Annotated in this window: 59 protein-coding genes, 1 tRNA gene and 1 pseudogene (1 of these 61 cut by a window edge); 32 read left to right on the forward strand and 29 right to left on the reverse strand. The window is 64.2% G+C overall.

The features are described 5' to 3' along the window. From AC3A35_RS24055 to uraH, 5 genes and pseudogenes are all read right to left on the reverse strand, one after another. Positions 1-614 (reverse strand): annotated as a pseudogene (locus tag AC3A35_RS24055) (allantoicase); the annotation flags it as partial. A 35-nt stretch (positions 615-649) separates the two neighbouring features. Further along, positions 650-1687 carry a BMP family protein gene (locus AC3A35_RS24060; RefSeq protein ID WP_487439075.1) on the reverse strand — a complete coding sequence of 346 codons (1038 nt, stop codon included), beginning with the start codon at positions 1685-1687 and terminating at the stop codon, positions 650-652. A gap of 17 nt (positions 1688-1704) precedes the next feature. After that, complete coding sequence (uraD, locus tag AC3A35_RS24065; protein ID WP_487439076.1) at positions 1705-2238, reverse strand: 2-oxo-4-hydroxy-4-carboxy-5-ureidoimidazoline decarboxylase; 534 nt, start codon at positions 2236-2238, stop codon at positions 1705-1707. A gap of 43 nt (positions 2239-2281) precedes the next feature. After that, on the reverse strand, positions 2282-3475 hold the full coding sequence (locus AC3A35_RS24070) for a urate hydroxylase PuuD (protein ID WP_487439077.1): 1194 nt from the start codon (positions 3473-3475) through the stop codon (positions 2282-2284). Between the two features lie 32 nt (positions 3476-3507). Further along, positions 3508-3858 carry a hydroxyisourate hydrolase gene (gene uraH / locus AC3A35_RS24075; RefSeq protein WP_487439078.1) on the reverse strand — a complete coding sequence of 117 codons (351 nt, stop codon included), beginning with the start codon at positions 3856-3858 and terminating at the stop codon, positions 3508-3510. A 164-nt stretch (positions 3859-4022) separates the two neighbouring features. On the opposite strand from uraH, the gene AC3A35_RS24080 reads away from it, so the two are divergent. From AC3A35_RS24080 to AC3A35_RS24090, 3 genes are all read left to right on the forward strand, one after another. Further along, positions 4023-4955, forward strand: coding sequence for a LysR family transcriptional regulator (locus AC3A35_RS24080; protein ID WP_487439079.1), 933 nt, complete (start codon positions 4023-4025; stop codon positions 4953-4955). Between the two features lie 300 nt (positions 4956-5255). Next, positions 5256-6428, forward strand: a complete 1173-nt coding sequence (locus tag AC3A35_RS24085; RefSeq protein ID WP_487439080.1) for an HD-GYP domain-containing protein — start codon at positions 5256-5258, stop codon at positions 6426-6428. Positions 6429-6495: 67 nt separating this feature from the next. Beyond that, a tRNA-Thr gene (locus AC3A35_RS24090) sits at positions 6496-6571 on the forward strand. Between the two features lie 50 nt (positions 6572-6621). Here the strand turns inward: AC3A35_RS24090 and AC3A35_RS24095 are convergent. Beyond that, the gene (locus AC3A35_RS24095) at positions 6622-7305 is read right to left on the reverse strand and encodes a DUF3334 family protein (RefSeq protein WP_487439081.1); all 684 of its coding nucleotides are present in this window, start codon (positions 7303-7305) and stop codon (positions 6622-6624) included. A 352-nt stretch (positions 7306-7657) separates the two neighbouring features. Here AC3A35_RS24095 and AC3A35_RS24100 point away from each other — a divergent pair, with 352 nt between their 5' ends. The 3 genes from AC3A35_RS24100 to AC3A35_RS24110 all read left to right on the forward strand — a co-directional run bounded on the left by AC3A35_RS24100 (position 7658) and on the right by AC3A35_RS24110 (position 11631). Continuing rightward, the gene (locus AC3A35_RS24100; protein ID WP_487439082.1) at positions 7658-9112 is read left to right on the forward strand and encodes an NAD-dependent succinate-semialdehyde dehydrogenase; all 1455 of its coding nucleotides are present in this window, start codon (positions 7658-7660) and stop codon (positions 9110-9112) included. Beyond that, complete coding sequence (locus AC3A35_RS24105; RefSeq protein WP_487439083.1) at positions 9109-10380, forward strand: MFS transporter; 1272 nt, start codon at positions 9109-9111, stop codon at positions 10378-10380. Before AC3A35_RS24100 ends, AC3A35_RS24105 begins: the two co-directional genes overlap by 4 nt. 69 nt (positions 10381-10449) lie before the next feature. After that, complete coding sequence (locus AC3A35_RS24110) at positions 10450-11631, forward strand: acetylornithine transaminase (protein ID WP_487439084.1); 1182 nt, start codon at positions 10450-10452, stop codon at positions 11629-11631. A 103-nt stretch (positions 11632-11734) separates the two neighbouring features. Here the strand turns inward: AC3A35_RS24110 and fghA are convergent, their stop codons facing one another. Both fghA and AC3A35_RS24120 read right to left on the reverse strand, forming a co-directional pair. Further along, positions 11735-12583 (reverse strand): S-formylglutathione hydrolase, encoded by an 849-nt coding sequence (fghA, locus tag AC3A35_RS24115; protein WP_487439085.1) that lies wholly within the window; start codon positions 12581-12583, stop codon positions 11735-11737. Between the two features lie 2 nt (positions 12584-12585). After that, on the reverse strand, positions 12586-13698 hold the full coding sequence (locus AC3A35_RS24120) for an S-(hydroxymethyl)glutathione dehydrogenase/class III alcohol dehydrogenase (protein WP_487439086.1): 1113 nt from the start codon (positions 13696-13698) through the stop codon (positions 12586-12588). A 110-nt stretch (positions 13699-13808) separates the two neighbouring features. Between AC3A35_RS24120 and AC3A35_RS24125 the strand changes: the two genes are divergently transcribed. From AC3A35_RS24125 to AC3A35_RS24180, 12 genes are all read left to right on the forward strand, one after another. Continuing rightward, positions 13809-14723, forward strand: coding sequence for a LysR substrate-binding domain-containing protein (locus tag AC3A35_RS24125; RefSeq protein WP_487439087.1), 915 nt, complete (start codon positions 13809-13811; stop codon positions 14721-14723). A gap of 99 nt (positions 14724-14822) precedes the next feature. After that, positions 14823-15590 (forward strand): 3-hydroxyacyl-CoA dehydrogenase, encoded by a 768-nt coding sequence (locus AC3A35_RS24130; protein ID WP_487439088.1) that lies wholly within the window; start codon positions 14823-14825, stop codon positions 15588-15590. 175 nt (positions 15591-15765) lie between these two features. After that, the gene (locus AC3A35_RS24135; RefSeq protein WP_487439089.1) at positions 15766-18255 is read left to right on the forward strand and encodes a heavy metal translocating P-type ATPase; all 2490 of its coding nucleotides are present in this window, start codon (positions 15766-15768) and stop codon (positions 18253-18255) included. Then, positions 18256-18495 (forward strand): cbb3-type cytochrome oxidase assembly protein CcoS, encoded by a 240-nt coding sequence (ccoS, locus tag AC3A35_RS24140; RefSeq protein WP_487439090.1) that lies wholly within the window; start codon positions 18256-18258, stop codon positions 18493-18495. A 404-nt stretch (positions 18496-18899) separates the two neighbouring features. Then, on the forward strand, positions 18900-20330 hold the full coding sequence (ccoN, locus tag AC3A35_RS24145; RefSeq protein ID WP_487439091.1) for a cytochrome-c oxidase, cbb3-type subunit I: 1431 nt from the start codon (positions 18900-18902) through the stop codon (positions 20328-20330). Between the two features lie 15 nt (positions 20331-20345). Beyond that, on the forward strand, positions 20346-20981 hold the full coding sequence (gene ccoO / locus AC3A35_RS24150; RefSeq protein ID WP_487439092.1) for a cytochrome-c oxidase, cbb3-type subunit II: 636 nt from the start codon (positions 20346-20348) through the stop codon (positions 20979-20981). 16 nt (positions 20982-20997) lie between these two features. Next, the gene (locus tag AC3A35_RS24155; RefSeq protein WP_487439093.1) at positions 20998-21186 is read left to right on the forward strand and encodes a cbb3-type cytochrome oxidase subunit 3; all 189 of its coding nucleotides are present in this window, start codon (positions 20998-21000) and stop codon (positions 21184-21186) included. Continuing rightward, entirely contained in the window at positions 21179-22075 is an 897-nt protein-coding gene (gene ccoP / locus AC3A35_RS24160; RefSeq protein WP_487439094.1) for a cytochrome-c oxidase, cbb3-type subunit III, read from the forward strand. The genes AC3A35_RS24155 and ccoP overlap by 8 nt, the downstream gene beginning before the upstream one ends. Positions 22076-22150: 75 nt before the next feature. Continuing rightward, entirely contained in the window at positions 22151-23575 is a 1425-nt protein-coding gene (gene ccoG, locus AC3A35_RS24165; RefSeq protein ID WP_487439095.1) for a cytochrome c oxidase accessory protein CcoG, read from the forward strand. A gap of 24 nt (positions 23576-23599) precedes the next feature. Further along, the gene (locus tag AC3A35_RS24170) at positions 23600-24100 is read left to right on the forward strand and encodes a FixH family protein (protein ID WP_487439096.1); all 501 of its coding nucleotides are present in this window, start codon (positions 23600-23602) and stop codon (positions 24098-24100) included. A gap of 24 nt (positions 24101-24124) precedes the next feature. Next, on the forward strand, positions 24125-24277 hold the full coding sequence (locus AC3A35_RS24175; RefSeq protein WP_487439097.1) for a DUF3149 domain-containing protein: 153 nt from the start codon (positions 24125-24127) through the stop codon (positions 24275-24277). 41 nt (positions 24278-24318) lie between these two features. Continuing rightward, a complete protein-coding gene (locus AC3A35_RS24180) occupies positions 24319-24567 on the forward strand; it encodes a hypothetical protein (RefSeq protein WP_487439098.1) in 249 nt (82 codons plus the stop codon). A gap of 53 nt (positions 24568-24620) precedes the next feature. On the opposite strand, the gene AC3A35_RS24185 is transcribed toward AC3A35_RS24180, so the two are convergent. After that, positions 24621-25064, reverse strand: a complete 444-nt coding sequence (locus AC3A35_RS24185; protein WP_487439099.1) for a universal stress protein — start codon at positions 25062-25064, stop codon at positions 24621-24623. Positions 25065-25184: 120 nt separating this feature from the next. Here AC3A35_RS24185 and AC3A35_RS24190 point away from each other — a divergent pair, with 120 nt between their 5' ends. From AC3A35_RS24190 to AC3A35_RS24205, 4 genes are all read left to right on the forward strand, one after another. Continuing rightward, positions 25185-26594, forward strand: coding sequence for an MBL fold metallo-hydrolase RNA specificity domain-containing protein (locus AC3A35_RS24190; RefSeq protein ID WP_487439100.1), 1410 nt, complete (start codon positions 25185-25187; stop codon positions 26592-26594). Positions 26595-26737: 143 nt separating this feature from the next. Continuing rightward, positions 26738-28423 carry a PHA/PHB synthase family protein gene (locus tag AC3A35_RS24195; RefSeq protein WP_487439156.1) on the forward strand — a complete coding sequence of 562 codons (1686 nt, stop codon included), beginning with the start codon at positions 26738-26740 and terminating at the stop codon, positions 28421-28423. A gap of 88 nt (positions 28424-28511) precedes the next feature. Further along, on the forward strand, positions 28512-30023 hold the full coding sequence (locus tag AC3A35_RS24200) for an NfeD family protein (RefSeq protein ID WP_487439101.1): 1512 nt from the start codon (positions 28512-28514) through the stop codon (positions 30021-30023). Further along, positions 30020-30799: a slipin family protein gene (locus AC3A35_RS24205; RefSeq protein WP_487439102.1), complete on the forward strand. Its 780-nt coding sequence runs from the start codon at positions 30020-30022 to the stop codon at positions 30797-30799. The genes AC3A35_RS24200 and AC3A35_RS24205 overlap by 4 nt, the downstream gene beginning before the upstream one ends. Positions 30800-30891: 92 nt before the next feature. Here the strand turns inward: AC3A35_RS24205 and AC3A35_RS24210 are convergent, their stop codons facing one another. Next, on the reverse strand, positions 30892-31578 hold the full coding sequence (locus tag AC3A35_RS24210) for a Crp/Fnr family transcriptional regulator (protein WP_487439103.1): 687 nt from the start codon (positions 31576-31578) through the stop codon (positions 30892-30894). A 108-nt stretch (positions 31579-31686) separates the two neighbouring features. Here AC3A35_RS24210 and AC3A35_RS24215 point away from each other — a divergent pair, with 108 nt between their 5' ends. Continuing rightward, positions 31687-32076, forward strand: coding sequence for a SirB2 family protein (locus AC3A35_RS24215; protein ID WP_487439104.1), 390 nt, complete (start codon positions 31687-31689; stop codon positions 32074-32076). 35 nt (positions 32077-32111) lie between these two features. Here the strand turns inward: AC3A35_RS24215 and fnr are convergent, their stop codons facing one another. Further along, on the reverse strand, positions 32112-32852 hold the full coding sequence (gene fnr / locus AC3A35_RS24220; protein ID WP_487439157.1) for a fumarate/nitrate reduction transcriptional regulator Fnr: 741 nt from the start codon (positions 32850-32852) through the stop codon (positions 32112-32114). A gap of 115 nt (positions 32853-32967) precedes the next feature. On the opposite strand from fnr, the gene hemN reads away from it, so the two are divergent. Both hemN and AC3A35_RS24230 read left to right on the forward strand, forming a co-directional pair. Beyond that, complete coding sequence (gene hemN, locus AC3A35_RS24225) at positions 32968-34359, forward strand: oxygen-independent coproporphyrinogen III oxidase (protein WP_487439105.1); 1392 nt, start codon at positions 32968-32970, stop codon at positions 34357-34359. A 65-nt stretch (positions 34360-34424) separates the two neighbouring features. Continuing rightward, positions 34425-35138 (forward strand): sulfite exporter TauE/SafE family protein, encoded by a 714-nt coding sequence (locus AC3A35_RS24230; RefSeq protein WP_487439106.1) that lies wholly within the window; start codon positions 34425-34427, stop codon positions 35136-35138. A gap of 24 nt (positions 35139-35162) precedes the next feature. On the opposite strand, the gene AC3A35_RS24235 is transcribed toward AC3A35_RS24230, so the two are convergent. Further along, complete coding sequence (locus tag AC3A35_RS24235; RefSeq protein WP_487439107.1) at positions 35163-35576, reverse strand: MerR family transcriptional regulator; 414 nt, start codon at positions 35574-35576, stop codon at positions 35163-35165. A gap of 71 nt (positions 35577-35647) precedes the next feature. On the opposite strand from AC3A35_RS24235, the gene AC3A35_RS24240 reads away from it, so the two are divergent. From AC3A35_RS24240 to AC3A35_RS24265, 6 genes are all read left to right on the forward strand, one after another. Then, entirely contained in the window at positions 35648-37888 is a 2241-nt protein-coding gene (locus tag AC3A35_RS24240; protein WP_487439108.1) for a heavy metal translocating P-type ATPase, read from the forward strand. A 24-nt stretch (positions 37889-37912) separates the two neighbouring features. Beyond that, positions 37913-38122, forward strand: a complete 210-nt coding sequence (locus AC3A35_RS24245; RefSeq protein WP_487439109.1) for a heavy-metal-associated domain-containing protein — start codon at positions 37913-37915, stop codon at positions 38120-38122. A 42-nt stretch (positions 38123-38164) separates the two neighbouring features. After that, on the forward strand, positions 38165-38692 hold the full coding sequence (gene ppa / locus AC3A35_RS24250; protein ID WP_487439110.1) for an inorganic diphosphatase: 528 nt from the start codon (positions 38165-38167) through the stop codon (positions 38690-38692). A gap of 179 nt (positions 38693-38871) precedes the next feature. After that, positions 38872-39390 carry a hypothetical protein gene (locus tag AC3A35_RS24255; protein WP_487439111.1) on the forward strand — a complete coding sequence of 173 codons (519 nt, stop codon included), beginning with the start codon at positions 38872-38874 and terminating at the stop codon, positions 39388-39390. 15 nt (positions 39391-39405) lie between these two features. Beyond that, positions 39406-39912, forward strand: coding sequence for a glycine zipper family protein (locus AC3A35_RS24260; RefSeq protein WP_487439112.1), 507 nt, complete (start codon positions 39406-39408; stop codon positions 39910-39912). Between the two features lie 225 nt (positions 39913-40137). Then, positions 40138-40452, forward strand: a complete 315-nt coding sequence (locus AC3A35_RS24265; protein ID WP_487439113.1) for a type II toxin-antitoxin system HicA family toxin — start codon at positions 40138-40140, stop codon at positions 40450-40452. A 166-nt stretch (positions 40453-40618) separates the two neighbouring features. Here the strand turns inward: AC3A35_RS24265 and frdD are convergent, their stop codons facing one another. Genes frdD through frdA form a run of 4 tightly spaced genes read right to left on the reverse strand, consistent with a single transcriptional unit; the run spans position 40619 to position 43902 of the window. Next, on the reverse strand, positions 40619-40975 hold the full coding sequence (gene frdD, locus AC3A35_RS24270; protein ID WP_487439114.1) for a fumarate reductase subunit FrdD: 357 nt from the start codon (positions 40973-40975) through the stop codon (positions 40619-40621). An 8-nt stretch (positions 40976-40983) separates the two neighbouring features. After that, positions 40984-41382: a fumarate reductase subunit C gene (locus AC3A35_RS24275; protein ID WP_487439115.1), complete on the reverse strand. Its 399-nt coding sequence runs from the start codon at positions 41380-41382 to the stop codon at positions 40984-40986. Then, positions 41379-42128, reverse strand: a complete 750-nt coding sequence (locus AC3A35_RS24280; protein WP_487439116.1) for a succinate dehydrogenase/fumarate reductase iron-sulfur subunit — start codon at positions 42126-42128, stop codon at positions 41379-41381. Before AC3A35_RS24280 ends, AC3A35_RS24275 begins: the two co-directional genes overlap by 4 nt. Continuing rightward, on the reverse strand, positions 42121-43902 hold the full coding sequence (frdA, locus tag AC3A35_RS24285; RefSeq protein WP_487439117.1) for a fumarate reductase (quinol) flavoprotein subunit: 1782 nt from the start codon (positions 43900-43902) through the stop codon (positions 42121-42123). Before frdA ends, AC3A35_RS24280 begins: the two co-directional genes overlap by 8 nt. 412 nt (positions 43903-44314) lie before the next feature. Between frdA and AC3A35_RS24290 the strand changes: the two genes are divergently transcribed. Then, the gene (locus AC3A35_RS24290; RefSeq protein ID WP_487439118.1) at positions 44315-45043 is read left to right on the forward strand and encodes a proteasome-type protease; all 729 of its coding nucleotides are present in this window, start codon (positions 44315-44317) and stop codon (positions 45041-45043) included. Between the two features lie 94 nt (positions 45044-45137). Here the strand turns inward: AC3A35_RS24290 and AC3A35_RS24295 are convergent, their stop codons facing one another. From AC3A35_RS24295 to AC3A35_RS24355, 13 genes are all read right to left on the reverse strand, one after another. Beyond that, complete coding sequence (locus AC3A35_RS24295; RefSeq protein ID WP_487439119.1) at positions 45138-45407, reverse strand: hypothetical protein; 270 nt, start codon at positions 45405-45407, stop codon at positions 45138-45140. 149 nt (positions 45408-45556) lie between these two features. After that, entirely contained in the window at positions 45557-46843 is a 1287-nt protein-coding gene (locus AC3A35_RS24300; RefSeq protein WP_487439120.1) for an RNA polymerase sigma factor, read from the reverse strand. 88 nt (positions 46844-46931) lie between these two features. Further along, a complete protein-coding gene (locus AC3A35_RS24305; RefSeq protein WP_487439121.1) occupies positions 46932-47339 on the reverse strand; it encodes a VOC family protein in 408 nt (135 codons plus the stop codon). A 20-nt stretch (positions 47340-47359) separates the two neighbouring features. Then, on the reverse strand, positions 47360-47722 hold the full coding sequence (locus AC3A35_RS24310; protein ID WP_487439122.1) for a DUF1428 domain-containing protein: 363 nt from the start codon (positions 47720-47722) through the stop codon (positions 47360-47362). Positions 47723-47959: 237 nt separating this feature from the next. After that, on the reverse strand, positions 47960-48316 hold the full coding sequence (locus AC3A35_RS24315) for a YciI family protein (RefSeq protein ID WP_487439123.1): 357 nt from the start codon (positions 48314-48316) through the stop codon (positions 47960-47962). A 39-nt stretch (positions 48317-48355) separates the two neighbouring features. After that, positions 48356-48835 (reverse strand): VOC family protein, encoded by a 480-nt coding sequence (locus AC3A35_RS24320; protein WP_487439124.1) that lies wholly within the window; start codon positions 48833-48835, stop codon positions 48356-48358. Positions 48836-48938: 103 nt separating this feature from the next. Further along, complete coding sequence (locus tag AC3A35_RS24325) at positions 48939-49349, reverse strand: YciI family protein (RefSeq protein ID WP_487439125.1); 411 nt, start codon at positions 49347-49349, stop codon at positions 48939-48941. 127 nt (positions 49350-49476) lie between these two features. Then, complete coding sequence (locus tag AC3A35_RS24330; RefSeq protein ID WP_487439126.1) at positions 49477-50166, reverse strand: GntR family transcriptional regulator; 690 nt, start codon at positions 50164-50166, stop codon at positions 49477-49479. 133 nt (positions 50167-50299) lie between these two features. After that, a complete protein-coding gene (locus AC3A35_RS24335) occupies positions 50300-51109 on the reverse strand; it encodes a sulfite exporter TauE/SafE family protein (RefSeq protein ID WP_487439127.1) in 810 nt (269 codons plus the stop codon). A gap of 19 nt (positions 51110-51128) precedes the next feature. Further along, complete coding sequence (locus tag AC3A35_RS24340) at positions 51129-52046, reverse strand: acyltransferase domain-containing protein (protein WP_487439128.1); 918 nt, start codon at positions 52044-52046, stop codon at positions 51129-51131. After that, a complete protein-coding gene (locus tag AC3A35_RS24345; protein ID WP_487439129.1) occupies positions 52043-52924 on the reverse strand; it encodes a triphosphoribosyl-dephospho-CoA synthase in 882 nt (293 codons plus the stop codon). Before AC3A35_RS24345 ends, AC3A35_RS24340 begins: the two co-directional genes overlap by 4 nt. Next, positions 52921-53619 carry a malonate decarboxylase holo-[acyl-carrier-protein] synthase gene (gene mdcG, locus AC3A35_RS24350; RefSeq protein ID WP_487439130.1) on the reverse strand — a complete coding sequence of 233 codons (699 nt, stop codon included), beginning with the start codon at positions 53617-53619 and terminating at the stop codon, positions 52921-52923. The genes AC3A35_RS24345 and mdcG overlap by 4 nt, the downstream gene beginning before the upstream one ends. After that, positions 53612-54181, reverse strand: the 3' portion of a protein-coding gene (locus tag AC3A35_RS24355) for a biotin-independent malonate decarboxylase subunit gamma (RefSeq protein ID WP_487439131.1). The gene runs 156 nt beyond the window's last position; 570 of the gene's 726 nt are visible here — the last part of the coding sequence; its start codon lies off the right edge, out of view; its stop codon occupies positions 53612-53614. The genes mdcG and AC3A35_RS24355 overlap by 8 nt, the downstream gene beginning before the upstream one ends.

Below are 54181 nucleotides of genomic sequence, written 5' to 3' on the forward strand. Positions count from 1 at the left end.
GCGCGCCCGCCGTTCTCCATCGCCACCAGATCGACCAGCGCATCGGGGCCGGCCGTCTCCAGTCCGCCCACCGGGCGGCCATAGACGCGCAGCCGGGCGATGCCGCCGTCGGGGAAGATATTGACCCGCAGATGGGTCCACGCCGCCTGGCTCGTGCACGCGATCAGGTGGTGGCTGCTCGGGCCGAGCGCGGTGGCGGGGAGGATCTCGGTCCAGGTCGCGGCCTTGAGTTCGTCGATCTCGTCGGAGGCGGACACGCAGGCCTCGATCGAGACCGCGGGCGGATAGTTGCCGGTGAAGTGGCTGGTGTCGACATCGAAGCCGCGGATCACGCCCTTGCAGCCGAGCCTGACCAGGGCCCAGTCGTGACCGGCGACGCGCTTGCGGCGCGACTCCCAGCCGTCCATCCACTTGCCGTTGGTGTCGAACTTGCCAGGGACGAACTGGGCCGGTTCGGGGTTGAGCATGCGGCCGACCTCGGCGAAGAAGTCGTCGGAGGCGTAGAGCGCGCGGGCACCCAGGCGGAGGCTGGCGAGATCGACCGAACGCAGGGCCCAGTCGGGCAGTTCGGCGGGCGGGGCGAAGACGGGGGCGCCGGGGGTGTGGCTGGCCATGGTTTGATTCCTTGTTCTCGGTGTCTGGCTAAGACTCAGGTGTTGACCGTAAATTCGGGACCGTCATAGGTCTCCGGCACCGCGATGCGTCCGCTGCGGATGCCTTCGGCGTACTCGGCAATTTTCGCAGAAACTGCAGCCGGTACCGACGGATGTATCGACAGACGGACGGCGTTGGTGTCGTCGAGTCCGATCTTGCGGATCTCGCCGGCCTTGAAACTGCCTGCGCGCAGGTCGCGTACCGCTTGGAAGACCCCGATGCTGACATCGGCGATCGCGGAGGCGACGAAGACCTCGGGGTCGGCCTTCACCCAGTCGATGACGTTGCCGATCTGCTTCGCGCCCGACGCTCGGCAGGCCTCGCTGACCCCGTTGCGACCGGCGTTGAGCATGGTGAAGATGATGTCCGCGCCGGCCGCGATTTGCGCTTCGGCGATCCGCTTTGACAGCGCGTTGTCGTCCTGGTTGCCGGAGAAGTTGGTCAACACGCGGGCTTTCGGGTTGGCCGCGAGAACGCCGGCGACATAGGCGGCCCGCCCCTTGAGGCCCGGTTTCACCCGGATACCGGACATATGGCCGACCACGCCGCTGCGGGTGCTCAGGCCGGCGAGAACGCCGCCGAGGTAGGCCGACTGCTCCTGCAGCACGTCGTAGCTGGACAAATTGGCCGCGGTCACCGCGCCCTGGGTGACAACGAAGCGGACATCGGGAAATTCGCTCGCCACCTGGGTGGCCGCCTCGTTGTTTTGACCGCCATGGGCCACCACCAAATTGGCACCGCTGCCGGCCAAGTCGCGCAGCGCCGCGGCGAGCATGTCCTTTTGGGGAAGGATGTTGTCGATGTAGCGAGTCTGTACACCGAGTTCGGTACGGGCGCGTTCGAGCCCCCGGTAGCCGGCCTCCATGAAACCGCGGTCGTCGATCTTGCCGGCGAAGAGTGCGCCGATCGAGAGTGGGGTGTCGGCGGCAAAGCCGGTGCGCGGTGTACCGATCAGGGCAAGGGCGCCGATGCCGCCAGCGGCGGCGATGAACTGGCGGCGGGCGGGGGAGAAGAATGCGTTTGCGCTTTTCATGTCGGGTCTCCGTTGGGCTAAGGTTTGAGGCGGGGTCGGGCAAAAAGGGCGTCGAGGCGGAAGCGGGTGATCCTGGCGATCTCGTGGAGGCAGGCGCGGAACTCGGTGGCGCGGTCGTTGTTCAGCCGGGCCTCGATCGCATCCATGATCTGGTAGCGGGTCAGTCCCTTTACCGCGATCACGAAGGGGAAACCGAAGCGCTCCCGGTAGCGGCTGTTGAGACCACGCAGGCGACACAGTTCTTCGGCGCCGCACTGGTCGAGGCCGGCGCCGCGTTGCTCGCCGGTGGAGGCTTCGGTGAGCGTGCCGGTGGCGGCTTCCTTGCCGGCGAGTTCCGGGTGGGCGCGGATCAGCGCCAGTTGCTCGGCTTCGCTGGCACCCTCGACCACCGCGACCATGGCTGCGTGCAGGGCATCGACGTCGTCGAAGGGGCGGGCCGTCCAGGTTCGTTCGGCGATCCATGGCGAATGCTCGAATATCTCGCCGAGGCAGGCAGTGAACGCCTCGCGCGGCAGTGCCGACAGCGCAGGCAGGGAGATGGGTGGGGACATGCTTCGGGTCATGGCGGTCTCGCGGCGGATGGGCGGCGGGGATTCAGTCGGCGAGCCTTGCGCCCTGGGCGAACCAGGTGGCGATCAGCGCGCGTTCCTCGGTGGTGATGTGGGTCAGGTTGCCGAGCGGCATGTAGCCGCTGGCCACGGTTTCGGCGATCTTGGCGGCGTGCTGGCCGATCTGTTCGGGGGTTTCGAGAATCACGCCCTTGGGCGCCTGGGCAAAGCCCTCCCAGGTGGGCTGGGTGGCGTGGCAGGCGATGCAACGCTGTGCCATGGCCTGCTTGACTGCCGAGAAGCTCACCTTGTCGCCACCGGCATCGACCGGGCTGGGCGCCATCGCCACCACCAGCAGCGCAATCAGCGCCACGCCGGCGGCAGGCAGGGACCAGCTCACCTGGCCGCGATGACGCAGCACGAAGAACTGGCGGATCAGCACGCCGGCGAGCATCAGCACCGCGAGCACCAGCCACCCGTGCTTGTTGGCGTAGGTCATCGGGTAGTGGTTGCTGATCATGATGAACAGCACCGGCAGGGTGAAGTAGGTGTTGTGCACCGAACGTTGCTTGCCGACGATACCGGGCAGGGTGTCGACCTCCTTGCCGCTGCGGATCTGTTCGACCATGCGTTTCTGGCCGGGAATGATGTGGAAGAACACGTTCGCCGCCATCATCGTGCCCAGCATTGCGCCGACGTGGATGTAGGCGCCACGGGCCGAGAACAGCTGATACAGCAGCCAGTTGCAGACCATGACGAACACGAACACGATCGCCGCCAGCACGGTGTCGCGGCCGATCAGCTTGCGGCACAGCACGTCGTACACCACCCATCCGGCAACGAGGACAGCGACCGAAATGCCGATCGCGGCAGCCGGGGCCAAGGTCATCACCTGATTGTCGATCAGGTAGCTCGACGCACCGACCCAGTAGATCAGCACCAGCAGCGCGAAGCCCGACAGCCAGGTACTGTAGGCCTCCCACTTCGACCAGTGCAGGTCGCTGGACAGCGGTTCGCCCTTGGGGCCGACGAGATATTTCTGGCTGCAATAGAAGCCGCCGCCGTGCACCGCCCACAGTTCGCCGGACACGCCACGCGCTGCATCCTGGGGCCTCTGTGGCGCCTTGAGCGAGGTGTCCAGCATCACGAAGTAGAACGAGGCCCCGATCCAGGCGATCCCGGTGATCAGATGGACCCAGCGCAACAGCAGGTTGGCCCAGTCGAGGAGGTAGGTTTCCATCGTTGTTTGCTCTCTGTGTGCGGGAGGCCGCGTCAGCTGCCGCGATAGGTGGAATAGCTCCACGGAGACACGAGAAGCGGTACGTGGTAGTGCTGGTCGGGCGCGGCGACACCGAAGCGCAGCACGACCTCATCGACGAACAGCGGCTCGGGCAGGGCGTCGTCGAGGGCGCGGAAGTAGTCGCCGGCGGCGAACACGATTTCGTAGCGGCCGGCTTGCAGCGCCGGACCTTCGAGCAGTGGCTGATCGCAGCGCCCGTCGTGATTGGTGACGGTGCTGGCGACCTGGCGACGCTCGCCATCGAGCCGGTAGACGCTGACGGCAATGCCGGTGCCCGGCTTGCCCCTTGCGGTGTCGAGTACGTGTGTGGTGAGTCGTCCCATGGTGCTGTCTCCCGGTCCTTGAAATTCTTGCGGCTGATGCGTTGCAGTCTACGACGCCTGGCTCTTATGGAAATCTTGATGTCGTTATAAGTGATATATGCTCTCGCTTATTTTCATGGCGGCTGTCCCGCGCGGACAGGATACGGAGACAAGGAGCGCAAACCATGGTGATCCGGCGTGGCGACGATCCACTCGATACCTATCTGTTGCGGATATTCTGCCTGCTGATCAACGAGCGCAGCGTGTCGCGAACGGCGCTGAAGCTGAATCAGTCGCAGCCGGCGATCAGCGCGGCGCTCAAGCGCCTGCGCGAGATTCTGGGCGACCCGTTGCTGGTGCGCGAAAAGGGCGGCATGGTGCCCACCGAGCGTGCGCTGGCGCTGGTGTCGCATGCAAAGGGCGCACTGGCCGAGATCGATCGCATGACCGCAGGCGCCGAGTCCTTCGAGCCGCAGGTATCGCGCCAGGAATTCCGCATCGGTTCGCCCGACTATCTGGCGCCGGTGTTCGTCTCCAGCGTGGTCGAGCGGTTCAGGCGCGAGGCGCCGCAGGCGCGGCTGACCCTGCATGCGCTCGGGCCCAGCGTCGATTTCGAGCGCTCGCTCGCCGAGGGCGATCTCGATGTGGTGATCGGCAACTGGCCCGAGCCACCCGACCGGATGCACCTGTCGATGCTGCTCGAAGACGAGATCGTCTGCCTCGTATCGGCGCATCACCCGCTGGCGCGCAAGGGCTTGAGCGCCGAAGACTATCTGCGCGCAGTGCATGTCGTGCCGATGCCTTACTCGATCAGCCAGCGCGGCGTGATCGACAGCGTGCTGGCGTCGCAGCGCATCAATCGCGACGAACGGATCGTGGTCCAGTCCTTCACCGCGGCGCCCTACTTGCTGCAGAACACCGATCTGGTGTTCACCACCACACGACATTTCGCCACCTTCTACGCGAAACTCCTCCCGCTTGCGATCATTCCGTCACCGATCGCCTTTCCGCCGATGCGCTTCTACCAACTGTGGCACGAGCGCAATCACAATTCGCCAGGGCACCGCTGGCTGCGGCGGATGTTGAGCGACTGCGGTCGCAGCATCCACACGGCCTGAGTGGAACCGGCCGATCGCGCTTCGGCGCGATAGCGGGCACTCCGCTCTGTGCTCCGGCAACCGGGGGCGACGTGCGGCAAGAATTGCCGGCAATCTGTGCGCATGAGCGGGCAATGGCAGATGCGCGCGCCGGCCGCCATCTCGCGTAGCCTGCCTTTCCACCGCGGATGGCGCCATTGCGCGCTTGAGGGCAAGCGGCCGGACGATCCCTGTTGCCCTCTGTCCCTTGGCATGAAACTCGCTGAGGGAGCGTAGCCGGCAAGCTGCCAAGTGCTTGCCGGCATGATCCGGAGGTTAGAGATGTCCGATTCGATCCTGCGCCCCGTTGCGCTCCCCCCCGGATGGGTCGGGCAGCCTGCGCCCTGCGATTTCTTCGATGTCCGCGGTACCTTGCTGTTGCGCGAGGGGGCGGCGATCAGCGCCGCGATGGATTTCGTGCCCGGCAGTCGCCGTCTGTACTGCCGTGCCTCGCAGGCGGCGCATGTGTCTTCGGCCGATCCGCTGCGGACGCTGCACGACATCGGCGAAGCCCTGTCGACGCTCGACGAACTCGCAAGCGGCGGCCGCGCCGCAACGGCCGCGGAGTTGCGCTCGCTCGCCGGCGAAACGCACGCGGTCTGGTCGCTGGATGCCGACGCCTGCATCGGCTTCGCGCGCATGGTGCCGTTCGACCGGCCGAGCGTCTGCCATGCAATCCTGGCCGCGCTGTTCGCCGCGGAGCTCGGCTGCGCACACGGGTTTGCGAAGCCCGAACTGATCGAACTCATCGGCGCGGCATTGACCATGAACCTGGGCAGCATGCGCCTGCACGACGAGATGTTCGCACTGGTCGGTGCGCCATCGTCCGCAGATCGGGAAGCGCTTGTCGCGCATCCGGCTCATGCCGAACGGCTGCTTTCTGCCACCGAAGGTCTGCCGGAAGCCTGGCGGCTCGCCGTCGCCCAGCACCACGAGAACTTCGACGGCAGCGGCTACCCCGCTGGCCTGATGCGTGGCGAGATCGTCCTGCAGGCCCGCATGCTGCGTGTGGCCGACGTGCTCGCCGCGCGTCTGAGCGAGCGCCGGCGGCGCGGCCCGCTGTTCTGGAGCATCCATCAGGCGCGCGACGCCGAACGCCTGCTCCAGCATGTGTTCGGGCTGGATCTGGCATCTCTCGATCTGACCCTGGCGCGCCTGCTGATGGGGCGCCTGGGCAGCTTCCCGCCGGGCAGCGTCGTGCGCCTGTCCAACGGTGAGATGGCGATCATCAGCCGGCGTACGTCCGAGCCGGGTGGAATCCCGCGCGAGGTGCTCGCCTTTCTCGATGTCCATGGCCGACCGCAGCACAGCCCGCGCCCGCGTCGTATCGGCCCGCGCGATTGCCGCATCCAGGGTTACGCGCACGACGACCAGCCGCGCCTGCCGCCATACGACTGGCAGTCCATCTGGGGTTACCGCCGGCAACAGCCGGGTTCGCCTGCGCTGGCCCACTGAGCGACAGCGCCCGCCCTGTCGGGATGCTTGAACGCGGCGGCGGCCTGTTGTATATTCCGCCCTCTTCGCTGCTGTAGCTCAGTCGGTAGAGCAACTGATTCGTAATCAGTAGGTCACCAGTTCGATTCCGGTCAGCAGCACCAGAAATCAAGGGCTTAGGGATTTTTCTCTAAGCCCTTGTTCCGTTGTTGCGCTACATTCCAAGCGACTTCAGGAGTTCGTCGTGGTCGTCGGACTCGGCGGCGTGGGGGGGCGACACGGATTCTGCCCTGGCCTGCGCAATCAACTCGTCCGGGTCGGGGGCCTCCTGGGGCTCGAAGTCATTGAGCTTGATGAACTCGGTCCGGTCCATGGCGAGTTCCAGGTAGAAGATGTTGTTGCGACCGGTGTGGAAGGTCACGCGGCGGGACTCGGGCTGGTCGAGATTGGTGTCCACGCTCAGCATCACCTGCTTGTTGAGCGCGAGCATCTTGGGTTGATTCTGGGTGATATGGGTCTGCAGCTCGCGCGCGACCTTGCCGGTGAAGTCGCCGACGATCTGGTTCATCAGCTCGCCCATGACATTGCTGACCTCGTCCGATGTGTAGGAAGTGGCCAGTTCATCCTTCGACATACCCATATTCACCATGTAGCTTTCATACAGCTCCATGGCGGCCTGGGCCGAGAAGTTGATGACCACCAGACCGGAAAAGCCGCCGTCGAACAGGACAAAGCAGCCGATATCGGGCTTGAGGCAGGTCTTGGTGATCCGCTGGACCATGCTGGAATAGCGAATCTGGCTCCGGGTGGCCGCGGTCATGACCCTGGATACCGAATCGCATAGGCTCCGCAGGATATCTTCGGTCCCGATTACGGCGGCATTTTCTTGTGTTTTCATGGGGTAGCGGCGGGCTGTGGAAGTATGACCAAGTGTATAACATAGTGCCCGCGTGGACATGGAGCTGCTGTGGCCGAACCGGCCACGCGTGCCACTCAAAGGCGGGCGGTCAGGTTGCACGCAGGGTGTCGCCCGAATGCCAGCCACAGATGTGCCCATTACAGCATGCAATGTGCGGAACGGGCCCTGGTAGCCAGGGTTTCCCCTTGCTGCCAGCGGGTAGGAAGGCAAGAATGGCAACCGGCCGGTCGCCGTTCTTGTTGAATTTGAACACCGAGCGTTTAGCCCCATACGGTGACGACGGGCGGCAGCCAAGTCGTGCGCCTGTCGACGTCTCCATCAAGGATTCACCATGTTAGAACTGAATTATCCCGAACTGCTCAGGCAGTCCTGCTATATCGATGGCCAATGGGTGAGCGCCGAAGGTGGCGCGACCTTTCCGGTGACCGATCCGGCCACCGGCGAGGTGCTGGCGCAGGTGCCCGATTGCGCGGCTACCGAAACCCGGCGCGCGGTGGATGCGGCCTCGCGTGCGCTGCCCGCGTGGCGCGGAAAAACTGCTGGCGAACGCTCCCGGATACTGCGCCGCTGGTTCGAACTGATGATGGAGAACCAGGAGGATCTGGCCCGCATCATGACCGCGGAGCAGGGCAAACCACTGGCCGAGGCAAAAGGTGAGATCGCCTATGCGGCCTCCTTTCTCGAGTGGTTCGCGGAGGAGGGCAAACGGGCCTATGGCGAAGTGATTCCGTCGCCGTCGAACGATCGTCGCATCGTGGTGGTCAAGGAGCCGGTCGGCGTGTGCGCGGCCATCACTCCGTGGAATTTTCCCTCGGCGATGATCACCCGCAAGGCCGGGCCGGCGCTCGCGGCCGGTTGCGTGATGGTGCTCAAGCCGGCCGAGCAGACCCCGCTGTCCGCGCTGGCGCTGGCGGTACTGGCCGAGCAGGCCGGGGTCCCGGCTGGCGTGTTCAGCGTGGTGACCGGCGATGCGGTGGCGATCGGAAGTGTGCTGACCGCCAGCCCGGTGGTGCGCAAGCTCACCTTCACCGGCTCGACCGAAATCGGCCGTCTGCTGATGCAGCAGTGCGCACCGACGATCAAGAAGCTGTCGCTGGAACTCGGCGGCAATGCGCCCTTCATCGTGTTCGACGATGCCGATCTGGATGCCGCCGTTGCCGGCGCGATCGCCTCCAAGTACCGCAACGCCGGCCAGACCTGCGTGTGCAGTAATCGCATTCTGGTGCAGGACGGCGTTTATGACGCGTTCGCGGCGAAACTCGTCACGGCGGTGGCGGCGCTCAAAGTCGGCCGCGGCACCGACGACGGCGTGACCCAGGGGCCGCTGATCGACGAGGTCGCCGCGACCAAGGTCGAGGCCTTGGTCGCCGATGCGACGGCGAAGGGCGCACGCGTGCTGTACGGCGGCAAGCGCCATGCGCTGGGCGGAACCTGGTTCGAGCCCACCATCCTCGCCGACGTGACCCCGGTGATGGCGCTGGCGCGCGAAGAGATCTTCGGACCGGTGGCGCCCTTGTTCCGCTTCCGCACCGAGGCCGAGGCCATCGATATGGCCAACGATACCGAGTTCGGCCTCGCGGCCTATTTCTACGCGCGCGACATCGGCCGCGTGTGGCGGGTGTCGGGCAGACTCGAATACGGCATGATCGGCATCAACACCGGCCTGATCTCGACCGAGGTCGCACCCTTCGGCGGGGTCAAGCAGTCCGGCCTGGGACGCGAAGGCTCGCACCATGGCCTCGATGAATTCCTCGAAGTGAAATACCTCGCGATGGGCGGCCTTTGACTACCTCTGCGGTTCCGCCCCTACCCGGCAAACGGAATTGGCCCGGGCCGCTGCGTGCGCTCGGTCACCGTAACTTCCGCTTCTACTTTTTCGGTCAGGCGGTGTCGGTTCTGGGCTCGTGGGTCCAGCAGGTGGCGCTGTCGTGGCTGATCTATCGCCTGACCGGGTCGGTCGCCCTGCTCGGGGTGACCACCTTCGCCGCGCTGCTGCCGATGTTGGTGGTGGGGCCGCTGGCGGGGGCGTGGATCGACCGCCACGACAAGCGCCGCCTGCTGATCGTGGTGCAGGGCCTGCTCGGCCTGCAGGCGGCGGTGCTGGCGGTGTTGACCGCACTCGAAGCGATCGGCCCCGGTCTGATCGTGGCAATGTCGGTGACGCTCGGTGTGCTCAATGCCTTCGATACCCCCTTGCGCCAGTCGCAGATCAGCGCCTTCGTCGGGCGCCGCGAGGACCTTCCCAATGCGCTTGCGCTCAACGCGATGCTGTTCAATTCGGGCCGTTTCCTCGGGCCGCCGCTGGCGGGGCTGCTGCTGGGGCTGACCTCGGAGGCGGTGTGCTTCGCGATCAATGCGCTCTCGTTTGCGGCGCTCGCCATCGGGGTGGCGCGGATTCGGGTCGTCGGTTCGCCCCGTGCACTCGGTTCGATGGGCAAGGTGTTCAGCGAGGGGCTGCGCTATGTGTGGACCGAATATCCGGTGCGGATGCTGATCTTCGTGCTGGCCACGGTCAATATCACCGCGTCGAGCTATGCGGTGCTGCTGCCGGTGTTCGCCAAGGACGTGTTCGGTGGCGATGCGCGCATGTTGGGCTGGCTGTGGGGGGCCGCGGGGGCGGGGGCGTTCATCGGTACGGTGTTCCTGGCCACGCGCAAAGGGTTGCCGGGATTGATCAAGGTGGTGATGGCAGGTGCCGGAATCAGCGCGCTCGGCCTCGTGACCTTCTCCCACAATTCGATGCTGTGGTTGGCGCTGGTGGCGATGGCGGCGGTGGGTTTCGGGATCTCGATCTGCAACGTGGCGGTGAACATGCTGCTGCAGGGCATGGCGCCCGATCATCTGCGCGGCCGGGTGGTGTCCTTCTTCAGTTCGACCCGCTTCGGTTTCGACGCCATCGGTGGCCTGCTGGCCGGGCTGATTGCGGCGCGCATCGGCGTGCAGGCGGCGATGCTGATCGAGGGCGTGCTGCTGGTGCTGTTCTTCGCGTGGACCCTGCGCATCGTCACTCGTCTGCGGACCGAAGTGGTGCTGCGTGCCAGCGAGGGTCATTGACCGGAAAAAGCAGACCGAGATGATTACGAACGGCTTTCCTTCAACTGCAGGTGTTTCCGGAGTTGCTGCATGAAGTACGGTGAATTCGATTCAGACGCGCTGATGTTCATCACCCAACGACCCGAGATCCTGTTCGAGCGCGGCGAGGGTTCCTGGCTGTTCGATGCGCAGGGCAAGGCCTATCTGGACTTTGTCCAGGGCTGGGCGGTGAATTGTCTGGGCCACTCCCCGATCGAGATCCGCGAGGCACTGACGACCCAGGCGGCCAAGCTGATCAATCCCAGCCCGGCGTTTTACAACGGGCCGATGATCGAACTGGCCGGGCTGCTGACCGCCCATTCGTCGTTCGACCGCGTGTTCTTCGCCAACTCCGGCGCCGAGGCCAACGAAGGGGCGATCAAGTTGGCGCGCAAATGGGGGCGGCTCCATCGTGATGGCGCCTACGAGATCATCACCTTCGACCATTCCTTTCATGGCCGCACGCTGGCGACCATGTCGGCCTCGGGCAAGCCGGGCTGGGACACGCTCTACGCGCCACAGGTACCGGGTTTCCCCAGGGCGGTGCTCAACGAGCTTGCCTCGGTCGAGGCCTTGATCGGGCCGAAGACGGTCGCCGTCATGCTCGAGCCGGTGCAGGGCGAGGGTGGGGTGATTCCGGCCGATCCGGCCTTTCTTCGCGCGCTGCGCGAGCTGACGCAAACCCGTGGCATCTTGCTGATCGTCGACGAGGTGCAGTCGGGCATGGGCCGTACTGGCACCCTGTTCGCACATCAGCATGCCGGCATCGAGCCCGACGTCATGACCCTGGGCAAGGGAATCGGCGGCGGCGTGCCACTGGCGGCGCTGCTGGCCACCGAGGCGGTGTGCTGCTTCGAACCCGGTGACCAGGGCGGCACCTATAACGGCAATCCGCTGATGGCTGCAGTCGGGGTGGCCGTGATGCGCCGACTCATCGCGCCCGGTTTCCTGGCCGAGGTGCGTGCACGTGGCGATTATCTGTGTGGGCGTCTGAACGAACTGTCGCAGCGCCACGGCCTGGGCGGAGAGCGTGGATCGGGCCTGTTGCGGGCGCTGGTGCTCGATCGCGAACGTGGCCCCGATCTGGTCAGGGCCGGTCTCCATGCCGAACCGACCGCACTGTTGCTAAATTCGCCGCGCCCCGGGTTGCTGCGCTTCATGCCGGCGCTGACGGTGAGTACTGCCGAGATCGACCGCATGATCGACATCCTCGACGGCCTGTTGCGCGCCTGATCCGGCGTGGTCGGGGCTGATTGCCCGCCGTCCGGTAGCGCGGGGGAGGGCACCGCGCATAAGGACAGGAAGCGAAACGCCGGGCTCGCCCGGCGTCGTCATGTCAGGCCTTCAGGGCGGCGGCGTGATGGCGCAGATGATCATCGATGAAACTGGCGATGAAATAATAGCTGTGGTCGTAGCCCGGCTGCAGGCGCAGGGTCAGCGGGTGGCCTGCCGCCTCGCACGCACGGCGTAGTGCCTCGGGCTTGAGTTGCTCGTCCAGGAAGCCGTCTGCTTCGCCCTGGTCGACCAGCAGCGGCAGGCGCTCGTGCGCAGTGGCGAGCAGGGCGCAGCTATCCCAGGCCAGCCATTCGGCACGATCCGCGCCGAGGTAGCGTGAAAGGGCTTTCTGCCCCCACGGGCAGTCCGCCGGATTGGCGATCGGTGCGAACGCTGACACCGAGCAGTAGCGGCCCGGGTTTTTCAGCGCGCTGATCAGCGCGCCATGTCCGCCCATCGAGTGGCCGGCGATACCACGCCGATCGCTTACCGGAAAATTGGCCTCGACCAGCATCGGCAGTTCGTGCACGACGTAGTCGTACATCCGGTAGTGGCGGTCGTACGGTTGCTGGGTGGCATTGACGTAAAAGCCGGCCCCGTGGCCGAAATCCCACGCGCCGTCCGGGTCGCCCGGCACCTCGGCGCCGCGCGGACTGGTATCGGGCGCAACGATGGCGATGCCGAGTTCGGCTGCGAGGCGCTGCGCGCCGGCCTTCTGCATGAAGTTCTCGTCGGTGCAGGTCAGGCCCGACAGCCAGTACAGCACCGGAACCTGCCCATGCTCCGCCTGCGGCGGCAGGTAGATGGCGAACACCATGTCGCAGTCGAGGGCGCTCGAACGATGGCGGAAACGTTTGTGCCAACCGCCGAAGTTGCGGTTGGCGCCGATCTGTCCGATGTGCGTGCTCACGATCAGAACCGGATCACGGTGCGAATGCTCTTGCCCTCGTGCATCAGCTCGAAGGCGTGGTTGATGTCCTCCAGCCCCATGGTGTGGGTGATGAAGGTGTCGAGCGGAATCTCGCCGGCCTGCGCCCGGGCGACGTAGCCGGGCAGTTCGCTGCGCCCACGCACGCCACCGAAGGCCGAGCCGCGCCATACCCGGCCGGTCACCAGCTGGAAGGGGCGGGTGGAGATCTCCTCGCCGGCGCCGGCCACGCCGATGATGATCGATTCGCCCCAGCCCTTGTGACAGCACTCCAGCGCCGAACGCATGACCTTGGTGTTGCCGATGCACTCGAAGGAATAATCGACGCCGCCGTCGGTGAGGTCGACGATGACATCCTGGATCGGGCGGTCGTAGTCGAGCGGGTTGATGCAGTCGGTGGCGCCGAGCTGCCGGGCGATCTCGAACTTGCTCGGGTTGAGATCCACCGCGACGATGCGCGCGGCCTTGGCCATGACGGCGCCGATGATTGCGGAGAGACCGATCCCGCCCAGCCCGAACACCGCGACCGTCGAGCCCGGCTCGACCTTGGCGGTGTTGAGCACGGCGCCGATCCCCGTGGTGACACCGCAGCCGAGCAGGCAGACTTTTTCCAGCGGGGCATCCTTCTGGATCTTGGCCACCGAGATTTCGGGCAGCACGGTGTATTCGGAAAAGGTCGAGGTGCCCATGTAGTGGAAAATCGGCTTGCCGTTCTTGCTGAACCGGCTGCTGCCGTCGGGCATCAGGCCCTTGCCCTGGGTGGCGCGAATCGCCTGGCACAGGTTGGTCTTGCCCGACAGGCAGAACTTGCACTTGCCGCATTCCGGCGTGTACAGCGGAATCACATGATCGCCGACGGCCACCGAGGTGACGCCTTCGCCGACGGCCTCGACGATGCCGCCGCCCTCATGGCCGAGAATGGACGGGAAGATCCCCTCGGGGTCGGCGCCGGACAGGGTGAAGGCATCGGTGTGGCATACGCCGGTAGCAACGATGCGCACCAGCACCTCGCCTGCCCTGGGAGGAGCGACGTCGACTTCGGTGATTTCGAGGGGCTGCTTGGCAGCCCAGGCAACGGCGGCGCGTGACTTGATCATGGTGCGGATTCCTTGGATGGCTCAACCTGATATTGTAGGAAAACAGCTTGCTGGGACAATCGCCGGGAAGGCAATATATTGTTGCTTTCCAGCAATAAATGGAGACGGAGATGAATCGATGGGAGGGCGTGGACGCCTTCGTTGCCGTTGCTGACAGTGGCCATTTTGCCTCTGCGGCCGAACGTCTGGGAGTGTCGACCTCACATGTGAGCCGATTGGTGGCGCGGCTCGAGGAGCGCCTGCAGTCCAGGCTGTTTTATCGCAGCACCCGGCGCGTGACCCTGACCGAAACGGGGCAGACCTTCCTGTTGCACTGTCGCCGGCTGCAGGACGGTTTCGATGAAGCATTGCACGCCGTGCAGGATCTGGGCGGTACCCCCAAGGGCCTGCTGCGCATGACCTCGGCGCTGACCTACGGCGAGCGCTTCATTGTGCCCCTGGTGAACGACTTCATCGAGCGCTATCCGCAGGTCAGGGTCGAAATCGAGCTTACCAACCGCATGCTCGATATCGTCCAGGAGGGATACGATCTCGCCATCCGGCTCGGCCGTCTGGCCGACTCCCGCCTGGTTGCGACCCGTCTGGCGCCGCGGGTGATGTATCTGTGCGCGGCGCCGTCCTACCTCGCGCGCCGCGGCGTGCCACAACGCCCCGCAGACCTGGAGTCCCACGACTGCCTGGTGGGGACCTCGGATACCTGGGTGTTTCAGTCCGGGGGCGAGGAGCAGACGTTGCGGGTGAGCGGCAACTGGCGCTGCAACAGCGGACAGGCGGTGCTCGACGCCGCCCTGCGCGGCTTCGGCCTGTGCCAGCTGCCCGACTATTACGTGCTCGAACACTTGCGCGACGGGCGGCTGCAGGCGCTGATGGCGGAACACCAGCCGCCGCATACGGCTGTATGGGCGGTGTTTCCGCAACAGCGGCATCTGTCGCCCAAGGTGCGGCTGCTGGTCGACCATTTGCGCGACGCGCTGCCGCAGCGGCCCGAGTACCGTGGTGCCGGGCCGGACGACCTGCAGATCTGATCGGAGCAGGGGGCTCGGTCGTGTTGACGTTTACGTCAACTGGAACTATGTTTCGAGGCTGGATATTCCGGTTTGAAGCCGATTTGAGAGGAGCGGAGAATGAAGATCGAAAATGGCGTGTTCGTGGTCACCGGCGGCGGGTCCGGACTCGGGGCCGCGACTGCGCGGATGCTGGTCGAGGCCGGCGCCAGGGTGATCCTGGCCGACGTCAACAAGGAGGCCGGCGAGTCCGTTGCCGCAGAGTTGGGTTCGGCCGCGGCTTTCATCTCCACCGACGTGACCGACGAGGCGAGCGCCAAGGCGGCGATCGACCACGCGGTGTTGCGCTTCGGCAGCCTGAACGGTCTGATCAACTGCGCCGGTGTGGCGCCGGCCGAGAAGGTGGTGGGACGCGAAGCGCCGCACCGGCTGGAATCGTTTGCGCGCACGGTGAGCATCAATCTGATCGGCAGCTTCAACATGATGCGCCTCGCGGCCGACGTGATGAGCAAGGCCGCGCCCGACGATGGCGGCGAGCGCGGCGTGATCGTCAGCACCGCCTCGGTGGCCGCGTTCGACGGCCAAGTGGGCCAGGCCGGCTACGCCGCCTCGAAGGCCGGCGTGGTCGGGCTGACCCTGCCGGTGGCGCGCGAGTTGGCCCGCTATGGCATTCGGGTGATGACCATTGCGCCCGGGATCATGGAGACGCCGATGCTGATGGGCATGCCGCAGGAAGTACAGGATTCGCTGGGCAAGACGGTTCCGTTCCCGTCGCGGATGGGCAAGCCGGCCGAGTTTGCCGCCCTCGTGCGCCACATCATCGAGAACGCCTACCTCAACGGCGAGGTGATTCGCCTCGACGGCGCGATCCGGATGGCGGCGAAGTAGGTCGGTTTCTGGGGCCGGCAGGGGTGCAGGCGTCAGCGATCGGGCCGCCGGCATCCCTAATGCTTCATTGTCTGAGCCAGCGCATTGGTCGCGCCGGGCAAATGTGCTAAAACGGCGCTTCCCTTTTCCGTGCGCCCCGGGAAATCCGGCGTCCCTGCCGAGGTCTCCCAACTCGATGAATACAGCCCAACCGTCTCCCGTCGCCGTCGAAGAAGACCGCGACTGCTATCACTGTGGTCTGCCGATCCCGTCCGATACCAACCACTACGTTCGCGTCGATGGCAGGAACCGGCGCATGTGCTGTATCGGCTGCGAGGCAGTGGCGCAATCGATCGTCGATAACGGCCTGGTCGATTACTACCGTCACCGCGACGCCATGCCCGAAACCCGGCGCGAGGCCATGCCGGTCGAACTGCAGGAGCTGGGGCTGTTCGACCATCCGGATTTCCAGAAGAGCTTCGTCCGCCCGGTCGACGAGCACGAGCGCGAGGCTTCGCTGATTCTCGAAGGCATCACTTGCGCGGCCTGCGTGTGGCTCAACGAGCAGCATGTGGCCCGCCAGCCCGGGGTGTCGGCGATCGAGATCAACTATGCCACCCGGCGAGCCCGGGTGCGCTGGGATGAGCGCCAGATAAAGCTCTCGGATATCCTCGCGGCGGTTCAGGCAATCGGCTATCGCGCCTATCCCTACGATGCCGCTCGCTCGGAGCAGCTCGCTGCCAAGGAGCGGCGCTCGATGCTGTGGCGAGTGTTCGTCGCCGGTTTCGGGATGATGCAGGTCATGATGTATGCCTTCCCGGTCTATGTGGCGGGTGAGGGCGACATGGCGCCGGAAATGGAGTTGCTGATGCGCTGGGCGAGCCTGCTGTTGACCTTGCCGGTGGTGCTCTATTCGGCAGCGCCCTTCTTTCAACGGGCGCTCAGGGATATCAAGCTACGCCGCCTCGGCATGGATGTGCCGGTGGCGCTCGGGGTCGGAAGCGCATTTCTTGCCAGTCTCTGGGCGACCTTGACCAACGGTCCGGAGGTCTACTTCGACTCGGTGACGATGTTCGTATTCTTTCTCCTGGGCGGACGCTATCTCGAAATGCTGGCGCGCCAGAAAGCGGTGCGCGGGGTCGAGGAACTGGGCAAGGTGCTGCCGGCCTTCGCCGACCGGCTGCCCGGCTGGCCCGAGCCGGTAAGCGAGCGCGTGCCGGTTTCGCAACTGGTGCCCGGCGACCGCGTGCGGGTGCGGCCGGGCGAAGTGGTGCCGGCCGACGGGGTGGTCATCGACGGCCAGGGCGAGGCCAACGAGGCCTTGCTGACCGGCGAGAGCCGGCCGGTGCCCAAGCGCCGCGGCGACCTGCTGACCGGGGGGAGCATCAACGTCTCCAGCCCGCTGGTGTTCCGGGTCGATCAGGTCGGCGACGAAACCCGGCTGGCGGCCATCCGTCGGCTGATGGAACGTGCGTCGGCCGAGAAGCCCAAACTGGCGACCCAGTCCGACCGGGTCGCCGTCGTATTCATCGTCGTCTTGCTCGCGCTGGCATTCATGACCGGCATCGCGTGGTATTTCATCGACTCACAGCGCGCACTGTGGGTGTTCGTGTCGGTGCTGGTGGTGGCCTGCCCGTGCGCATTGTCGCTGGCAACACCGACGGCCCTGACGGTAGCGACCGATACCCTCGCGCGCATGGGGGTGCTGGTGACTCGCGGACATGCGATCGAGACCTTGGCAAACGCAAACCACTTCGTGTTCGACAAGACCGGCACGCTTACGCTGGGACGGATGACGCTCGAGGAGGTCGTGCCGCTGTCGTCGCTGCCCGAGGCCGAGCTGTGCAGCCTCGGGGCCGCGCTCGAACAGGGGTCCGAGCATCCGATCGCTGCCGGTCTACGTGGTGCAGCCGGTGATGTCGTGTTGCCATCGGTGAGCGACGTCGTGGCGGTGACTGGCCAGGGCGTGTCGGGCCGCGCCGGTGATGAAGAGGTCTGGATCGGTCGTCCGGATTTCGTTGCGGCGCGACTGGGGGGGGCGGTTCCGGGCGAAGTCGCCGTGCTCGAGCAGCGCGGCGGTACGGTGGTCGCGCTCGGCAGGCGCAGCGGCTGGCTCGGTCTGTTCCGGCTGGCCGATATCGCCCGGGGGGAGGCGTCCGAGCTGACACGCAAACTGAATGCGGAGCGCACCCCGATGACGGTGCTTTCGGGCGATGCGCCGCAGGTCGTGAGCGCGCTTGCGCATAGCCTCGGCATCAACGATGCGCATGGGGGCATGACGCCCCAGGGCAAGCAGGCATTCATCGCCGATCTGCAGACACGGCCCTCGGTCGTGGTCGCAATGGTCGGCGACGGAGTGAATGATGCCCCGGTACTGGCACAGGCTCATGTTTCGATCGCGATGGGTGGGGGGACTGATCTTGCCCGCAATCAGGCCGACATCGTGCTGCTGAGCGAAAACCTAGCCGGGCTGGGCGCAGGTGCGGATCTGGCCCGGCGCACGATCCGCATCATCCGCCAGAACCTGTGGTGGTCGTTCGCCTACAATTTCATCTCGGTGCCGCTGGCGATGGCGGGGCTCGTGACCCCGTGGATGGCAGGGATCGGCATGGCGGGCAGCTCACTGCTCGTGGTTCTCAACGCAATGCGGCTGCAGCGCCTGCCGCGCAAGGGCGAAGGCAACTAATTGGAAAGTCTCTATCTGCTGATTCCGCTGTCTGTCGTGCTGGTTTTCATCATCGGAGCGCTATTTTGGTGGTCCTTGCGCAATGGTCAGTACGACGACCTGGAAGGACCGGCCTACCGCATGCTGCTCGACGACAAGGACGAGTTTCCTGCCGATCGCGAAGATGCGGCCACGGATGAGGCGACGCGCGCCGGAAACCCACAATCAGGCGGGAAGAATCGATCAGATTCCGCTGAGTAAACCTTGTTTGATCTACGTCAAGGGGCGCCCTAGGGGATATGGCCATACTTCGCCCATGGTTTCAGGGTTGCTGCGGAAGTGGCAGCCGTCCGACACGGTTATTCTGTCTCTCTGTTGGGGTTGGGGGTGCGTTGAAGACGCACCCTTTTTTTTTGGTACATCGTCCTGATGCATCCGGACCAACGGTCACTTTCCGGCAATTGTGTAACTTCCGGCCGCACTCGGCAAAAAGGCACCAATGCAGTGCTGACGTTCTTTCCCCGGGTTCTGCGCTGCAATACAATGTTGATCTGTGTCAAATTGTAGATCCGTTCCGAAGGTATCCTTGCCGCGGATGATGACGAGGCGTACTTCGTGATCGGATAGCTTGTACCAAGGGATTTTCAATCAAAGAGGTGACTCACATGCAATCGCAAGCGACTTATAACTATAAAGTCGTGCGCCAGTTCGCCATCATGACGGTGGTGTGGGGCATCGTGGGCATGCTGGTCGGCGTCATCGCCGCAGCACAGCTCGTGTGGCCCGAACTGAACGTTCACGAATTCCTGCACTTCGGCAGGCTGCGTCCGCTTCACACCAATGCGGTGATCTTTGCCTTTGGTGGCTGCGCGCTGTTTGCAACGTCGTACTATGTCGTGCAGCGTACCTGTCACACCAAGTTGTTTGCGCCTGCCCTTGCAGGCTTCACCTTCTGGGGCTGGCAGCTGGTCATCGTACTCGCCGCGATCACCCTGCCGCTCGGCTTTACCCAAGGCAAGGAATACGCCGAGTTGGAGTGGCCGATCGACATCCTGATCGCCGTCGTGTGGGTCTCCTACGCCGTCGTGTTCTTCGGGACCATCGTCAAGCGCACCGTCAGCCACATCTATGTCGCAAACTGGTTTTTCGGTGCGTTCATCCTGACGGTTGCCCTTCTGCACATCGTCAATAGTGCCGCAATTCCGGTTTCGTTCATGGGCATGAAGTCCTACTCGGCCTATGCCGGGGTCCAGGACGCAATGATCCAATGGTGGTACGGCCACAATGCGGTCGGCTTCTTCCTGACCGCCGGCTTCCTCGGCATGATGTACTACTTCGTTCCGAAGCAGGCCGAACGTCCGGTGTACTCGTATCGCCTGTCGGTGGTGCACTTCTGGGCGCTGATCTTCACCTACATGTGGGCCGGCCCGCACCACCTGCATTACACGGCGCTGCCGGACTGGACCCAATCGGTCGGCATGGTGTTCTCGCTGATCCTGCTGGCGCCGTCCTGGGGTGGCATGATCAACGGCATCATGACCCTGTCGGGTGCCTGGCATAAGCTGCGTACCGACCCGATTCTTAAGTTCCTGATCACTTCGCTGTCCTTCTACGGCATGTCGACCTTCGAAGGTCCGATGATGTCGATCAAGACGGTCAATGCGCTGTCGCACTACACGGACTGGACGGTCGGTCATGTGCACTCCGGCGCGCTGGGCTGGGTGGCGATGATCTCGATCGGCGCGGTCTACTTCCTGCTGCCGCGTCTGTACGGCAGGACCGAGATGTATAGCACCAAGCTGATCAACACCCACTTCTGGATTGCCACCATCGGTATCGTGCTCTACATCGCCTCGATGTGGGTCGCCGGGGTGATGCAGGGTCTGATGTGGCGTGCGACCAATACGGACGGCACCCTGACCTATTCCTTTGTTGAAAGCGTGAAGGCGAGTTATCCGTTCTGGACCATCCGGTTCGTGGGCGGTGTGCTCTTCCTCACCGGCATGCTGATCATGTTCTACAACATGATCAAGACGATTGCCGGGCAGAAGGCTTACAACGCGCCGGTGCTTGCACCTGCGGCTGCACACGCCTAAGCGGAGAACAAGAACATGGCTCAATCAAACCACGAAAAAATCGAACGTAACGTCTTCCTGATGATCGTCTTCACCCTGCTCACCGTGAGCGTGGGCGGTCTCGTGGAAATCGTTCCGCTCTTCTTTCAACACTCCACCACGACGCCGATCGATCAGAAGGGTAATCAGCTCGACGTCAAACCTTACAGCCCGGTTCGCCTGGTCGGTCGTGACATCTATGTCCGTGAAGGCTGCTACAACTGCCACTCGCAGATGATTCGGCCGTTCCGTGCGGAGACCGAGCGCTATGGCCACTATTCGGTAGCGGGTGAATACATCTACGATCATCCGTTCCAGTGGGGTTCCAAACGAACCGGTCCGGATCTGGCCCGTGTGGGCGGTCGCTACTCCGACGAGTGGCAGCGTACCCACCTGATCAACCCGCGCGACGTCGTGCCCGAGTCGAACATGCCGGCTTTCCCGTGGCTCGATCGTCCGGTCAAGGGTGACGACATTCAGGCCAAGATGCGTGCGCTGAACATGGTCGGTCTGCACAAGTACAGCGACGAGGAAATCGCCGCTGCGCCTGCCGAGCTCGAAGGCAAGACTGAGCTTGATGCGGTGGTGGCCTACCTTCAGGGTATGGGTACTGCGCTTCAGAACGTAAGGTAAGGATTGGGGACGCGTCGTGGATATCAATGATCTGAGAACTGTCGTGACTGTGCTGGGGTTTGTCTGTTTCCTGGGGATCTGCGCCTGGGCCTACAGCAAGCATGCCAAGGATGGATTCGACGAGGCGGCGCGTCTGCCCCTGACCGATGACGATCTGCCGGCCCATGGCGGCCGGCTGGACAAGGAAGGAAAAGCAAATGGCTGACTTTATCAGCGGTTTCTGGAACATGTACGTGATGGGTCTTGTAGCCCTGAGCATCCTGTTCTGCGTTTTTGTGCTGGTCGCGAACATGACCAAGCGTGAGCCTGGCGAAGCGCAACTGCATGGGCATGTGTGGGACGAGACGCTGGCGGAATACAACAATCCGCTGCCGCGCTGGTGGTTGTACCTGTTCTGGATCACCATCATCTTCGGCATCGTCTATCTTTCGATCTATCCTGGTTTTGGCAACCTGAACGCCGATCGTGGTCAGCTCAGTCAGTACGGTACCGAGATGAAGGTTGCCGACGAGAAATACGGACCGATCTTCGCCAAGTACGAAGGAATGGATCTGATGGCCGTGGCGGCGGATCCGGAAGCCAATGCCATGGGTCAGCGCATGTTCCTGACCTACTGTGCGCAATGTCACGGTTCTGCCGCTCAGGGGGCAAAGGGCTTCCCGAACCTTACCGACAGCGAGTGGAACTGGGGTGGCGAAGCCGACACCATCAAGACCACCATTCTCGGCGGGCGTATGGGTGTGATGCCGCCGTTTGGCCCGGCGCTGGGTGGTGAAGGGGTCAAGGACGTGGCCAACTACGTGCGTTCCCTGTCGGGCCTGGCGCATGATTCCCTGCGCGCCCAGCGCGGCAAGGACATGTTCGACCAGAACTGCGTGGCCTGCCACGGTGCTGATGCGAAGGGCAATCCGATGCTCGGGGCTCTTGATTTGACGAACACTACGTGGCTGTATGGGTCTTCCGAAGCGACGATCATCGAGACGATCACCAATGGCCGTCAGAACCAGATGCCCGCGTTCAAGGATTTCCTCGGAGAAGCCAAGGTTCATATCCTAGCCGGTTATGTGCTTAGCCTGAACAAGGACAAGAAGTAAGCAGAATGCTCCGGGGGCTTGCGCCCCCGGAGCTATTTTCAATCATAAAAATAAGAATCCACTAATAAAGCGATCATGAACAGCCCAGCCCCCAAGCCTCAAGCCTCCGTGTCTCCGCCCCCGGAGCAAGATACCCTCTACGCCGTCCGACAGAAGGTCTATATGCGGGCGGTAACCGGGCTTTTCGCCACCTGGCGATGGGCCTTGGTGTGGATTACCCAGATCATTTTCTATGGTTTGCCCTGGTTGGTGTGGAATGACCGGCAGGCCGTGCTGTTGCATCTGACCGAGCGCAAGTTCTACATTTTTGGCTGGGTGTTCTGGCCTCAGGATGTGTTTTTTCTCGCCATCCTGCTGATCATTTCTGCGTACGGGCTGTTCTTCTTTACGGCGATCGCAGGACGCCTGTGGTGTGGCTATGCATGTCCGCAGACGGTCTACACTGAGATCTTCATGTGGATCGAGCAGAAGATCGAAGGTGACCGCAACAAGCGGATGAAGCTCGACAAAGCCCCGATGGGGCCGAGAAAGTTCGCAATCAAGGCAGCAAAGTACGGTGCCTGGGGTGCGGTTGCGCTGTGGACCGGATTTACGTTCGTGGCGTATTTCTCGCCGCTGGAAGAGTTGTTGCAGTCGGTGAGGACACTGGACTTTGGTCCGTGGGAACTGTTCTGGATCCTGTTCTACGGCGGTTTTACCTATCTATTTGCCGGCGTGATGCGAGAACAGGTGTGCAAGTATATGTGCCCGTACGCCCGCTTCCAGGCGGTCATGTTCGATCCCGACACGTTGGTGATCACTTATGACGAAGGACGTGGAGAACCGCGCGGAGCGCGCAAGAAAGGCGTCGAACCCAAGGCGATCGCCAAGGGTGATTGTGTGGATTGTGGAATCTGCGTGCAGGTTTGCCCGACCGGCATCGACATTCGCCAGGGGCTGCAGTACGAATGCATCGGCTGTGCCGCATGCATAGACGCATGCGATCAGGTGATGGACAAGATGGACTACCCGCGGGGGCTGATCCGTTATTCGACCGAGAATGCGATCAAAAGGGGCTGGGGCAGCAAGGAGATCATCGGGCATGTGTTCAGACCGCGTACCCTGATATACGGTACGGTTCTGATTCTGATCAGTCTGGCATTCGTCTGGGGCCTCGCGACTCGTGATCCGCTACGGGTCGATGTAATTCGTGACCGGATGTCGCTTGCCCGTGAAGTGGAAGGCGGGCTGATCGAGAACGTCTATCGCCTGCAGGTGATGAACATGACTGAACGTCCGCGGACGTTCATCTTTGAGGCCACCGGACTGGAAGGTGTAAAGATTGGCGGCGATCACCGCATCGATGTCGGTGCCGCGGCCACGCAGGCAGTGACGCTGCAGGTGCTTGTTCCCTATGATGTGGGTAAACCCGGCGCGAACGAGGTGTTCTTCGAAGTGTACCCCGAGGACGAACCAAGTCTCAGGCTGCGCGAGAAGACCACTTTCCTTTTTCCTCGCTGAGATGACTGAACAATGAGCGTTACTGTGTCCAACAAGAAAGCCGAGCCCTGGTACAAGCAGGGCTGGCCCTGGTTCCTGATTGCCCTGCCGGCAACTGCGGTGATTGCGGGCTTCATTACCCTGGCCATCGCGATCAATACCTGGGACGGACTGGTGGTCGATGACTACTACAAGGAAGGCCGCGCGATCGTTCAGACGATTGGACGTACCGAGCGTGCGAAGGAATTGGGCCTGTCCGCGCAACTGAGGGTCCGCACCGACTCCCTGCGAATCGATCTGTCTGCGGCGAAGCCCGAAGATCTGCCGCAATCGATTCGGCTGACGATTGCACACCCCACCCGTGGCGGGTCTGATCAGGAGCTGTTCCTGAGCGGGCCGGGGGGCGTGTTCGAGGGCGCGATCAAGCCCCTGAGCACGGGACGCTGGTTGTTTCAGCTAGAAGACGAGTCCCGCAGCTGGCGGATGAACGGGACCGCATACCTTCCGACAGAGACGGAAATAAGGGTTGATCCATTTGGTTCTTAATCTGTCGACGAAGGAGGTTTTATCATGGCCTGGAAGGAGTTGTTTACGACCGACATCGGTCTCCTCAGCCTGTTTACGATTGGCTTTATTCTCGTCATGGGGGCGTATATTTACCGCTACGCGATGCGCCACATGGCCGAAGACGAGCAGAAGGCGAAAGCAGACGCTCAGCGGTAACTCAACCACGTTCGTTGTTGCACGGTAAGGAGGGTACTTCCATGCAGAAACTGATTCAGGTGCTTTGGCCGTCGTTCCTGGTGGCTGGAGTGGTGGAGGCTGTTTTCTTTACCGTGATCAACCCGCGCGAATTGTATCTGTTCGGTGATCCGATTCATCTCGATCCACTCGCGACTTATTCGATCGGTTTTTTTGCCTTTTGGCTGATCTGTGCGGCATCGAGCCTGACGACCCTCTACTTTCAGCGCACCGCCGACGAGATAAATCATCCGGAGTTGCATCAGCATTGAAGCAGAACGGCCCGCAACGCGGGCCGTTCTGCTTTCGACACCTGCGAGTGTCATTATCGATAGACGAGTACCGGGGTTTTGCTGTGGGTCAGCACCTTTTGGGTCTCGCTGCCGAGCAGCAGGCCGGCAATGCCTTTGCGCCCATGGGATGCCATGAATATCAGGTCGCAGCCGTGACGATCGGCGGCGTCGATGATGGCCTCATACGGGACTTCGTTGACCAGTGTATCCGTGCCGGAGAGTACGCCGGCAGCATCTGCAGCCGCCTTGGCGCGTTCGAGAATGTGCTCGGCCTCCTGTTGTGCAGAGCGGGCAAACTGTTCGGGCGTGGTCGGATCGATCAACGCACCTTCGCCATAGATGGGCATGGGGAAATCGGGCTGAGCATAGAAGAACGTGATTCTCGCCCCTGTCTCTTTTGCATACGTGATCGCACGGGCTACTGTGCCCTCCGAGAGGGGAGATCCGTCCGTTGGTACGAGAATATGCTTGAACATGTCGCTGCTCCTTTAGACGCCATCAATAAGCAATTATAGTCAGTCAAGCATCCTCCCTATGCTTGATCGCAGTCAACTCCGGACCAGAACGTATGGGTGATGCTGAAGAGCGGAGGGAACATGGACATCACATTCTATGGTGCAGTCGGAGAGGTGACCGGATCCTGTGCTGTCGTGCGTCATGAGGGCGGTGCCTTCATGGTCGATTGCGGCATGTTTCAGGGGGGCAAGGAAGCCGGGCTGAAGAATCTGCGTGCGCTTGATTTCGATCTTGAGCAGATCGATTTCGTGTTGCTGACTCATGCCCACCTCGATCACTCCGGGCTCTTGCCCCGTTTGCTTGCACTTGGCTATCGCGGTCCGGTGCATGCCACATCGGCCACGGTCGATCTGCTCGGGGTCATGTTGCTCGACTCGGCGTACATCCAGGAGAAAGAGGCCGAATTGGCCAACCGGCGACATCGCTCGCGGCATGCGCGACGAGGCTGGGATGTTGCGCCGCTGTATACGGTGGAGCAGGCACGCAGCACCCTGCATCGGCTGCGCCGGGTCGACTACGAGGCCACGCTGCATCCGGGCAAAGGGGTGGTCTGCCGTTTCCACGAGGCGGGTCACATCCTGGGCTCCGCGATCATCGAGGTCGAGGTGAGCGAGCGCGGGAGCGCACGCAAGATCGTGTTCACCGGCGATCTTGGGCAGCCCGGGCGGCCAGTGTTGCGAGATCCCTTTATTGTGAGGGATGCCGATCTTCTCTGTATCGAGACCACCTACGGCAATCGTGCCCATCGAGCGATGGTCGACACCGAGAATGAGCTCGTTCATGTGCTTACCGACACGTTGAGGCGCAAGGGGGGGAACGTCATCATTCCCGCTTTTGCGGTAGGGCGCACCCAAGAAGTGGTATTCGTGCTGGCGCAACTGGTGCGTTCGGGGCGGGTGCCGAACCTGGAGGTGGTTGTGGACTCGCCGATGGCCACCGCGGTCACCGACCTCACGCTGCAACATTCCGCATTGTGGGATGATGAAACGCGCGAACTTCTGGCCTGGACCCGGTCGAACCACGAACGCTTTCGATTGCGTTTTGTTGCCGACGTTGAAGAGTCGATGGCGTTGAACCACCACCACGGGGGACTAGTGATCATCTCTGCCAGCGGAATGTGCGATGCCGGACGAATCAAATTCCATTTGCGCTATAACCTCGGACGGCGGGAGTGCTCGGTCATCATCGCCGGCTTCCAGGCCGCGGGCACGCTCGGACGCAGGCTGGTCGACAAGGCCCGGGTGGTGACAATTTTTGGCGAGCGCATTCCTGTGCGGGCAGATATCTACACCATAGGCGGACTCTCGGCGCATGCAGATCAGCCGGCACTGCTCGAATGGATGCGTCATATTGAACCGCCGCCACGACGAACTTTCCTTGTCCATGGAGAGGCTGAAACGACTGCGACCTTTGCCGAACTGGTCAATGCGCTACCGGGTTGGCCCGCGTCGATCGTGCCCGAAGCGCGGGTCGCCTACCCACTGAATTGAGGCGGGAGCCCATGCTCCCGCCCGTAATGCCGGAGTAAGTCATGACCACAAGAACAAGCAGGAGCGGAGGCAATCATTCCTCCAAAGGTGGCAGGCCACGGCGTGTCGAGCAGTTCGATCCCGGCCAGGTGGTCAAGCGTGCAATGCGTGAGCTGCATGATGGGGTCGAGGGTACTGTCGATCCACTCGGCATGAGTGCCCCTATCATTCACGCCCATCTCGCGTGGGCGGCACATCCGCAGGAGCTTGCCGAGCGCCTTGCCGGACTGTCGACCGATTTGTGGAAGCTGCAACTGCACTCGATGAATCGCATGCTCGGACTGCAGAGCAGCGATCCGATTCGTCCGAATGCAGATGATGCCCGCTTCGCTGACCCGGTATGGAGCGAGTACCCCACCTGGGATCTGACCAAGGAGTGGTATCTCGCATTCACACACCACATGCAGAACATGCTTTTCGACACCCCGGGGCTGGCGGGGAAGGAGCGGCGCAGGGCGGCGTTCTGGTGGCGGAACTGGCTCAATGCGATGGCGCCGACCAACTTTCTGTGGACCAATCCGGTGGCGCTGCGCAAGGCGTCGGAGACCCAAGGCGAGAGTCTGGTCAATGGTTTCCGCAATTTCCTCGATGACCTCAAGGCCGGGGATGTGCGAATGACCGACCCCGGTGATTTTCGCGTCGGCGAGAATCTGGCGACCACCGAAGGGGCCGTGGTGTTCCGCAATCGCCTGCTCGAAGTCATTCACTATGCGCCGACCCAGCGCGCAGTGCATGCCGAACCGGTCGTCATTGTCACCCCCTGGATCAACAAGTTCTACATTCTCGATCTGGTGCCGAAGAAAAGCATGATCCGCTTCTTGCTCGACCAGGGCCTGGATGTGTTCATCACCAGCTGGAAGAACCCGGACGGATCGATGCGTGACTGCCGCTTCGACGACTATCTTGTGGACGGGGTGCACGCCATCGTCGAGGTGGCACGGAGTTTTACCGGTGCGCACAAGGTCCATGCCGTGGGTTACTGCATCGGCGGGACTGCACTGGCGATGTACATGGCCTGGGCCAACCGTCATTTCAAGGCGGAGGAGGTGCCCGTTGCCGACTGGACCTTGCTCACCACGCTGGTTGATTTCCACAAGCCCGGTGACATCGAGGTGTTCATCGACGATGCGAGCATTCGCTACATCACCAACAACATGGCGACCAAGGGCTTCCTCGATGGCAGGGAGATGGCGTCGGCCTTCCGGCTGCTGCGCTCCAATGGCCTGATCTGGCACTACGTGGTGCACGGCTGGCTCTACGGCGATACGCCGCCGCCATTCGATGTGCTGTACTGGAACATGGATACCACCCGTATGCCGTTTGCGATGCATGCGTGGTATCTGCGTGAGCTTTATCTGAACAACGCGCTGGTGCATCCGGATGCCCTCGCGGTGGCCGGCGAGCCGCTCGATCTTGCCCGCGTTTCACAGCCGCTGTACGCGGTTGCAGCGGAGGACGATCACATCGCCCCCTGGATGCAGACTTACAAGGTGAATAACCATGTCACCGGCCCCAAGCGTTACGTGCTGTCGAGCTCGGGTCATATCCTGGGCATCATCAATCCCGTGGTGACGCCGGCCAAGCGCAAGTTCTGGGTGGCAGAAGCGCACCGTTCGGATACGGCGGAGCAGTGGCGGGCCAGTGCCATCGAGCACGACGGGAGCTGGTGGACCGACTGGATGGCGTGGCTCAAGCCGCGCGCGGGCGAGTTGGTCGAAGCGCGGCCGGCTGCAACCGCTCAGTACCCTGCACTCGCTCCGGCCCCGGGTACTTACGTGATGGAGCGTTGAGGAGGGCAGAACTTCTGCCCGGGTGCGGACTCCCACACAAGGAGCAGATTCGCCGATTTGACGACCTGGCAGCCACGGAGGTCACCCCATGCAAGCATGCGCGGTTTCACGGTCTTGGCGCGTCATCGGGCTGGCACTGGTGCTGATCGCACTGGTGATGGTCGGTGGGCCGGCAGCCGCAGCCAGCGCGAGCGTGCTGCAATTGGGTGTCGAGGGCGTGATCGGCCCGGCGACGGCCGATTACATTCATCGCGGTCTTGCCCGTGCCGCTCGATCCGGTACCGGGCTGGTCGTGATCGAAATGGATACTCCCGGCGGCCTCGACACCTCGATGCGCATCATCATCAAGGATATTCTTGCCTCTCCGGTGCCGGTGGTCACCTTCGTATCGCCAGAGGGCGCGCGGGCGGCGAGCGCCGGTACTTACATCCTGTACGCGAGTCATATCGCGGCGATGGCGCCGGCGACCAACCTTGGTGCCGCGACCCCGGTGGCGATCGGCATCGGTGGGGCCCAGCCGGGCAAACCCGGCCCCGAAACGCGGCCCGAACCCGCCGAGGATGAGCAGGCTGCAGGGGCCGATAACAAGAAAAAGGATGCCGCATCCTCCGGGAATGGTGACGCTGCCACGAGACCTTCCGCGCAACCCGCGCCAAAGCCGACATCGAAGCCGCTCGCCGGTACCGATGCGATGACCGCCAAATCGGTCGAGGATGCCACCGCCTACATCCGCAGCCTGGCACAGCTGCGCGGGCGCAACGCCGATTTTGCCGAACGCGCGGTGCGCGAGGCGGCGAGCCTGTCGGCAGAGGATGCGCTGGCGCAGAAGGTGATCGATATGATTGCGGCCGACGTTCCTGCACTGCTCGCGCAGCTCGATGGCCGCGAAATTGCCCTGATCGGCGGCAAGGTGGTGCTCGCCACCGCCAACGCCACCATTGAGCACCACGAGCCGGACTGGCGCAACCGCATCCTCGCCTCGCTGGCACATCCGCAGGTGGCGCTGATCCTGATGATGATCGGGATCTACGGCCTGTTCTTCGAGTTCACCTCGCCGGGCTTCGGTGTGCCGGGTGTGGCCGGCGCCATTTCGCTGCTGATTGCGCTCTACGCCTTCCAGTTGCTGCCGGTTAATTGGGCGGGGGTGCTGTTGCTGGCGATCGGTGCCGGTTTGATGCTGGCCGAGGCCTTCATCCCGAGCTTCGGCGTGCTCGGCGTCGGCGGCGTCATCGCCTTCATTGTCGGCGGGCTGTTCCTGATGGACACCGAGGCCCCAGGTTTTGGTGTCCCAGTGGCGTTGGTCATCGGCCTGGCGCTCACCAGTGCGGCGGTGCTGCTGGCGATCGGCAGCTTTGCCGCCCGCAGCTTCAAGCGCCCGGTGGTGAGCGGGCGGGAGGAGATGGCCGGCGCATGCGGTACCGTCATCGGCCCCGCGGTCGAAGGCGGATGGTGGGTGATGGTGCATGGCGAGCGCTGGCGGGCCCGCTCGAATGCCCCGCTCGAACCTGGCAGCAGGGTGCGGGTCGATTGCCTCAACGGGCTTGTGGTGGATGTTTCACCGGTAACCGATTCCCCAAATTTACGGAGCGCCTCATCATGATCGATCTCCAACTTGGCTTTGCGCCCCTCCTGCTCCTGCTCATATTTCTCGTTGTCGCTTCGATCAGGATCCTGCGCGAGTACGAGCGCGGTGTGATCTTCATGCTTGGCCGCTTCTGGAAAGTAAAGGGCCCTGGTCTGGTGATCGTGATCCCGGGTGTGCAGCAGATGGTGAAGGTGGATCTGCGCGTGGTGACCATGGATGTGCCTTCGCAGGACGTGATTTCGCGCGACAACGTGTCGGTCAAGGTGAATGCAATCGTGTTCTTCCGTGTGGTCGACCCGGAGAAGGCGATCATCCAGGTCGAGAACTTCCTGGTCGCGACCAGCCAGCTGGCACAAACGACCTTGCGCGCGGTGCTCGGCAAACACGAACTCGACGAGATGTTGGCCGAGCGCGAGCGGCTCAACCTTGATGTACAGCAGATTCTCGATGCGCAGACCGACTCATGGGGCATCAAGGTGACCAACGTCGAGATCAAGCATATCGATCTGAACGAGAGCATGGTGCGCGCGATCGCCCGTCAGGCCGAGGCAGAACGCGAGCGCCGCGCCAAAGTGATTCATGCGGAAGGCGAAAAACAGGCGGCGCAGGCGCTGATGGAAGCAGCTGCAATGTTGTCGCGCGAACCGGCGGCCATGCAATTGCGCTATCTGCAGACCCTTACCCAAGTGGCCGGTGACAAGAGTTCGACCCTGGTCTTTCCGGTGCCGGTGGACCTGATCGGCAGTTTCCTCGGCCGGGGCAAGGAGGCGGTGCCGAAGGATGCGGCCTGAGTGGCCGCGTTGCACAAGGCGCAAGCGCGGGCTTGACTCTGGTCAAGGTGGCCGCGGGCGCGTCTGTTGGAAACTTCGAATGCGAGCTTGGTTCAGCCGTTGTAGCGTGCCAGGGCGCGGGGGTCATGCAGTTCGATACGTTTTCCATGCACGCTGATCAGTCCGTTGTCGGCGAGGTCGTGGAAGATTCGAGACAGGGTTTCAGGGGTCAGGTTGAGGCGTGAGGCGATGACCTGCTTGCTGGTCGGCAGCGAAATTTCTGCGGGTTTTCCGTCGTCGCTACCGGTTTGCTGCAGCAGATAGCCGATCACGCGTTGAGTGCTCGAACGCAGCGAGTAGGTCTCGACGTCGCGCACCATGTTGTGCAGCCTGATGGCCATCCCGGCGAGAAGCTTGCGGGCAAACCCGGGATCCTGATCGACCAGTTCCGACACCACGTTCTGGCCGATGTGCAGCAGTGCCATGTCGCTCAGGGCCTCGGCGAACACCGGGTAGGGGCGGTCCATGAACATCACCGCTTCACCGAAACTCTGTTGCGGGCCGACGATCTCGACAACCTTTTCGTTTCCCTGGGCGGACGAAAATGCGAGCTTCAACTGACCGGATACCACGAAGTAGAAGCCATGAGCCATATCGCCACGCTGGAACAGCAGCTCGCCCTTGGTGAGATGGCGCTCTCGCGTAAAGCGGGCGACGCGCTCGAGTTCCGGGTCGGACAGTTCGCCAAACAGTGGAATCTGGCGTAGCAGGGCGGTGAGATCGGAAGGGGGATGAGTCATTGCATGCTCCGTCAGTCAAGGCTGAATTCTAACCTCGGCTGGGTCCCGCGCGCAGGCCGTGGCTGCGTCGGGTTTCTGGCCGAAAGGCTTCATTCCTGGAGATATGGCGTGTATCAGACGCTCAAGTACATACATGTGAGTTGCGCGATACTGAGCGTTGGTGGATTCGCGTTGCGCGGATGGTGGATGCTCGGTGACCATCGCCTGCTCGCGCATCGTCTCACCCGAACCTTGCCCCATGTCGTCGACACCGCACTGCTCGGCAGTGCCATCACGATGGCAGTGATGATCGGCCAGTATCCGTTCCAGGCCGACTGGATTACCGCCAAGGTCATCGGCCTGGTGGCGTATGTGGTGCTCGGTACGATCGCCCTCAAGCGTGGACGCACACGGCGGATTCGGGCCATTGCCTATGGTGCGGCACTACTGGTTTTCGGCTGGATCGTGTCGGTCGCGCTGAGCAAGAACCCGGCCGGCTGGCTCGCACAGGTCGTTTGATGTCCTGCGGCAGGATTCGTTCTGTCGAATGCCGCTCAGCGCGCACCCTGCTGGTGCTGGATCAGCTTTTTGAGCCCCGCGTTGTTGAGGATGCGGATGTGCTTCTGCTGAACGGCAACGAGGCCCTCTTCCTGGAAGCGGGAAAAAGCACGCGACACGGTCTCGAGTTTCAGCCCCAGGTAGGAGCCGATCTCCTCGCGCGTCATCCGCAAGTGAAACTCCGCCGCAGAAAAGCCCCGCGCAGTGAAGCGTTGCGACATGTTGAGCAGGAAGGCAGCCAGACGTTCCTCCGCACGCATCGAGCCAAGCAGCATCATCACGCCATGGTCGCGCACGATCTCGCGACTCATGACCTTGTGGAACTGGTGCTGCAGACCCTCTACGACACGCGAGAGTTCTTCGAGTTTGGCGTACGGAATCACGCAGACTTCGCTGTCCTCGAGCGCCACGGCGTTGCAGGAGTGGAGTTCGGTGCTGATACCGTCGAGGCCGAGGATCTCGCCGGTCATCTGAAAACCGGTGACCTGTTCGCGACCGTCCTCGAGCAAGACGTCGGTCTTGAATGAACCGGCGCGGATCGCATAGATGGCTTCGAACAATTCCCCCGCTCGGTACAAGGGCTGCTGGCGTTTGATCTTGCGCCGGGCCCCGACGAGTTCGTCGAGCCGGTCGAGCTCGGTATCGGACATGCCGAAAGGCAGGCACAATTCGAGGAGGTTGCATTGGGAGCACGCGGTCTTGAGTGCTGCCGTGGTGATCGGCACCGTTGCCTTCATTTGCACAGTAAACTTGCTCCGTGTCTGGATCGGGTATATTCCCGCCGTTGATCCAAGTCAACCACAAAATGCCGGCTTTCTGCCATTGTTAAGTACACCTTGACGCAGCGCGACCATGACCAGCCAGACAGAACTTCTATTCGATCCCCAGCTGATTCGTCGTTTCGACATCAACGGGCCCCGTTATACCTCTTATCCCACGGCAGATCGTTTCGTCGAGGCATTCGACGCTCGCGCGCTGACCGACTGGCTTGGCAAACGCGCCGTCGGTGGGGTGAGTCGACCGTTGTCATTATACTTCCACATCCCGTTCTGTAACACGATCTGCTACTACTGTGCCTGCAACAAGATCATCACCAAGGATCATGGGCGCTCGGCCAAGTATTTGAATTACCTGGCGAAAGAGATCGAGATGCAGGTGGCTGCGCTGGGCGGAACGAGGCAGGTCACGCAGTTGCACCTCGGTGGCGGCACCCCGACCTTCCTGTCGCACGGCGAGATGCACCAGTTGATGGAGTCGGTGCGCAAGCACTTCAACCTCGTGCCCAACGGCGAGTACTCGATCGAGGTCGATCCGCGCAAGGTCGATTTCGATACGGTCGAGATGCTCGCCGATCTCGGCTTCAACCGCATGAGCGTCGGCGTGCAGGATTTCGCCGAGGACGTCCAGATTGCCACCAACCGGGTCCAGAGCGTCGAGGAAACCAAGCTGGTGATGGATGCCGCGCGCGCCACCGGCTTCAAGTCGATCAGCATGGACCTGATCTACGGCCTGCCCAAGCAGAACGTGATCAGCTTCAACCGCACCCTCGAGCAGGTGCTCGAACTGTCCCCGGATCGCATCTCGCTGTACAGCTATGCGCACCTGCCCGGGCTGTTCAAGCCGCAGCGCCGGATTGCCCAGAGCGATCTGCCGTCGGCCGATTCCAAGCTGCAGATCCTGCAACTGGCGATCCGGCGGCTTACCGAATCGGGTTACGTCTATATCGGCATGGACCACTTCGCCAAGCCCGACGACGAGCTCACCGTTGCCCAGCGTCAGGGGCGCCTGCATCGCAACTTCCAGGGCTATTCCACCCAGGCGGAATGCGATCTGCTCGCCTTCGGTGTGTCTGCCATCGGCAAGATCGGTCCGGTCTACTCGCAGAACGTGAAGACCCTCGACGAGTACTACGATGCACTCGACCGTGACCAGCTGCCCGTGTTGCGCGGGATCGAACTCACCGCCGACGACCTCCTGCGCCGTGCCATCATCCAGGCGCTGATGTGCCATTTCGAGCTGTCGATCGAATCGATCGAAATCGCCCACCTGATCAACTTCCGCGAGTACTTTGCCGAGGAGCTGGCCGACCTCAAGGAGATGGAGGCTGCAGGGCTGGTCAAGCTGGATGGGGACTGGCTCAGTGTCGAGCCTGCAGGGCGTCTGCTCGTACGCGGTATCGCGATGGTGTTCGACCGCTACCTGCGTGCGGATCGCGAGCGCGCCCGGTATTCCCGGGTCATCTGACGGTGAGGGCGAGGGGAGCGGCGTAGAATGCGCACTCCGCGTCCCCTGCCCAGTTCTGAGAATCTATGCCCGAAACCGGTTATCTGGCCGTCTTCCTGATCGGCCTGCTCGGCGGCACCCACTGCGTGTCCATGTGCGGCGGTATTGTCGGCGCCCTGACCGTGCAGGTGCAGACGCCGACAGACCGCGGTCGGCAGTGGCCGATCCATCTGGCCTACAATCTCGGCCGGATCGGCACCTATACCGCAATCGGTGCCCTGCTTGGCGCAATCGGTTCGGTCGGCATGCTCTACGATGGCGTGCTGCCGGTGCAGATCACGCTCTACGTGCTCGCCAATCTGATGCTGATTGCGCTCGGGCTCTATCTCACCGGTTTCACCCGGCTGCTCGCCCCGGTGGAGCGGCTAGGGCATCAGCTGTGGCGCCGCATCCAGCCCCTTACCCGACGCTTTCTGCCCGCTCGTTCGGTCAAGCAGGCCTTGCCACTCGGCCTGTTGTGGGGGTTCCTGCCCTGTGGTCTGGTGTATTCGATCCTTGCGACGGCATTGGTTACCGGATCGGCCCCCCGCGGAGCGGGCCTGATGCTGGCCTTCGGGCTCGGCACCTTGCCCAATCTGATGCTCGCCGGGATGCTGTTCAAACGCTTCCGTGACCTCACCCGCAACAGCAAGGTCCGGTTTGCGTCGGGTTTGCTGGTGCTCGGTTTCGGAGTGTTCGGGCTGTTCCATGCGCCCACCCTCGGCGGCCAGTTGTGGAGCGGGGTGGTGTGCACGATCTGATCCCGGCGCGTCAGGGGGCGGCCGCTACTGCTCGCTCGACAGTGCGCGCAAGATGGGGCAGGGCGCCGTTGCATCAGTGTGCTGGCAGCAGTTTACGAGCTCGGCGAGGGCTGCCCGCATATCGGCCAGTTGCCGGATCCGGTCGTCGATCAGTTTGATTTTTGCCTGGGCCAGGGCCCGTGCGCGTTCGCGGTCGGTGTCCTCGTTGAGTGCCAGCAGGCCATCGATCTCGTCGAGCGAGAAGCCCAACTGCTGGGCGCGGCGGATCGCGCGCAGGCGGGCGAGTGCAGGCGTCCCGTATACGCGATAGCTTCCGCGCAACTGCTGTGGCTCGGCAAGCAGGCCGCGGCGCTGGTAGTAGCGGATCGTTTCGACGCCGACCTCGGCCGCTCGGGCCAACGCACCGATGGTCAGTTCCTTGCTGATTTGTTGGTCCATGTGTTGACTCCGTACTCAGGTACGGAGTTTAGACTGCACCTCATGTCAAAATACTGCAAGGCAGAAACACGATGCCAGAAAATCCATCCCGTCTGACGGCGCCCTCAGCCGGCCATGCGTCCGCGGCTACACTCGAGCTTTCCATCGGCGGCATGACTTGCGCAGCCTGTTCCACCCGGCTGGAGAAGGTGCTCAACCGTCTGCCCGGGGTCGAGGCCAGTGTCAACCTCGCCACCGAGCGCGCAACCCTGCATTACGCCTCGGGTGCGCTGACGGTTGGCGCTGCGGTGGCTGCGGTCGAGCGCGCCGGCTTTAGTGCGACCGAGGCGGCAAACGTGGTTCGCGAGGAAGTTCGCGCCCGTCAGCAGCGGGAATGGAAGGGCGAGTTCCGGCACTTCTGGATTGCCGCACTGTTGACCCTGCCGCTTGCCGCCCAGATGCCGGCGATGTTCGGCCTGTGGCCGGGCGGCGAGATGCAGCACGACCTCGTGCCGCGCTGGATGCAAATGCTGCTGGCCACCCCGGTGCAGTTCTGGATCGGCGCGCGTTTCTATCGCGGTGCATGGGCTGCGCTGCGGGGTGGCGGTGCAAACATGGATGTGCTGGTCGTGCTCGGCACGTCGATGGCGTATTTCTACAGTCTCGTGGTCACCCTGGCGGACCGCCACGACCTGCATGTGTATTTCGAAGCGTCGGCGATGATCATCACCCTGATTCTGCTCGGCAAACTGCTCGAAGCGCGCGCCAAGGCCCGTACCACCGCCGCGCTCGATGCCTTGCTGCGGCTGCAGCCGAAGATGGCACGGGTTGAACGCGACGGGGTCCTGGTCGAGGTGCCGGTGGAGACGCTGACGCCCGGTGCAGCATTCGTGCTGCGACCGGGTGATGCAGTGCCGGTCGATGGCGTGGTCGAAGCGGGGAACTCGGCACTCAACGAGTCGATGCTCACCGGCGAGAGCCTGCCGGTGGACAAGCAAACGGGGGACAAAGTGTTTGCCGCCACGGTCAATGGCGATGCCGTGCTGCACTGCCGGGCAACCGGCGTGGGCGCCAGCACGCTGCTGGCCGGTATCATCCGCCTGGTCGAACAGGCGCAGGGCTCGAAAGCGCCCGTTCAGCGCCTTGCCGATCGCATTGCGGCGGTGTTCGTTCCGGTGGTGGTCGTGATCGCCAGCCTCACCCTGATCGGCTGGTGGCTGTGGTCGGGCGACTTTCAACTGGCGCTGATCAATGCGGTTGCCGTGCTCGTGATTGCCTGCCCCTGTGCCCTGGGACTGGCCACGCCGACTGCGATCATGGTCGGCACCGGGCAGGGCGCGCGCGCCGGTATGCTGGTAAAGAACGCAGAAGCGCTCGAACTGGCCGAACGCCTCACCGTACTGGCAGTGGACAAGACCGGCACGCTCACCGAGGGCAGCCCCGCGGTGACGGATGTGGTTCCGGCTGACGGATGGACGCGCGCAACATTGCTCGCCGCGGCCGCTGCACTCGAACAGACCAGCGCACATCCGGTGGCCGCCGCCGTGCTGGGTGCCGCCCAGGCCGACGAATTGACCATCGAGCCGGCCAGCGAGGTCAGGGCGATACCGGGCAGGGGGGTGGAGGGGCGTTTGGGAGGGCTGCGTGTGGTCCTCGGCACGACCGACTTCCTGTGGGCGCAGGGTGTGACGGTTCCCGAAGCCGTCAGTGCGCCGCTTGCGGCAGCCGGCAAGACGCTGGTGGCGGTCGCGGTGGATGGGGCCTATGCCGGCGTGATCGGGGTAGCCGATCGCGTGCGTGCCGACTCCGCGGCGGCAGTGGCTCGTCTGCAGGCCGGCGGGGTGCGGGTGGTGATGCTGACTGGGGATCACCCCACCACTGCACAGGCGATTGCGGCACAGACCGGGATTACCGACTGGCGCGCCGGGGTGCTACCGGCAGACAAGGCCGCTGTCATCGACGCGCTGCGGGCCAGCGGTGAGCGTGCCGGCATGGCTGGAGACGGCATCAACGATGCCCCGGCATTGGCTGCGGCCGACGTATCGTTTGCGATCGGGGTCGGGGCCGATGTTGCAGTGGAGGCGGCCGACATTACCTTGGTGCGCAACAGCCTGCACGGGGTGGCCGACGCCATCGACCTGTCGCGCGCGACCCTCTCCAAGATTCGCCAGAATCTGTTCTTTGCCTTTGTCTATAACGTACTCGGCATTCCGCTGGCGGCGATGGGCATGCTCAATCCGGTGGTTGCGGGTGCAGCGATGGCGATGAGTTCGGTTTCGGTGGTCAGCAATTCCCTGCTGCTTCGGCGCTGGAAGCCGGGGCGTTCAAACTAGGCAACAAACTCGAGGACTAAAACCATGATTGAAGTAACGATCAAAGTCGAAGGCATGAGCTGCGGCGGTTGCGTGCGCAACGTGACCGGCGTGCTCAAGGCCCTGCCGGGCGTCGAGGAGGCCACTGTCTCGCTCGATCAGGCTTCGGCCACGGTGCGTTTCGACCCCGCGAAGATCGAGGTGAGCGCCCTGCGCCTTGCGGTCGAAGGTGCAGGCTTCGACTCCCCGGCCTGATTTGCTCTTATAATTCGCCAACTTTTTGCCATGGGAGGGAATATGGGCTTGGATCACGTGAAGGCCGGCAAGGATGTGCCGAACGATATCAACGTCATCATCGAGATTCCGGCGCAAGCCGATCCGATCAAGTTCGAGGTGGACAAGGACAGCGGCGCGGTTTTCGTTGACCGCTTCATGGGCACTTCGATGCGCTACCCGATCAACTACGGTTACGTGCCGCACACCGTGGCTGGCGATGGCGACCCCGTGGACGTGCTGGTCGTCACCCCCTTCCCGCTGTTCCCGGGTGCGGTCATCCGTTGCCGTCCGGTTGGCGTGCTCAAGATGGAAGATGATGGTGGCATGGATGCCAAAGTCGTCGCGGTGCCGGTGTCCAAGCTGACTCCGCTGTACGATAAGGTGCAATCCACCGATGACCTGCCCGAACTGCTGATGAAGCAGACCGTGCACTTCTTCGAGCACTACAAGGATCTCGAGCCCGGCAAGTGGGTCAAGATCCTGGGCTGGGGTACGGTTGAGGAAGCCCGGCAGGAAATTCTCAATGGTGTCGCTGCCGCGGCAAAGTAATCCCGGTACCGGCACCAGCCGGAAGCCGGACATGAAGAACCCGCCGGCCGGCGGGTTTTTTGTTTCGGATCACGACAAGCAAGCGTGCGTTCCGACGGACGAGTGACAGTAGCTCACAATTTCGCGGGAATTCTGTGCCGTGATCATGGTCTTCTTCAAGGCAAGCACTGCAGGCGCCCATGTGGACGCTCATCAGTGAGGAGGTCGCCATGAAGTGGTCCGCGTTCACTATTGGTCTGACGCTCGCGCTGGGGTTGGCTGCGACCGATGTCGCGTGGGCAGAACGAAGTCGTGACGGCCACCAGTTCCAGCAGCGTCACGATGGGTTCAAATACCGGTCCGGCGGATATTCACACCATCGGGCGGTCATCAATCCCCGCTATGACCGGCACCGGTATCCGGCGCGTGTGGTTCCGGTGCATCGTGGGGGGGGGAGTCGCTCGTATCGCGGCACCACACTCGGGATCTCCATCGGCATGCCCCTGTACTGGCACTGGCCGTCGCCGTACTACGCCTATCCGCCTGCCGTGGTCACCGTGCCGGCGCCGCCGCCGGTGTACATCGAGCGTGGTTACGAGGATTCGCCTGCGCGGGAAGCGGGGTACTGGTATTACTGTGAGCGTCCGGAAGGCTATTACCCCTATGTGAAAGAATGTTCTGGCGGTTGGATGCGTGTTGCGCCAACACCGCCGCGTTAGCGGAGACCGACGCTCATGTCCGACCTTCTGAAGATTGTCCCCGTGGCCGCCCTGTTCGTGCTGGGGGGCTGCGTGTCGATGCCGAGTGGTCCCAGCATGCTTGTTCTACCCGGGACGGGTAAGCATTTCGACCAGTTCCGTGCCGACGATCTTGCATGCCGGCAGTATGCGCAGGGGCAGATCGGCGGACAAACCACCGAGCAGCTTGCCAGCGACAGCGCGGCGCGCAGTGCGCTGCTGGGCACCGCGATCGGTGCGGCGGCGGGGGCCGCCTTCGACGGCAGCCGCGGGGCGGCCGTGGGGGCCGGCACCGGTCTGGTGTTCGGCAGCCTCGCCGGCACAGGCACCGCGCAGACCTCGGCGTACGGCGCACAGCGCCGCTACGACTTCGCCTACCAGCAATGCATGTACGCGAGCGGGCATCGGGTGCCGGTGTCGGGCCGCTATGTGTCCGGCCGTGCCGACGGATATCGGATACCCCCGCCGCCGCCGGGAACTCCTCCCCCGCCGCCGCCGCGCTGATCGATACGCTGACGGGCGATGGGCCGATGCTCTTCGATCCGGCCGCGCGAACATGAATGCTTGGCTGGCGGGCTACTACAATCCGGAATCCCGTCGCCTCGGCACAAAGCAATGCCGCCGTGCGCGTCCGGTCGTAGAATGCGAGGGACAAGGACGGGCTCCGGATGCGGCCGTTCAGCGCCCGGAGCCTTCGGGGTGATGCCGGGTACATGGGGGAGAGCGATCATGAGCCACAAACATCTGAATCTGCTGCGTACCATCTTTCAGGATCCGATCAGCGCGAACATCCACTGGCGCGAAGTCGAGTCGCTGCTCGCGCATCTCGGTGCTACCGTCGAGCCTGCTCACGGCGCCCGGTTTCGCGTGGTACTCAACCGGATCGAGTTCTTCCTGCGTCAGCCGCACCACGGCAGTACCTGCAGCAAGCCGGACATCAAGCAACTGCGCGAGCACCTCGCCCATTGCGGGGTCAGCCCGTCTTCCTACGAGGAACAGGTCCGCAGCGAAGCATCCGCATCGGACAGTTCGGCGAGAGGGTGAGCTGCCACTTCGGAAGGCACCGGCGTCCGGCGGGCGTCGCGGTGAAGCCTGCCGCAGACGTTCGTGGCCCGGTCCGTTCATCCCGGCCCGCGCGTCGTTGCCAGGATGTACCGAACACGCATGGTCCGAGCACACCGATCGGGCTGGCCGCGCCGCCTGGACGGTCTCAGAAGCCGATGGCCAGCAGCGCGACCGCCGCGATCACCGTACCCAGCAGGGCCACGCCATAGGTGAGGAGCTTTGCCCCTGTTCCGCCCTGGATGCCGACGTCGTGCAGGCTATGGTAGATGCGGTGCGCTGCATGCCACAGGAAGAGCGCAACGATGACAAACAGGAAGGCCTTGCCGAACCAGTGCTGCGCAAAGGCCAGCATGGTCGGGTAGCTCATGGCATCCGGAGCGAGGATGAAGCCCAGTGGCACCGCCAGGCCGGTAATGAACACCAGCATCGGACCGAGCAGCGCGGAGAGCATGCCGCCGGCGCCGAACAGGCCCCAGAAGATCGGTGCGTTGGAACGCTTCAATGACCCCTTCATCGCGTCATCCCCCACGCCAGGCCCAGCAGGACCAGGCTTGCCAATACCACCGCGGCGATCCCGCCGCCGGTGATCACCGCAGCGGGAAGGCGCTTGCCGCGAACGACGATCGGGGGCATGGTCTTGGGCATGATCCTGAACCAGGTCCAGCTGTGGTACGAAATCATTGCCAGCGTGATCAGGTGAAACACGATCGCCAGCGGGCTTTTCATGCCCTCCAGCCAGCCGTTCCAGCGCGCCTCGCCCTGTGCCAGGCATGCCAGTCCGACCAGCAGCACCAAGCCATAGGCGGCCACGAACAAGGCCGTGCCCTCATGAACCATGTATTCGACGAAGAACGGATTCCTGCGCCACCAGCCCCCCATGGGGCGCGTGTAGGGACGACGCTTGTTCATTTGCCACTCCCCTTGGGCTGGAGAAAGCTCAAGAAATAATCCCTCGCGCTGGTGGTCTTGTTCTGGTTCACTGCATTGGCCGGATCCACATGCTTGGGACAGACTTCCGAGCAGTAGCCCACCGCGGTGCAGTTGAACACGCCCTCCTCGGCGCTTACCAGCTCCATGCGCTGCACGGCTCCGCCGTCACGCGAATCGACGTTGTAACGGTGGAGCAGGGCGAGCGCACCGGGGCCGATGAACTCGGGATTCAACCCGTATTGCGGACAGGCGGCATAGCACAGCAAACAGTTGATGCACGAGCTGAACTGCTCGTACTTCTCCAGCTGTGCGGGCGTCTGCAGGTATTCGCCCTGGGCCAGGGTGCGCGGCTCGGCGGGAATGATGTAGGGCTGGATGCGTTCGAGCTTGTCGATGAAGTCTTCCATCACCACCACCAGGTCGCGCTCGATCGGGAGGTAGTTCAATGCCTCGACGCGGACGGTGGCGGGGTAGATGTCGCGCAGGAAGGTCTTGCACGACAACCTCGGAGTGCCGTTGATCATCATCCCGCAACTGCCGCAGATCGCCATCCGGCACGACCAGCGGAAACTCAGCGTTTCGTCGAGGTCGTCTTTGATATACAACAGGCCCTGCAACACGGACATGTCATCGGTGAACGGGACCTGGTAAGTCTGGAAGAAAGGTGCCTCGTCCTGCTCGGGCCGGTAGCGCAACACTTCCATGGAGATCGTTTTTTCAGCCATGGCTGGACTCCTTCTCCGCCTTTTCGCCGGCCGCGCCGTAGGCACGCACCGCCGGGCGGGACTTGGTGATCTTTACTTCGCCATAGTCGATACGTGGCGGGCCATCGCCACCGTAAGCAGCGAGGGTGTGCTTGAGGTAGTTGTCGTCGTCGCGCTGCTCGAAGCCGTCCAGACGCTGGTGGGCGCCGCGCGATTCCTTGCGCTCGAGCGCGGAACAGGCCATGGCCTGGGCCACGTCCAGTTGGTAGCCAAGCTCGATGGCGAGCAACCAGTTGTTGTTCCAGACGCTCGACTTGTCCTCGATCCCGACATTCCTGAAGCGCTGGCGCAGTTCGTCGAGCTTGTCGCAGGTGGCTTGCATGGTGTCGCCCATGCGATAAATGCCACAGCCGGCTTCCATGCTGGTGGCCATTTCCTTGCGCAGCGTGGCGATGCGTTCGGTGCCGTCACTTTTCGTGACCAGCGCACGGGCCTTCTGTTCGACGGCTTCCGCCTGCAGTCGTAGCGTGGCGGAATTGCCCGGCGCCACCGACCTGGCAAAAGCCGCCGCCTCGATGCCGGCCACCTTGCCGAACACACACAGTTCGGCGAGCGAGTTGGAACCCAGGCGATTGGCGCCGTGGATACCCACGCTGGAGCATTCGCCGGCGGCAAAGAGGCCGGACAGGGGTGCCGCACAGCGACCATCGACCAGGATTCCGCCCATGGTGTAGTGCACCGCCGGTCGCACCGGAATCGGCGTCGTGGCCGGATCGACCCCCAGAAACTCTTCTGCAAGCTCGTAAATCTGCGGCAGCCGTTCGCGCAGTTTCTGCTTGCCCAGATGACGCAGATCGAGATGCACCACCGGCCCGTGCGGTCCGTCGATGGTGCGACCCTTTTGCTGCTCGTGCCAGAAGGCCTGGCTCAGTCGGTCGCGCGGGCCCAGTTCCATGGCCTTGTTGCGCGGTTCCGGCGAGGCCGGGCCGAGGCCGTAGTCCTGCAGATAGCGGTAGCCATCCTTGTTCAGCAGAAAGCCGCCTTCACCCCGACAGGCTTCGGTAAACAGCAAGCCGGTTCCCGGCATGCAGGTCGGGTGGTATTGCACGAACTCCATGTCGCGCAGCGGCACGCCGTGACGATAGGCCAGCGCCATGCCGTCGCCGGTGACGATGCCGCCGTTGGTGTTCTCGCGAAACACCCGCCCGGCGCCGCCGGTGGCGAACACCACCGCGCCCGCTTCGATCAGGGTGAATTCGCCGGAGGCGATCTCGATCACCACCACCCCCTGCGCGCGGCCGTCCTCGACGATCAGATCTGCACAGAAATATTCGTCGAAGCGTTTGATCGAAGGGTACTTGATCGACGTTTGGAACAGCGTATGCAGCATGTGGAAGCCGGTCTTGTCGGCGGCGAACCAGGTCCGCTCGATCTTCATGCCGCCAAAGGCGCGCACATTGACGTGTCCGTCGGGCTTGCGGCTCCACGGACAGCCCCAGTGCTCCAGTTGCACCATCTCTTCCGGGCACTGCGCCACGAAGTAATCCACCACGTCCTGTTCGCACAGCCAGTCGCCGCCCGATACGGTGTCGTTGAAATGATGTTCGAAACTGTCGTGGGCCTGGGCCACGCCGGCCGATCCGCCCTCGGCGGCCACGGTGTGGCTGCGCATCGGGTAGACCTTGGAGACCAGCGCGACTTGCAGTGTCGGGTCGGATTCGGCGACCGCGATCGCTGCGCGCAGGCCCGCTCCGCCTGCACCCACGATCACCACGTCTGCTTTGAAGATGTCCACCGTCTGGCCCTTCCTTTGGTCTGACTGCGGTTGCTCGACCGCATTGCTGCGTTCCCGCAGGCATCGTACGACAGGACGCCGTCGTCGATGATGCGGTGCGACACCAAATGCGGGGGCGACACGGCCGGAAGCTCCGGGCTGGGAGCTAGATTACTCCGTTGCACTGTAAACGGACGTCTGCGGTTCAATCACGGCATGAATTGCGGGTACGGTCGTCACCGGAATCAGGCCACGGTCCGACATCCCTGATGTCGCGGCTGGAACGCCCGTTGTGTGCGCCAGCGCTCCGAGCTGCACGCTTCCGGCAATCCCCAGCCGCGCTGGTTGCCGGACCCGGCCCAAGCTGCCAAGATGTATTGTATCGAGCGGAGTCTCTACGTCAGCCTGACGCGGCTACGCGAGAGGAGTGACCATGACTTACTGCGTGGGTGTGCGCCTCGATGCCGGCCTGGTCTTCGCATCGGACTCGCGAACCAATGCGGGCCTCGATAACTATGCGAAGTTCTGCAAGATGACGGTCTTCGAACGCAAGGGCGACCGCGTGGTCGTCCTGCTGAGTTCGGGCAATCTTGCAGGGACCCAGGCAGTGATCAACCTGCTGAACCAGCGCGGCGACGATCCTGGTTGCCCACAGACGATCTGGACGGCGCACACGATGTTCGACATGGCCAACGTGGTGTCGGACGCGATGCGCGGCATCGAACGGCGCGATGCGCCATTCCTCGAAGCGAGCGATTTGACGTTCAACGCGTCGTTCATCCTCGGCGGCCAGATCCACGGCGAGGTGCCACGTCTGTTCCGCATCTACGCCGTCGGCAATTTCATCGAGCTCGGAGCGGAGACCCCGTACGTCCAGACCGGTGAAACCAAGTACGGGAAGCCGATCATCGACCGTGTGATCACCGCCTCGACGACGTTTGCCGACGCTGCGAAGTGTGTGCTCCTGTCTTTCGATTCGACGATGCGCAGCAATCTGTCGGTGGGCATGCCGATCGACCTCCTCTGCTACGAGCGCGACAGCCTCGAAGTCCGGATGAGACATCGGTATGAGGAGGGCGATGCGTATTTCACCCTGTTGCACAAGAGCTGGGGTGATGGCATCCGCCGGATTTTCGCCGAGCTGCCTGAACCCGTGTGGTGAGTCCCCTCATGGGTGATGAACGCGCCGCAGGGGCTGTCCCGCGGCGGGTGTCCCGGCGACCTGGGCAGCGCTCGCGTTGCGGTGGGGCGAGCGCTCAGGCCGCAGCGACCTCGCGCACACTGCATTTGATCACCCCAAACTCCGTTCGAACCAGCAGCGGATAGCGGGCGCCGCTGAAGCGGCCGAACGCGCCGATGTTGTAGCCGACCACGCGGCCGGCGGTCTGTCCGAGCCATACGCGCTGGCCGATGTGGTAGCCGGCGTGGATGGCGTGGGCGACGGAGTGTTCGACCACGCCACGCAGGTGGACCGTAGCAATGCCCCGGCGGTCGCCCTTGATGAGGATGAGATGGTTCTTGTTCATGGTGACCTCTGCAACTATCCTCGGAGCTGCCGGCCGTCGACTCTGTCTTCGCCCGTTGCGGTCCGGAGATGATGTACTTTCGCACCGGCGCCGGGAGCGTGGTGTGAACCGTGTCACAGCACTCGACAGGTCGTGCGGCGGCGGTCGGTTCAGGGATGCTTCCCGCACTGGGCCGCCCGCGCGAGCAGCAGGGCGCGTTCGCGGGCGTTGCGGGTGAGGGTGGCGGCGCGTTCGAATTCGGCGCGGGCCTCATCGAGGCGGTCGAGGCGGCGCAGGAGGTCACCGCGTACGCTGGGCAGCAAGTGGTAGTGTTGCAGGGCGGGCTCGTCGGCCAGGGTGTCGACGATGTCGAGTGCGGCGGCGGGGCCGAAGGCCATCGACACGGCAACGGCACGGTTGAGGGTGACCACCGGCGAGGGGGCGATCTGGGCCAGGGCATCGTAGAGTGCGGCGATGCGGGGCCAGTCGGTCTGCTCCCTGGTGAGTGCGCGGGCGTGGCAGGCGGCGATGGCGGCCTGCAGCGTGTAGGGGCCGAGGGGGCCGGGCAGGGCCTGTGCGCGGTCGAGCGCAGCGAGGCCGCGGCGGATCAGCAGGCGGTCCCAGCGTGCGCGGTCCTGGTCGAGCAGCAGCACCGGTTCGCCACCGGGTGAGACGCGCGCCTTGAGGCGCGAGGCCTGGATCTCCATCAGCGCGACAAGGCCGAAGACTTCGACTTCTTCCGGCATAAGCCCGGCGAGCACGCGGCCCAGACGCATCGCCTCCTCGCACAGCGCCGGGCGGGTCCAGTCGGCGCCCGAGGTGGCGGAATAGCCTTCGTTGAAGATCAGGTAGATGACTTCCAGCACCGGTGCGAGGCGGGCACGCAGTTCGGCGGCGGGCGGTACTTCGAAGGGGACGCGGGCTTCGGCGAGCGTGCGTTTGGCGCGGACGATGCGCTGGGCGATGGTGGGTTCGGGCTTGAGGTAGGCGCGGGCGATCTCGTCGGTGGTGAGGCCGCCCATCACGCGCAGGGTGAGGGCGCAGCGCGCCTCGGGCGACAGCACCGGGTGGCAGGCGGTGAAGATCAGGCGCAGGGTGTCGTCGCCGATGGTGTCGTCGAGACCGGCATCGATCTGTTCGGTATGGGTGTCGCTGGCGACTTCGTGGTGGAAGTCGAGTTCGCGTCCGATCTCGATCGCCTTGTCGGCCGCGAGCTGGCGGTGGCGCAGGTGGTCGAGCGCGCGGCGCTTGGCCGCGGTCATCAGCCAGGCGGCGGGATTGTCCGGCACCCCGGCCGCCGGCCAGTGCTCCAGCGCTGCCACCAGGGCATCCTGGGCAAATTCCTCGGCGAGACCGACGTCGCGCACCATGCGCGCCACCCGGCCGATGAGCCGGGAGGCCTCGATGCGCCAGATCGCCTCGATGGTCCGGGCAGCAGTCGCGTCGGGGCGATTCATCGCGGAACCGGTCCACCGCTTCGCTGAATTGGCGCATCGCCCCCCTTCGCGGGGACGAGGGGCGCGCCGGCGGACTGTCGGGCACTACTCATGCTTGGTCTGCTTCCTGTGGCGCGAGGTGGATCAGTTCCCACAGATGGCCGTCGGGATCCTGAAACGCGTGGCCGTACATGAAGCCGTGATCCTGCGGTTCGTTGTAGGTGCTACCGCCTGCCGCGACCGCCTTGCGCACCATGTCGTCGACCGCGCTCCGGCTGTCGAGCGCGAGACACACCAGTACTTCGGTGGTGGCAGCGGCGTCGGCCACCGGTTTCGGGGTGAAACCCTGGAAGCGTTCGCGGCTGAGCAACATGACAAAGATGTTGTCGCCGACGACCATGCAGGTGGCGGAATCGTCCGTCCATTGCGGGTTGAAGGTGAAGCCGAGCGCGGTGAAGAAGGCGATCGTGCGCTGCAACTCGGCGACCGGGAGATTGACAAAAATCTGTCTGGGCATGGCGGGCTCCGGCACGGGGTTCAGCGTACGACCAGGGTGCGGAAGCCGCCGTAGGCCATGCGTTTGCAGTCGAAGGGCTGCGATTCGGCCGTCATCATCGATTTCATCCGCGGATCGGCCATCACTGCGGCATTGACCTTGTCGCGATGTTCGCGCGACTCATACACGATCCATGCAAAGATCACCTTCTCGTTCGCGTCCGCGGCGGCGGACTTCTCGAACGACACCGTGCCCTCGATGTGAAGATCGTCACCGATGCACTCGTAATACTCGAGAGCGCCATGTTCCTTCCACACCGTGCCGGCCAGGCTGGCAATCTCGCGGTACTGGTCGACCTTGTCCGCAGCGAGCGGGATCAGGAAGCCGTCAACATACCTTTCCATGTGTCTCTCCTTGGGGTGTCATGTTCATCGTTGAATGCGGACGCGATTCGGCCAGCTTGCCCGGGTCGCACGGCGTCGCGCGGTACTTGCGTGATCGGTCGGCGGTTGTCTTCGGCGCGCCGCGCGGGCTGGCCCGTTCGCCGACATCGGGCGTGGGCGGGCCCGCCGGCAGGGGAGGGATCGATCGCGGTTCATGGGTTCGTGCCTCGCCTGGGCTGCAGTCGAACGGGGCACGTCCTACTGGACGTAGCACGGCGCGCACTCGCGCACCTCGACGGCGGCCCAGCGCGCCGCGGGGCAGCGGCGGGCGATGGCAATGGCTTCCTCGCGGGTGGCGATGTCGATCAGGAAGAAGCCGCCGATCATCTCCTTGGCCTCGGCGAAGGGGCCGTCGCGCAACTGCGGCTTGCCTTCGGGCGTGCTGATGCGCACCGCGTGCTCGTCGGGACGCAGCGACTGGACGGCGAGCAACTGGCCGCGGGCCTGCAACTCGTCGCCGAAGGCCTGCATTTCGGCGTACAGCGCGCGGCCCTCGGCCTCGCTACGGGTGGCGCGCTGACCGCGCGGTTCGACAATCAACAACAGATAGGCCATGGCACGTTCTCCTGGTTGCGCCGCGGTGAATGGGGGGTATCAATTGCAGCCCTGACCGGCTGCTGCGGCGGCTGCGGCGCCGGCGGCGATCTCTTCGGGGCTCATGTCGCGGATGTGGGTCGCCACCGACCAGCGGTGACCGAAGGGATCCTCGAGCTGGCCGTAGCGGTCGCCCCAGAACGTGTCGGATACCGGCATGGTCACGCGGGCGCCGGCGTCCACCGCGCGCGCGACGAAGGCATCGACGTCCTTGACGTACAGGTGGATGACCACCGGCGAGCCTTTGAGGGCGAGCGGGCCGACCGATCCCATTTCGGGGAACTCGTCGACCAGCATCAGCGGCGCGCCATCGATGGTGATCTGGGCGTGCCACAGTCGCCCGTCGGGGCCGGGCACGCGGCCCAGCTCGACGGCGCCGAACGCATCTGTGTAGAAATCGATGGCCTTGGCAGCATTGGCGCAGACGAGGTGGGGGGTGACGGCGGTCATGCCGGCAGGAATGGCTTGGACGGAACTCATCGTGGTCTCCTTTGCGGGTGGTCGAAGCGAGCATCGGGCTCGTTTCATTGTGGTCGACGGACGGGCGGAGGTGAAATCGACATGCAAACAGATTTTTCCGCGTTCATCCGGCGCCGTCGATCTCGCGCAAGCGCTCGATCGCATCCGAGGGCGGAAAGTCGTCCAGTTCGTACAGCGGGCGCAGCTCGATCTCGGCAGCCAGGTCTTCACCGCGCGGATTGGGAAAGCGTCGCGCCCACTCCAGCGCCTCTTCGCGCGAGCGGGCCTGGATCAGGGTATAGCCCGCCATCAGCTCGCCGTTGTTGGCAAACGGGCCAGCGGTCACGATTCGCTGCGTGCCGTCGTAGCGGATGCGCCAGCCGTCGGCACTCGGCTTGAGCCCGGAGGCGTCGAGCAGGGCGCCCGCGCGTGCAAGTTCCTCGTGGTAGATGGCCATCCTCGCTAGCAGGTCCTCGCCGGGGATTTCCGCCGCCTCCGATTCGGCCGTGGCCTTCACGATGATCAGGAATCGCATGGTGTTCTCCGTGTCGGTCGGACACCGCGCCGAATTGCGTGGTGCCTGACCGTACGACGTGCCAGCGGCGGAGAAATCGACCGGACTGCAGAAGATTCTGGCGTACCTGGGGTGTGCTGCGTGCCGCTCAGGCCCTGTGGTCGCGCAATGCGCTCAGCGAAGCGATCAGATCGCCGAAGCGCTCGCCCTGCACGGTGACGTGTTCGCGCAGTAGCTGGGCAGCGCGGTCGCCATCACTGGCACAGATGGACGCGATGATCCTGTCGTGTTCATCGAACGAGATCCGCACACGGTCGCGTACTCGCAACTGCAGGCGGCGATAGGGGCGCAGACGGCGTTGCAGTTGCAGGGCCTGTTCGTTGAGGAAGTCGTTGTGGCTGGCTGCGTAGATCAGCTGGTGGAATGACTCGTTCAGGTAGAAGTAGGCGTTGGGATCGCCGCGGTCGCGGGCGTCGCGCAGTGCTTCGTGCGCAGCCTTGAGCATGGCTTCGTCCTCCGGCGTCATGCGGCGGGCGGCGAGTCGTGCGCACATTGCCTCGAGTTCGGCCATGACTTCGAACATCTCGCACAGGCGTTGCGGAGGGAGCTCCACGACCACTGCGCCGCGCCGTGGGCGCATGTCGATCAGGCCCTCGGCATTGAGCTGGATCAGCGCTTCACGGATCGGGGTGCGTGAAACCCCGAACTCTTCGGCAAGTTCGGTTTCGTCGAGCTTGCTTCCGGGTGGGTAGTCGCCGGTGGCAATACGCTCTTCGATGACCTCGCGCAAGTGCTCCGAACGTCGACCGCTCTGTAGAGGGGGGGCAGGGCTACTCATGATGCGTTACCAATCGAATGACATGACGAGGTGGATGATGTCCTCAAAGTTCAAGGTGCATTTTTTACCTCTATTAGTGTATACGAAAGTGCTTGACGCGAATACATGAAGGCCGATGATCACCTGATTGCGTTCAGAACAGGCTGGCCAGCATGCGCCACGCGACAAACAGCAGCAGCACCGCGAACACCCGGCGCAACACGACCGCGGGCAGCAGGTGGGCGGCGCGGGCACCAAGCGGCGCGGTCAGGATGCCCGCGAGCACCGTCCATAGCAGCGCCGGCAGATACACGAATCCGAGGCTGCCCGGCGGCAGCGCCGGTACCGTCCAGCCGTTCGCAATGTAGCCCAGGGTGCCGCCGAGTGCGATCGGGAAGCCGACTGCCGCCGCGGTGCCGATCGCCTTCTTGATCGGGCAGTTGCACCAGCTCAGGAAGGGCACTGTCATCGCCCCGCCGCCGACCGCGGCGAGTGCCGACACGATCCCGATTGCCGTTCCCGCCAGCGCTTGCCCGATGCGTCCGGGCAGCATTCGCCCCGGCTTCGGTCTGAGTTCGAGCCCGAGCTGGATTGCAACCGCGATCAGGAACAGGGAAAAAAACGCAGTGAGTCCGGTGGTCGAGACGTGACGCGCCACCAGGGTGCCGACCGCGGTACCCACCAGCACGCCGGGGGTGAAGTTGCGCACCACCGACCACATCACCGCGCCGTGGCGGTGGTGCGAGCGCAGGCTCGACAGCGCCGTAAACAGGATCGTCGCCATCGAGGTGCCGAGTGCGACCTGGAAGATCACCGACGGCGGAAAGCCGGCCAGGCCGAAGGCGACCAGCAGTGCCGGCACCAGGATGATGCCGCCGCCGATCCCGAGCATCCCGGCGAAGAAGCCGGACACGCTGCCGATCGCCAGATAGCCCCCGACCGCCGTTGCGCTCATGCCCATCATGAGGTCCGTTCCTCGCCCATCAAGGGCTTTGCCGCTGCAGCCATGCCACGGCACCACCGACCGTTGCGAACTCATCGAACGCGCGCGCCTGCAGTTCGGGGAAGCGCTCGCGCACCATTCGGGTGAGGCTGTCGCCGGGCCCGAGCTCGAAGAATGCGGTGGCCCCCATCTCGACGGCGACATCGAGCGTGCGCGCCCAGTCGAGCGGCTCGGCGATCTGGCGGGCGAGGGTGGTGACCGCGTCGGCGGCGCGGCTCACCGGCTGGCCGTCGAGCGCACTCAGCACCGGCGCGCGATAAGGGTGCCAGTGCGTCGCGGCGAGCGCGGCACGCAGCGGTTCGACGCCGGCAGCGAGCCAGCGGCTGTGGGCGGGGACGGTGATCCGCAGCGCGACGACATGGGCGCTGCTGCTCGTGCTCAGGGCACCGGCCAGGCGCGCCAGGCCGTGCTGCGGACCGGCGAGCACCGCATGGTCGGGGCCATTGCGAATGGCGATGGCCGCGCCGGCTTCGGCCGCGAGGGGCTCGAGCGCATCCAGCCTCAGCCCGCGCACGGCCAGCATGCCGTACGCGGCAGGCGTCGCTGCGTCCATGCAGGCGGCGCGCGCGGTGGCAAGCCTCAGCGCGTCGCCCGGGGCGAGCGCAGCGGCCACCGCATGCGCGGTGAGCTCACCGACGCTGTAGCCGGCCACCAGCGCCGGCGCGAGGCCGGCATCGTCGAGCGCGGCCGCCACTGTCAGGCCGTAGAGCACGATCAGCGGCTGGGCGTGGCGGTTGATGAAGCAGCGGGTGTCGTCGGCGGCGATCGCCATTGCGTCCGCTTCCAGCCCGTCCGCGAGGCGCGCCAGATGCGGGGCGAAACGCGGATCGCCGGCCAGTCGCCCGAACATGTCGGGTGACTGGCTACCTTGACCGGGACACAGCCAGCACAGACTCATGCCGGCACGCAAACCGGTGGGGCGAGGTGCGTGGCAGGTACGACGCAGCTCGGCAGCTCGCGCACGAAGTACGCGGCGGCAAGCAGATCGGCGCTGCCACCCGGGCTGAGCCAGCGCGCGACGAAGGCCGCGCCGAGCGTATCGAGCGCCCGCGTCCAGCCCGGTGCAAACACGCTGCCTCCGGCGATGAAGCCGGACGCCGCGTGCTGTGCCCAGTGCAGACCGGGGAGACCGCCGCGATGGGCGAGATTGGTGTCGGGCAGTACCGCAATCGTTGCCAGCAGCGCATGGATCGCGGCCGTCTCCGGCGTTGCGCCACGCCTGAGCGCATGCCCGAGCTGCGGCAGGGTGGTCGCGAACAGCACCGGGAAACCCGCCGCGGCCTGTTCGCGCGCGCCGGGTAGACCGAGGTCGCCGCGCAGGCGCGCGCCGTGGGTGGCGTCGAATTCGGCACCGGGCGCCGCGCCGGCAATCAGGATCGCCGCCCCCCAGTGCTGCGCGACATCGGTGCCGAGCGAGCTCGGGTCGAGCGTGCCGGGGTCGGCGAACTGGCGCCCGGCCGCCGCGGCGAGCAGGCCGAGGGTGAAGATCGCGCCCTTGTGGGTGTTCACGCCACCGGTTGCGGCAAACATCGCGCGTTCGGCAAGCCGTCCGCGTGCCTGCAGCGCGGCGAAGTTGCAGCCGGTGGCGGCAAGGCGCGCGCAATCGCCGAAATAGCCGGCGAGCGCGCCGATGCTGGCCACAAAGGTGCGCTGATCCATGTCGGCGTGGCTACCGCGGGCGCTCGGCGTGACCAGCCCCGGCTTACACTCGAGCGCCAGTTCGTGCGCCAGTGCGCGGCAGGCGAGATCGTCGATGCGGTCGGTGAATTCGTTCATGCGGCAACTCCGGTCGGGGCCAAAAAACCGTCGGCGAAGGCAGCGCGACCGACGAGGCGGACTTCATTGAGCGACTTGACCAGCACCTGGCGTGAATCGGCCGCGAGTTCGCGCCAGGCGACCGCATCGCCCGCGGCATTGCGGATTTCGCCGTCCAGCCGAGGCGGGCAGCGCGGGTCGTCGAGTGCCACCAGCGCACGACACGCGGCGAGTGCTGCCGGCCAGTCGGGCGGGGTGAGGAGCAGATCGAGATCCGAGCCGGTGCCAAGGCAGGCCAGACCGGTCGCGAACTGCATTGCTGCCGAGCCATAAAAGCGCGGCGCGGCGGCCCGCATCGCGGGCAGGGCGAGCGCGGTAGACAGCAGCGGCCGCCAGTGCGCCGGCAGCGCGCCGAGCGCGGTCGCGCTCAGTGTCGGCGGTGGCATGCTGCGGACGATGTCGTGACGGGCGACAACGAACGCGAGCCGACGCTTGCCAAGCGCGGGCGGCAGGGCGAGTCCGAGCCGGATCTGTCCCGCGCCGACCGCGCCATCCTGGCGGGCGACGATCAGCGGATGCCCGGCCCCGATCCAGTCGGTCAGCAGCCGGCTGGCCTCGGGATCGGTCGCGCAGCACGGGCTGGCCGGCCGTGCTGCGTCCACCGCGGCGGGCGCGAGCCAGACCAGATCGTGGCGTTCGAGGGTGGGTTCAGGCATCGCTGCGCACACGCTCGACCACCATCGCGGCCATCGTCCGCCCGCCACGTTCGGCGCCGGCGGCGATGCGCCCGTCGATCCGGCGATCCGCAACAGCCATCATCGATAGTTCGGCCAGCGCGTCGGCCAGCCGGCGCCCATGGTCGTCGGTCCACACCGCGCGCAGATGCCCCATGCGATGGTAGTTCGCGACCCCCGGCGAGAACACCGGCGAAAGCTGCGCGAGCGCCTCGACCCGTTCGAGCGGCAACTTCGTGATGCGCGCCAGGGCGGGCAGGTTCATGACCTTGATCTCGGCGTCGCCGAGTGCGTAGCACGCGTCGGCCATCATCCCGGTGGTGAGGTAGCCGCCGCTGACCGCCTCGCCATAGACCACGCTCAGGATCACGTGACCGCGCCCGCGCGCGATCTCGACGCACTTGGCCAGATGCGCCATATAGCCGTTGAGTCCGAGCAGTTCGTCGCGCCGGCGCAGGCGCTGGCCCTGGGTGTCGAGCAGGAACAGGATGGCTTCGCCGGGGCGGTTTCTCACCGTGGCGAGCACGGCAGCAGCCATGCGCAG

The sequence above is a fragment of the Azoarcus sp. Soil_N_20 genome (assembly GCF_057656155.1).

Coding starts and splice junctions, on each gene's coding strand:
- AC3A35_RS24180 (WP_487439098.1), top strand. CDS start 24,319: ATGCAGAAACTGATTCAGGTGCTTTGGCCGTCGTTCCTGGTGGCTGGA.
- AC3A35_RS24265 (WP_487439113.1), top strand. CDS start 40,138: ATGAGCCACAAACATCTGAATCTGCTGCGTACCATCTTTCAGGATCCG.
- AC3A35_RS24245 (WP_487439109.1), top strand. CDS start 37,913: ATGATTGAAGTAACGATCAAAGTCGAAGGCATGAGCTGCGGCGGTTGC.
- AC3A35_RS24305 (WP_487439121.1), bottom strand. CDS start 47,339: ATGCCCAGACAGATTTTTGTCAATCTCCCGGTCGCCGAGTTGCAGCGC.
- ccoO (WP_487439092.1), top strand. CDS start 20,346: ATGGCTCAATCAAACCACGAAAAAATCGAACGTAACGTCTTCCTGATG.
- AC3A35_RS24210 (WP_487439103.1), bottom strand. CDS start 31,578: ATGACTCATCCCCCTTCCGATCTCACCGCCCTGCTACGCCAGATTCCA.
- ccoN (WP_487439091.1), top strand. CDS start 18,900: ATGCAATCGCAAGCGACTTATAACTATAAAGTCGTGCGCCAGTTCGCC.
- AC3A35_RS24085 (WP_487439080.1), top strand. CDS start 5,256: ATGTCCGATTCGATCCTGCGCCCCGTTGCGCTCCCCCCCGGATGGGTC.
- AC3A35_RS24190 (WP_487439100.1), top strand. CDS start 25,185: ATGGACATCACATTCTATGGTGCAGTCGGAGAGGTGACCGGATCCTGT.
- hemN (WP_487439105.1), top strand. CDS start 32,968: ATGACCAGCCAGACAGAACTTCTATTCGATCCCCAGCTGATTCGTCGT.
- ppa (WP_487439110.1), top strand. CDS start 38,165: ATGGGCTTGGATCACGTGAAGGCCGGCAAGGATGTGCCGAACGATATC.
- fnr (WP_487439157.1), bottom strand. CDS start 32,852: ATGAAGGCAACGGTGCCGATCACCACGGCAGCACTCAAGACCGCGTGC.
- AC3A35_RS24100 (WP_487439082.1), top strand. CDS start 7,658: ATGTTAGAACTGAATTATCCCGAACTGCTCAGGCAGTCCTGCTATATC.
- AC3A35_RS24290 (WP_487439118.1), top strand. CDS start 44,315: ATGACTTACTGCGTGGGTGTGCGCCTCGATGCCGGCCTGGTCTTCGCA.
- AC3A35_RS24205 (WP_487439102.1), top strand. CDS start 30,020: ATGATCGATCTCCAACTTGGCTTTGCGCCCCTCCTGCTCCTGCTCATA.
- AC3A35_RS24340 (WP_487439128.1), bottom strand. CDS start 52,046: ATGAGTCTGTGCTGGCTGTGTCCCGGTCAAGGTAGCCAGTCACCCGAC.
- AC3A35_RS24060 (WP_487439075.1), bottom strand. CDS start 1,687: ATGAAAAGCGCAAACGCATTCTTCTCCCCCGCCCGCCGCCAGTTCATC.
- AC3A35_RS24240 (WP_487439108.1), top strand. CDS start 35,648: ATGCCAGAAAATCCATCCCGTCTGACGGCGCCCTCAGCCGGCCATGCG.
- AC3A35_RS24320 (WP_487439124.1), bottom strand. CDS start 48,835: ATGAGTTCCGTCCAAGCCATTCCTGCCGGCATGACCGCCGTCACCCCC.
- mdcG (WP_487439130.1), bottom strand. CDS start 53,619: ATGCCTGAACCCACCCTCGAACGCCACGATCTGGTCTGGCTCGCGCCC.
- AC3A35_RS24200 (WP_487439101.1), top strand. CDS start 28,512: ATGCAAGCATGCGCGGTTTCACGGTCTTGGCGCGTCATCGGGCTGGCA.
- uraH (WP_487439078.1), bottom strand. CDS start 3,858: ATGGGACGACTCACCACACACGTACTCGACACCGCAAGGGGCAAGCCG.
- AC3A35_RS24310 (WP_487439122.1), bottom strand. CDS start 47,722: ATGGAAAGGTATGTTGACGGCTTCCTGATCCCGCTCGCTGCGGACAAG.
- AC3A35_RS24325 (WP_487439125.1), bottom strand. CDS start 49,349: ATGCGATTCCTGATCATCGTGAAGGCCACGGCCGAATCGGAGGCGGCG.
- AC3A35_RS24300 (WP_487439120.1), bottom strand. CDS start 46,843: ATGAATCGCCCCGACGCGACTGCTGCCCGGACCATCGAGGCGATCTGG.
- AC3A35_RS24295 (WP_487439119.1), bottom strand. CDS start 45,407: ATGAACAAGAACCATCTCATCCTCATCAAGGGCGACCGCCGGGGCATT.
- AC3A35_RS24335 (WP_487439127.1), bottom strand. CDS start 51,109: ATGATGGGCATGAGCGCAACGGCGGTCGGGGGCTATCTGGCGATCGGC.
- AC3A35_RS24185 (WP_487439099.1), bottom strand. CDS start 25,064: ATGTTCAAGCATATTCTCGTACCAACGGACGGATCTCCCCTCTCGGAG.
- AC3A35_RS24230 (WP_487439106.1), top strand. CDS start 34,425: ATGCCCGAAACCGGTTATCTGGCCGTCTTCCTGATCGGCCTGCTCGGC.
- uraD (WP_487439076.1), bottom strand. CDS start 2,238: ATGTCCCCACCCATCTCCCTGCCTGCGCTGTCGGCACTGCCGCGCGAG.
- AC3A35_RS24120 (WP_487439086.1), bottom strand. CDS start 13,698: ATGATCAAGTCACGCGCCGCCGTTGCCTGGGCTGCCAAGCAGCCCCTC.
- AC3A35_RS24315 (WP_487439123.1), bottom strand. CDS start 48,316: ATGGCCTATCTGTTGTTGATTGTCGAACCGCGCGGTCAGCGCGCCACC.
- AC3A35_RS24070 (WP_487439077.1), bottom strand. CDS start 3,475: ATGGAAACCTACCTCCTCGACTGGGCCAACCTGCTGTTGCGCTGGGTC.
- AC3A35_RS24095 (WP_487439081.1), bottom strand. CDS start 7,305: ATGAAAACACAAGAAAATGCCGCCGTAATCGGGACCGAAGATATCCTG.
- ccoP (WP_487439094.1), top strand. CDS start 21,179: ATGGCTGACTTTATCAGCGGTTTCTGGAACATGTACGTGATGGGTCTT.
- AC3A35_RS24110 (WP_487439084.1), top strand. CDS start 10,450: ATGAAGTACGGTGAATTCGATTCAGACGCGCTGATGTTCATCACCCAA.
- AC3A35_RS24130 (WP_487439088.1), top strand. CDS start 14,823: ATGAAGATCGAAAATGGCGTGTTCGTGGTCACCGGCGGCGGGTCCGGA.
- AC3A35_RS24080 (WP_487439079.1), top strand. CDS start 4,023: ATGGTGATCCGGCGTGGCGACGATCCACTCGATACCTATCTGTTGCGG.
- AC3A35_RS24260 (WP_487439112.1), top strand. CDS start 39,406: ATGTCCGACCTTCTGAAGATTGTCCCCGTGGCCGCCCTGTTCGTGCTG.
- ccoG (WP_487439095.1), top strand. CDS start 22,151: ATGAACAGCCCAGCCCCCAAGCCTCAAGCCTCCGTGTCTCCGCCCCCG.
- AC3A35_RS24275 (WP_487439115.1), bottom strand. CDS start 41,382: ATGAACAAGCGTCGTCCCTACACGCGCCCCATGGGGGGCTGGTGGCGC.
- AC3A35_RS24255 (WP_487439111.1), top strand. CDS start 38,872: ATGTGGACGCTCATCAGTGAGGAGGTCGCCATGAAGTGGTCCGCGTTC.
- AC3A35_RS24125 (WP_487439087.1), top strand. CDS start 13,809: ATGAATCGATGGGAGGGCGTGGACGCCTTCGTTGCCGTTGCTGACAGT.
- AC3A35_RS24330 (WP_487439126.1), bottom strand. CDS start 50,166: ATGAGTAGCCCTGCCCCCCCTCTACAGAGCGGTCGACGTTCGGAGCAC.
- AC3A35_RS24135 (WP_487439089.1), top strand. CDS start 15,766: ATGAATACAGCCCAACCGTCTCCCGTCGCCGTCGAAGAAGACCGCGAC.
- AC3A35_RS24175 (WP_487439097.1), top strand. CDS start 24,125: ATGGCCTGGAAGGAGTTGTTTACGACCGACATCGGTCTCCTCAGCCTG.
- AC3A35_RS24195 (WP_487439156.1), top strand. CDS start 26,738: ATGCGTGAGCTGCATGATGGGGTCGAGGGTACTGTCGATCCACTCGGC.
- AC3A35_RS24345 (WP_487439129.1), bottom strand. CDS start 52,924: ATGAACGAATTCACCGACCGCATCGACGATCTCGCCTGCCGCGCACTG.
- AC3A35_RS24235 (WP_487439107.1), bottom strand. CDS start 35,576: ATGGACCAACAAATCAGCAAGGAACTGACCATCGGTGCGTTGGCCCGA.
- AC3A35_RS24280 (WP_487439116.1), bottom strand. CDS start 42,128: ATGGCTGAAAAAACGATCTCCATGGAAGTGTTGCGCTACCGGCCCGAG.